Raw genomic sequence first — 56,915 nt, 5'->3', positions numbered from 1 at the left:
GGTCGTGGTGTCGCTGCGTGCCACCCGGACGATGAACAACCTCGTCGCTTATTTTCTCGGCCTGATCACCTACTTCGCCTCCCACCTGGAACCCTCCCTGGAAAGCTTCTTTGAACTGGGTGGCGCCGGCGCCCTCGGTTCCTTCGCCGGCTGGTTGTCCCACGTCGCGCAACAACGCCTTCCCCGTCCTGCCTGACACCACCCTCACTGTGCAGAGATCAACGCCATGAAATCCGCCATTCTGATTACCGGTGCCTCCAGCGGTTTTGGTGCACTGACCGCCCGCTCGCCCGCCGATCGGGTACGCGCCGAGATGTTCCGCCGCATCGGTCTGGAAGACCTGCTGAAACCGACGCTGCGCTAATGCCTGCCCTGCCACCGATCGTTCCCATGCTCTGCGTGGGAACGATCATTGATGACCCGTGCCTCGGAGCTCCCCATGCGTCAGAATCCGACCTTTTTTATTCCCGCCCTTGCGCCGTTCTATCGCCTCGGTGAACCCGTATCCTATGCCCTGTTACGCGCCACGTACGGTGTGATCATGGTGACCCATGGCTTGCCCAAACTGTTGGGTCAGTCGCACGGTTCGATGGCCGATCCGATGGCCGCGTCGATCAACCTGATCCAGAACGTCCTGCACCTGCCTATGCCGGGCCTGATTGGCCTGCTGGTGGCGCTGCTGGAAGGTGTCGGCGGATTGCTGCTGGCCCTGGGACTGGGCACGCGCCTGCTGGCGGCGCTGATGGGTATCCAGATGCTGACGATCGCCAGTATTCTCGGACCAACGTGGCCCTGGATCGACCGTGGCATCGAATACCCGGTGCTGATGGCGTTTCTGTCGCTGTACATCCTGTTTCGCGGAGCAGGACGCTACTCACTCGACCACACTCTAGGTCGAGAACTCTGAAAGTTGCAGTCGCGAGGACGTCGCCATGCACACCACCATCATCATCTTCTTCGGCCTGGTTCTGCTGACCCTGATGCTCTACATCGGCGAGCGCATCGGCTTCAGTCGCCAGACGATGGCGTACAGCTTCGCCGCGTTATGGCTGGCGCTGACGGTGATTAACGGCGCGGTGGGCGTGGTGCATGCCGGCCAGTCCGTGGGGTCGGAACTGGTAATCGGCAGTGCGGTATTTGGCGTGCCGCTGGCGGCAATGGTGTTGTACATGGTGCTGAGCGCCGAGTCCTGAACAGACGCGGCGCCCAGCTCATGATCAACGAACCAAGTGCAGGAACTGCATGTGCCGTTCGTACTGGTCGAGGATGTCGTTGATGATCTGTTCCTTGGTGTAGCCGACCAGATCGTAGTCCTGACTGCCCTCGCTCAAATGCACTTCGGCGCGGTAATAGCGACGGTTGTTGAGCTGCTTGGAGCCCATGCCACCACGGGCGAATGACGGCGTGAAGTAGCCGCGCATCTGCACCTGATAGATGAACGGATGCTGCTCGCCGTGACCGATTTCCAGGCTGACGTTGTCATGTGCCGGATCCGGCTGGGTGACGACGTTCAAGCCTTTCTCGACGAACACCGCCGTCACTTCTTCGATCGCCGGGCGCACGGTGGTGTCCATGAAACGGTACACCTCATCACGCGACGGGAAGTGCACAGCCTGACTCAGGCGCTGTCGCCAACCACCCGTGCCACGCCGCGCACCGGACACCGGTGCCAGCGAATGCAGTTGCGCGATCTGTTTCTGCGACTCGAGATAGAACGCCTTGTGCAGGCCCCACATCATCAACAGCAGAATCAGCGAGAACGGTAACGAGGTCAGCACGACCGCCGACTTCAGCGCATCGATGCTGCCGGAGAACAGCAACGCGCTGGTGATCAGCGCGGTCATTGCGCCCCAGAACACCCGCAGCCATTTCGGCCCGTCTTCATCCGGGTTGCCGCCTTTGGCCGACAGTGTCGAAAGCACCACCGTGCCGGAGTCGGCGGAGGTGACGAAGAACACGAAGCTGATGAACACCGTCACGGCGATGACGGTTTTGCTCCACGGGTAGGTTTCCAGCAACAGGTAAATGCTCATCGACGGGTTGTCGATGGCCGACATGCCGAGCGCGCTCATGCCGTGATTGAGCACTTGATCGAGAGCGCTGTTGCCGAAGATCGACATCCACGCCAGGGTGAAACCGAGCGGGATCAGCAGCACGCCGAAGACGAATTCACGGATGGTTCGGCCACGGGAAATCCGTGCGATGAACAGGCCCACGAACGGCGACCATGCGATCCACCAGGCCCAATAGAACACTGTCCAGCCGCCGAGCCAGTCACTCGGTTTGTCGTAGGCGTAGAGGTCGAAGCTCTTCATCGGCAAGGCGCCGAGGTAGTCGCCGACGTTCTGGATCAGGGTGTTGAGCAGGTGCTGGGTTGGGCCGGCGAACAACACAAACAGCAGCAGCGCACAGGCCAGCAGCATGTTGATGTCGGACATCACCCGCACGCCTTTATCGACGCCGGATACGGCAACGATGATCGCCGCGCCCATCATCAGCGTGATCAGGCCGACCTGAATCCACTGGGTGTGAGCGATGCCGAACAGGTAGTCCAGACCCGAGTTCAGGTGCAGCACTCCGAAGCCCATGTCAGCGCCAAGACCAAACACCGTGGCGATGATGCCGAAGCCGTCCACCGCGTAGCCGATGGGGCCGTTGATGCGTTTGCCGATCAGCGGATACAGCGCCGAACGCAGGGCCAGTGGCAGGTTATGCCGGTAGGCGAAGTACGCCAGGGCCATGCCGACGAAAGCGAATACGCCCCAGCCGTGCAGGCCCCAGTGCAGAAACAGCACCTGCATCGCCTGACGCGCCGCGTCCGCCGTGCCGGCCTCGCCTTGCGGCGGCTGGAGCATGTGGGTCAGCGGTTCGGACACGCAGAAGAAGAACAGCGTGATGCTGATCCCGGCGGCGAAGAGCATGCCGGCCCAGGACAGATAACTGAATTCGGGCTCGTCGTGGTCGGCACCGAGTTTTATCTTGCCGTAGCCGGATAACGCGGTGACCACCACGAAGACCAGATACAGCGTCATCGCGAGCATGTAGTACCAGCCGACCGTGTTGGCCGCCCAGTTTTGCGCTTCCAGCAGCCAGGCACCAGCCTGTTCCGGCATGGCGATGACCACGAGACCAAACAGCAGAATGACCGTCGCGGCGAAGTAGAACACCGGCGGATTCATGCGTACCAGGCCGCTGGCGGGGGTAGACGATGCACTCATGAAACATGCACCTCGAGGGTTTGAAACGTGGCTGAAATGATCGGACTCAGCAAAGGCAAGCCTCCTGTTGTGAGCGGGCAGCGAACCACCGGTTTAACTTGAATGAACGTTCAAGTTAAACATGGATAGGGCGCCAAGGACTAATCGCACGGCTAAGCGGTAGCTTTCCTACGCTAGCTCAAGGAGGGGTATGACGTGGGTTTGAGTGGATTCGTTCAATAGCCCCTCACCCTAGCCCTCTCCCAAAGGGAGAGGGGACTGATTGGGGGATATTGGGGAGATACGCCGACGTGATCCTGCTGTACCGAATCCATAATCGACTTGGTGTTTCAGGTCGATGTTTGACTCAAGACACCTTGATCGGCCCCCTCTCCCTCTGGGAGAGGGCTGGGGTGAGGGTTAAGCCTCTAAAGCCCTACTTCTGCGTCCCGTCATCATGCTGCAAATTGGCCTGAGTCAAATTGCACCCCGCCGGCACACTGCGGGTCAGCCAGACATTGCCGCCAATGGTCGAACCCTTGCCGATGGTGATCCGCCCCAGAATTGTCGCCCCGGCGTAAATCACCACATCGTCCTCGACAATCGGATGGCGTGGATGGCCCTTCTGCAACTGCCCGTCTTCATCCGCCGGGAAGCGCTTGGCACCCAAGGTCACCGCCTGGTAAATCCGCACGCGCTCGCCAATGATCGCCGTCTCGCCGATTACCACACCCGTGCCGTGATCGATAAAGAAACTACGGCCGATCTGCGCGCCCGGGTGGATATCAATCCCGGTGGCCGAGTGGGCGATTTCCGCACTGATGCGTGCCAGTAACGGCAGACCCGCGCGATACAAATGGTGGGCCAGACGATGGTGAATCACCGCCAGAATTCCCGGATAGCACAGCAACACTTCATCGACGCTGCGCGCCGCCGGATCGCCGTGGTAGGCCGCCAGCACGTCGGTGTCGAGCAGCGTGCGCAGCCCCGGCAATGCCAAGGCAAAATCCTGCACGATCTGGATCGCGCGCGTCTCGACTTCGCTGTCGTCCTGCGCGCTGTGGCGGGCGACGTAGCGCAGTTCCAGGCGCGTCTGCGCCAACAGGGCGTTCAACGCCACATCGAGGGTGTGGCCGACGTAAAAATCTTCACTTTCTTCGCGCAGATCCACCGGCCCCAGGCGCATCGGAAACAACGCCCCACACAGCGCTTCGAGAATCTCCGCCATCGCGGCGCGGGACGGCAGCTCTCGACCACCCTGCTCGCCGGAGGCCCGGCCATTCTGGGCACGCCACTGATCCCTCGCGGTGCGCAGTTGGCTGACGATGGTCTGCAATTGCCAATGGCTGGAACGCTCGCTCACGGTAAAGACTCCTCACGGGCGGCCGGACTGTCTGGCCGCGTCAACGGCGACTACTTTACGGCATGCCCCCAAGCGCGAATTAAGAACCGATAGTGCTGGACTCAGTCCATTTGGCTATAAGCGATTCGCGGTTGCCCCTGCAAAAGCGCGTGCCTATAGTCCCTTCATCTTTCTCCGCCAGTACGGACTCATGATCAAACAACAGCTTGACCGCTTTAACCGTCTCGACCTTCTCGACCAACCGACTCCACTGGAAAAACTCGAGCGTCTGTCCACTTGGCTGGGCCGCGACGTGTACATCAAACGCGACGATCTGACGCCACTGGCCATGGGCGGCAACAAGCTGCGTAAACTCGAATACCTCGCCGCCGACGCGCTGGCGCAAGGCGCCGACACGCTGATCACTGCCGGTGCGCTGCAATCGAACCACGTGCGCCAGACCGCCGCACTGGCTGCCAAACTGGGGCTCGGCTGCGTGGCCCTGCTGGAAAATCCGCTGGGCACCGACGACAGCAATTACACCGGCAACGGCAATCGCCTGCTGCTGGATCTGTTCGATACCAAGGTCGAACTGGTCGACAACCTCGACAACGCCGACGAACAACTTGCCGCCCTCGCCGTGCGTCTGCGCAGCAACGGCAAGAAGCCGTATCTGGTGCCGATTGGCGGCTCCAATGCCCTTGGTGCGTTGGGTTATGTGCGTGCTGGTCTGGAACTGGCCGAGCAGATCAAGGACACCGGCCTCGACTTCGCCGCCGTGGTACTGGCCTCGGGCAGCGCCGGAACTCACAGCGGTCTGGCACTGGCGTTGAGTGAGGCGTTGCCGCAATTGCCGGTAATCGGCGTGACCGTGTCGCGCAGTGAAGAAGCCCAGCGTCCGAAAGTGCAGGGCCTTGCCGAGCGCACGGCGGATCTGCTCGGCGTCGCGTTACCGGACAGCTTCAAGGTCGAATTGTGGGACGAATACTTCGGCCCGCGTTATGGCGAACCGAATGCCGGGACGCTGGCGGCAGTGAAGCTGTTGGCGAGTCAGGACGCGGTGTTGCTTGATCCGGTGTACACCGGCAAGGCCATGGCCGGGTTGCTCGACGGGATTGGTCGTCAACGCTTCGATGAAGGCCCGATCATTTTCCTGCATACCGGCGGGGCGCCGGCGTTGTTCGCCTATAAGGATTTCCTGTAAGCGGAAGACGAGATCGTTCCCACGCTATGCGTGGGAACGACTAATATTCCAACAAGGAATAACATTTCAAATATTAAGTATTTTCACGTCTAACGCAGACATCTTATAGTCTCGCCGCAGGCGAATTTCGGGCGAGACGCATAAGCTGCTTTAAGGCAGGATAGCGCTGTCGTTCAAATCACGAATTTGCCTACATTCCTTAAGCGTCTTCCATAAGAAAACACAGGGGCTTGTCATGAATTTTTCCGCACTACGTCGCAATCTGCTGGTCGGTTCGCTGGGTCTTGCGCTGAGCGCCGGTCTGATTGGCCAGGCAGTGGCTGGTGAGCAACTGCAACAGATCAAGGACAAAGGCGTTATCAACGTCGGCCTGGAAGGCACTTATCCACCGTTCAGCTTTGTCGACGAGAACGGCAAGCTGTCCGGTTTCGAAGTCGAGCTTTCCGAAGCGCTGGCGAAAAAACTCGGGGTCAAAGCCAAGATCCAGCCAACCAAATGGGATGGCATTCTCGCCGCGCTGGAATCCAAGCGTCTGGACGTCGTGGTCAACCAGGTGACCATCTCTGACGAGCGCAAGAAGAAGTACGACTTTTCCGAACCGTACACCGTCTCCGGTATCCAGGCATTGGTGCTGAAGAACAAGGAAGCGGCACTGAACATCAAGACCGCTGCTGACCTGTCCGGCAAGAAAGTCGGTGTTGGTCTGGGCACCAACTACGAGCAATGGGTCCGCGCCAACGTACCGGGTGCTGACGTGCGTACCTATGATGATGATCCGACCAAGTTCGCCGACCTGAACAACGGCCGTACCGATGCCATCCTGATCGACCGTCTGGCCGCACTTGAGTACGCCAAGAAAGCCCCGAAGACCGTAGCCGCCGGTGAAGCATTCTCCCGTCAGGAATCCGGTATTGCCCTGCGTAAAGGCGAACCTGAATTGCTGGCAGCCCTGAATAAAGCCCTCGACGAACTGCGTGCCGACGGCACCCTTGAGAAGCTGTCCACGAAATACTTCAACGCTGACGTCACTAAATAATGGAAGTTGGATTTCAATTCGAAGCGCACTTCCCGCAGTTGAGCCAGCAAATCGCCGAAACCACTCAGCTGTTGCTGAACTCCGCGCCCTTCCTGCTCAAGGGCGCGTATTTCACGGTGATCCTCAGCCTCGGCGGGATGTTCTTCGGCTTGCTGCTGGGCTTCGGCCTGGCTCTGATGCGCCTGTCGCGCTTCAAATCAGTGAGCTGGCTGGCGCGCGTCTACGTGTCGTTCTTTCGCGGGACACCGTTACTGGTACAGCTGTTCGTGATCTATTACGGCTTCCCGCAACTGGGAATCGAGCTTGATCCGCTGCCAGCTGCGCTCATCGGCTTCTCGCTGAACATGGCCGCTTACGCCTGTGAAATCCTCCGCGCCGCGATCGGTTCGATCGAACGCGGTCAGTGGGAAGCCGCTGCGAGCATCGGCATGACCCGTGCGCAGACCCTGCGCCGGGCCATCCTGCCGCAGGCCATGCGCACGGCATTGCCGCCGCTGGGCAACAGCTTCATTTCGCTGGTCAAGGACACGGCACTGGCCGCCACCATTCAGGTGCCGGAACTGTTCCGTCAGGCGCAGCTGATTACCGCCCGGACTTTTGAAGTCTTCACCATGTATCTTGCCGCCGCGCTGATCTACTGGATTCTGGCCACGGTGCTTTCGCACTTCCAGAACAAGTTGGAAGAGCGGGTCAATCGGCACGACCAGGAGTCCTGACCCCATGATTGTCGTGGAAAAACTGACCAAGCAATTCAAGGGTCAGGTCGTGCTTAACGGCATCGACCTCGAGGTGAAGGAAGGCGAAGTGGTCGCGATCATCGGCCCCAGCGGCTCGGGGAAAACGACGTTCCTGCGCTGCCTGAACTTCCTTGAGGAACCCACCAGCGGCCGGATCAAGGTCGGCGATATCGAGATCGATACCAGCCGCCCGCTGAACCAGCAGCAAAGCCTTGTGCGCAACCTGCGCCAGCACGTGGGCTTCGTGTTCCAGAACTTCAACCTTTTCCCCCACCGCACCGCCCTGGAAAACATCATCGAAGGCCCGATCGTGGTCAAGAAGATGCCGCGCGAGCAAGCCATTGCCTTGGGCATGAAGCTGCTGGCCAAGGTCGGCCTTGCCGGTAAAGAGGACGCCTATCCGCGTCGTCTGTCCGGTGGTCAGCAACAGCGCGTGGCGATTGCCCGGGCGCTGGCGATGGAGCCGGAAGTGATCCTGTTCGACGAGCCGACCTCGGCCCTCGATCCGGAACTGGTGGGCGAAGTGCTGGCGACCATCCGTGGTCTCGCCGAAGAGAAACGCACCATGGTCATCGTCACTCACGAAATGGGCTTCGCCCGCGACGTGGCCAACCGTGTGGTGTTTTTCGACAAGGGCGTGATCGTCGAGCAAGGCGAAGCCAAGGCGCTGTTTGCCAACCCGAAAGAAGAACGCACTCAACAATTTCTCAGCAAGTTCCTGAATCACGCCTGAGAACCTCAAGAAGTAGACACACTGACTTCCACGGATGGAAGTTACCTTTACCCCGCCCTCACCAACCCGCTCAATATATATAAACAAAACATAATCAATGCATTACATATATATGTTCTGCAACAGATGAAACTCGTCTATTACCTACCGAACGCTGAATGCCTGCCTTTAAATAAGTCCGTACACAAACCTTCAAAAAAGCCTGAGTTCTGTGGTCTTATTCACCATAGCATCTAGGCATACGGCTTCGGCAATGTAGGAAAATTCTGATTAACCCGTAATTCACGAATTAACTAACAGCGTCTATTGACACCCCTCCCCGCACACTCTTATCTAGTCGCCAACCGGCACTACTTAGTTAAATCGACGCGCATATAACTTGAACAAATGTTCATTGTTTTATTGCCAGCTTATTCAAAACTTTGTTCTTCCAGAAACGGACTTCGCTGCAAGGCTCCAAGGAGAGAAATCGATGACCCGCACTTCGCACACCCCCGAACTCGCAGCGCCGACCCTGGCACCCGCGCAAAAAACCGGCATCAACCTCGCTGCCGCCGCCCACCTGTTGGTCGATGTGTCGCCCTACCCCGACATGGACTGCGGCGACCTGATCGAACTGTTCTGGAACAAATGCTATGTCGCATCAAAGGTGCTGACAGCCGAGGACGTCGGCACAACGGTAAGACTGCGGGTGCCGGAGAGTTTTATTGCCGACGGCACCGCGCGTATCCACTATCGGGTGATGCAGGTCGGCCAGGGACCGGCGCTGTCGGCGGCGACCCGCGTGCAGGTCAAGCTCGATTGCCCCGGTGGCCAACCTTCGGCAGTGTGCGCAGACGAAAACCAGCAACTGGCGCCAGTGACGATCCCCGACACCATCCGCCGTCAGGGCGTAAACCCCAACCAGATAAAACGCGGTGTGCCGCTGACCATCGAGCCATACCTGAACATGGCCGAGGACGACGCCATCACTTTGCGCTGGGGCGACGTGCGCATGGATCTGGCGCCGATCACGGCAGCGGATGTCGGGCTGCCCATTCAGGTCTGGGTGCCGCCAGCGGTCATCGTCGAAGCCGGCGAGGATCTGAGGCTGGACGTGACCTATTGCATCCTCGACCGGGTCGGCAATAACTCGCGCTGGGCGCCGCCGCGAACGTTGAAGATCGGGTGTGTGAATCCTTATCTGAAGGTTCCGTTGAAGCCAGTGTGCAAGGCAGCCGAATCGCACGAAGAGTGAAACGCTCGACGAGGTGAGGAGCCAGGGCTCCTCACAACGAAACACTTAACCCTCCAGACCATGACCCCTTCTATACATATTCCTAAAAGTTAGTTTATTTAATATTTATACACGCTTAGGGTATATGCACCGGACCACCGGACATTCTTTCGTTCGCCGCACTTTCGCGGCGTTTTTCATGAGATGTGAGGTAGGTAGTATGGTCCGGAACACAATCACCCCAGTGCAGATCGCCAGGGCATTGCGTGCAGCCAAGGAGCGGCACTGATGTCCAGTCTGGCAGACGCAAACGTCCAGTCTGATCTGGACATCGCCCCGTTGTTGTTGCCCGCGCAGGTCTTGCGCAACGACGCCCAAGCCATCAAGGCCGCCCATGAGCTGGCGCAAGTTGCCCGCGTGCAGGCCGCCAAACGCGACCGCCAGCGCAAGTTGCCCTGGTCGGAAATCGAACAGTTCACCCGCAGCGGTCTGGGCAGCATTGCCATCCCGCGCGAATACGGTGGCCCGCAGGTTTCCTTCGTCACATTGGCCGAGGTCTTCGCGATCATTTCCGCCGCCGATCCGGCGCTGGGACAGATCCCGCAGAACCAGTTCGGCATCATCAATCTGGTGCTCGGCAGCGCGACCGGAGAGCAGAAACAACAGCTGTTCCAGAGCGTGTTGGAAGGCTGGCGCATCGGCAATGCCGGCCCTGAGCGCGGCACCAAAAACACGCTGGAACTGAAAGCGCGCATCACCGCCGACGGCGATGACTACGTGATCAACGGCCAGAAGTTCTACTCCACCGGCGCGCTGTTTGCGCACTGGGTCGCAGTCAAGGCGCTCAATGATGATGGCAAGCAAGTGCTGGCCTTCGTCCGTCGCGGTACGCCAGGGCTGCGCATCGTTGATGACTGGTCGGGCTTCGGTCAGCGCACCACCGCCAGTGGCACGATTCTGCTGAACAACGTGCGCGTCGAGTCGAGCCTCGTCGTCGATAACTGGAAGATCAACGAAACCCCAAACACCCAAGGCGCCGTGTCCCAGTTGATCCAGGCTGCGATCGACGCCGGGATCGCCCGTGGCGCCATTGACGACGCCATCGAATTCGTCAAAACCCGCGCAAGGCCGTGGATCGATGCCAAGGTCGAACGCGCCAGCGATGACCTCTACGTGATCGCCGACATCGGCAAACTGAAAATCGAACTGCACGCCGCCGAAGCGCTGCTGCGCAAGGCCGGGCAAGTGCTCGATCAGGTACACGCTGCGCCGCTGACCGCCGAATCCGCCGCCCGCGCCTCGATTGCCGTGGCCGAAGCCAAAGTGCTGACCACCGAGATCTCGCTGCTGGCCAGCGAAAAACTCTTCGAACTGGCCGGCAGCCGCGCGACCCTCGCCGAATTCAACCTCGACCGCCACTGGCGCAACGCCCGGGTACACACCCTGCACGATCCGGTGCGCTGGAAATATCACGCGGTCGGCGCCTATCGCCTCAACGGCACGTTGCCGGCTCGCCATTCCTGGATTTGACCAGACCTCTGGAGAAACACATGACTCTTTTCCATCCCGTCGCGGTCATCACCAGCGATGAGCAAGCCCTGATCGTCGCCAGCGATCTGGCCGAAGATTTCAAACGCGACAGCGCCCTGCGCGACCGTGAACGTCGCCTGCCGCTGCCGGAACTCGACGTGTTTTCCCGCTCCGGCCTGTGGGGCATCAGCGTGCCGAAAGAATACGGCGGCGCTGGCGTGTCGAACGTGACCCTGGCCAAAGTCATCGCCCTGATCGCTCAGGCTGACGGCTCTCTCGGGCAGATTCCGCAGAACCATTTCTACGCCCTCGAAGTGCTACGGGTGAACGGCAGCCACGCGCAGAAACAACGGCTGTACGCCGAGGTATTGGCCGGCCAGCGTTTCGGTAATGCTCTGGCGGAACTGGGCACCAAAACCGCCCACGACCGTGTCACCAGCCTCAAGCGCGACGGCGATGGCTACCGCATCAACGGTCGCAAGTTTTATGCGACCGGCGCGATTTACGCGCAGCGCATTCCAACGTCCGTGGTCGATGAAAACGGCGTGCAGCAACTGGCGTTCGTGCCGCGCGAGAGCAAAGGCCTGACGGTGATCGACGACTGGAGTGGCTTCGGCCAGCGCACCACCGGCAGCGGTTCGGTGGTGTTCGAGGACGTGTACGTCGCCGCCGAAGACGTGATCCCGTTCCAGAGCGCTTTCGAACGTCCGACCACCGTCGGCCCGCTGGCGCAGATTCTTCATGCCGCCATCGATACCGGCATTGCCCGCGCCGCTTACGAAGATGCATTGCACTTTGTGCGAAGCAAGACGCGGCCATGGATCGACTCCGGCAACGACAAAGCCACCGAAGACCCGCTGACGCTGAAAAGCTTTGGCCACTTGAGCATTCGCCTGCACGCCACCGAGGCACTGCTGGAGCGCTCCGGCGAGTTCCTCGACAAGGCTCAGGCCGAGACCAACGCCGAAACGGTCGCCGCCGCCTCGATTGCGGTGGCCGAGGCACGTGCGATCAGCACGGAAATCTCCCTCGCCGCCGGCAGCACCTTGTTCGAACTGGCCGGCAGTCAGGCCACCCTGATCGAGCACGGCCTCGACCGTCACTGGCGCAACGCCCGCGTGCACACCCTGCACGACCCGGTGCGCTGGAAGTATCACGCGGTGGGCAATTACTACCTCAACGATGAAAAACCGCCGCTGCGGGGGACCATCTGATGGCGAAGAAAAAAATCCTGCTCAATGCGTTCAACATGAACTGCATCGGCCACATCAACCATGGCTTGTGGACGCATCCGCGCGACACCTCGACTCGCTACAACACCATTGAATACTGGACCGAGCTGGCGCAGTTGCTGGAGCGCGGGCTGTTCGACGGATTGTTCATCGCCGACATCGTTGGCGTGTACGACGTCTATCAGAACTCGGTGGATGTCACCCTGAAAGAGTCGATCCAGCTGCCGGTCAACGATCCGTTGCTGCTGGTTTCGGCGATGGCCGCTGTCACCCAAAACCTCGGTTTCGGCCTGACCGCCAACCTCACTTACGAGCCGCCGTATCTGTTCGCCCGACGCATGTCGACCCTCGATAATTTGAGCCGTGGTCGCGTCGGCTGGAACATCGTTACCGGCTATCTGGACAGCGCCGCCAAAGCCATGGGCCTGCGCGAGCAAGTCGAGCATGACCGTCGCTACGATCAGGCCGACGAGTATTTGGAGGTGCTCTACAAACTCTGGGAAGGCAGTTGGGAAAACGGCGCGGTGCTCAATGATCGCGAACAGCGTATCTACGCCCAACCGGAAAAAGTGCACAAGGTCGAGCACAAGGGCGAGTTCTATCAGGTCGAGGGTTATCACCTCTGCGAGCCGTCGCCGCAGCGCACACCGGTGCTGTTTCAGGCCGGCAGTTCTGATCGTGGTTTGCTGTTCGCCGGGCGTCACGCCGAGTGCGTGTTCATCAGCGGCCAGAACAAACCGTCGACCAAAGTGCAGGTGGACAAGGTGCGCGCCAGTGCCGTCGAGGCCGGGCGCAATCCCGAGGACATCAAGGTGTTCATGGGCCTTAACGTCATCGTCGGCGAGACTGAAGAAGCCGCATGGGCCAAGCATGCCGAGTACTCGAGCTACGCCAGCGCCGAGGCCGGCGTGGCGCATTTTTCCGCGTCCACTGGCATCGACTTTTCGCAGTATGAAATCGACGAACCGATCCAGTACGTGAAGAGCAACGCCATTCAGTCCGCGACCAAGAACCTGCAAAACAACGACTGGACCCGGCGCAAATTGCTCGACCAGCATGCCCTCGGTGGCCGCTATATCACCGTCGTCGGTTCGCCTGAGCAAGTGGCGGACGAACTGGAATCCTGGATCGCCGAAACCGGTCTGGACGGCTTCAACCTGACCCGCATCGTCACCCCGGAAAGCTATGTCGATTTCATTGAGCTGGTGATTCCGGAGTTGCAGCGGCGTGGGTCGTACAAGACCGCGTATGACAGCGGCAGCTTGCGCGAAAAACTGTTTCACGGCGAAGCACAGTTGCCTGAGCAACACATCGGATCTTCGTACCGCCGCTAAAAGCTTCGCGAGCAGGCTCGCTCCCACAGGGGAAAGCATTCCAAATGTGGGAGCGAGCCTGCTCGCGAAGAGGCCCGACCAGACACCACACATTTCATGCACTGACTGGAAAAACCACTATGACCAAGAAACGCCTGTCCCACCCAGTCAAAGCACTGGCCCTGGCCCTCGGCCTGTTCAGCTCGGCCGTCTTCGCCGCCGACGCTGCGCTGAAAATCGGCACTACCGCCGCCTTCGCCATTCCGCTGGAAGCCGCCGTCGAAGAAGCCTCCAAGCAAGGCCTGAACGTCGAACTGGTGGAGTTCACCGACTGGATCGCGCCGAACGTCAGCCTCGCCGCTGGCGACATCGACGTGAACTACTTCCAGCACATCCCGTTCCTGGAGAACGCCAAGGCTGCCGCCGGTTTTGATCTGGTGCCATTCGCCCCGGGGATCATCAACAACGTCGGCCTCTACTCGAAGAAATACAAAAGCTTCGACGAGTTGCCTGAAGACGCCAGCGTCGCCATCGCCAACGACCCGATCAACAGCGGTCGCGGCCTGCAACTGCTGGCCAAGGCCGGGTTGATCACCCTGAAGCCGGGGGTCGGCTACAAAGCCACCGAAGACGACATCGTCGCCAACCCGAAGAAAATCAAAATCCTTCAGGTCGAAGCCGTGCAACTGGTGCGCGCCTACGACGACGCCGATCTGGTGCAGGGCTACCCGGCCTACATTCGCTTGGCGAAAACCTTCGATGCCGGTTCCGCGTTGCTGTTCGACGGCCTCGATCACAAGGAATACGTGATCCAGTTCGTGATCCAGCCGAAGAGCAAAACCGATCCGCGCCTGATCACATTCGTCGACATCTACCAGCATTCGCCAGCCGTCCGCGCGGCACTGGATAAGGCCCACGGCAAGCTGTATCAGGCCGGGTGGGAAAGTTGAGCATGACAGCCGCGACCCAACGGCGACTGGATATTCCAGAGCTAAAGAATGCTGAACGTACAGAATTGCATCCCAAGCTGAACCGCGCCCACGTGCGCTTCATCGGCCTAGGCAAAACCTACGAAGGCCGGCAAGGCCCGGTCGCTGCCCTGCAAGGCATCGACCTGGCGATCCAGCGCGGCGAAGTGTTCGGCATCATCGGCCGCAGCGGTGCGGGCAAGTCGTCGCTGATCCGCACGATCAATCGTCTGGAACAACCGACCTCAGGAAGGGTGCTGATCGATCAGGTGGACATCGGCGAGTTCGATGAAGACCGCTTGGTCGCCCTGCGCCGACGGATCGGCATGATCTTCCAGCACTTCAATCTGATGTCGGCGAAAACGGTTTGGCAGAACGTCGAACTGCCGCTGAAAGTCGCGGGTGTGCCAAAAGAACAACGCGAAAAAAAGGTTCGCGAACTGCTCGAACTGGTCGGCCTGCAGGCCAAGCACAAGGCCTATCCGGCGCAGCTTTCCGGTGGCCAGAAACAGCGTGTCGGCATCGCCCGCGCCTTGGTGCATGACCCGGATATTTTGCTCTGCGACGAGGCCACTTCCGCGCTCGATCCGGAGACGACTCAGTCGATCCTCGGCCTGCTGCGCGAGATCAACAAACGTCTGGGCCTGACCATCGTCCTGATCACTCACGAAATGGCGGTGATCCGCGACATCTGTGACCGCGTAGTGGTGCTGGAACACGGCCATGTCGTCGAGCAAGGCCCGGTGTGGGAAGTGTTCGGCAATCCGCAGCACGAGGTCAGCCAGACGCTGCTCGCGCCGCTGCAACATGCGTTGCCAGAAGAATTGCAGAGCCGTTTACAGGTGCAGTCATCATCCTCCGGGGCGGCGGTGGTGCTGCGTTTGCAGTTCACCGGCAGTGCCAGTGATGAGCCGGATCTGGCGGCATTGTTTGCAGCCCTCGGTGGGCGGGTGAAATTGCTTCAGGGTGGCATCGAGCGAATTCAGGGGCATGCGCTCGGGCAACTGCTGCTTGCCGTGAGCAGTTCGCCGTGGAACGCCGAGCAATTGCGTGAACGCGCCGGGCAATGGGCGCAACGGGTGGAGGTGTTGGGTTATGTGGTTTGATCGCTTGCTGCAAGGTTTTATCGACACGTTTTTGATGGTCGGCGTGTCGTCGTTGATCGCGCTGCTGGTGGGGATTCCCATGGCGGTGATTCTGGTCACCAGTGACAGGGGCGGGATCTACCAGGCGCCGGTGCTGAATCGCGCATTGGGCGCATTCGTGAACCTGTTCCGCTCGATCCCGTTTCTGATCCTGATGGTCGCGCTGATTCCGTTCACCCGCCTGATCGTCGGCACCACCTACGGCGTGTGGGCCGCTGTGGTGCCGCTGACCATCGCCGCGACGCCGTTCTTTGCGCGAATAGCCGAAGTGAGTCTGCGCGAGGTCGATCACGGTCTGATCGAAGCCGCGCAAGCCATGGGTTGCCGGCGTTGGCACATCGTCTGGCATGTGCTGTTGCCGGAAGCGCTGCCGGGGATTGTCGGCGGTTTCACCATCACGCTGGTGACGATGATCAACTCCTCGGCCATGGCCGGCGCAATCGGCGCCGGTGGCCTGGGCGACATCGCTTACCGCTACGGTTATCAGCGGTTCGATAGCCAGATCATGCTGACGGTGATTGTGTTACTGGTGGCGTTGGTGGCGGTGATTCAGTTGGGCGGGGATCGGTTGGCGCGAGGTTTGAATAAACGCTGAAGCCCATCAAGGGATCGCAGCCTGCGTGGGAGCGCAAAGGCTGCGATATTGCTTAATCCTCGATCAGGCTATCGAGCCACGCATATTGGGCTTTGCTTTGATGCAGCACCTGCATGCTTTTCGCCGCACAAATCAAACTGTCAGCATTGTTCACCGCCAGGTGCGCTCGCATCTGCGGGTTTGCATTGAACAGGTCAACCGCCGCCTGAAGGTCCAGGTCGTCGCCGATTCCCAGGTAATCGCTGACACCGAACAAAAAGGCATCGTGGTCATCCGAAAAAGACTTCAAATAATCGACCGTCAATCCACCGCGCATGATCGCTTCGGAGACACCGCGCTCTGGAACGTCATAAACAGCTAGCGAATCCCCATCCAGCAAACGGCCCAGACGGCTGTCCAGATAGAAATAATCCGCTGCATTGGGCCCGATCGCCTGGAATCGGTCGACCCTGTTGGTATGCAACATTTCATGTCCCAACGACAGGCTCAAAAGCCCGGGCTGCATGTAGTTGCGATTGATGAACAGCCGGCCGTGAAAATCTCTTTTGTACATCCACGCCGCGCTATTGTTGTCCGCATCAACCCCGATAAACTTCTCGCCTCCCCAAACCCCTTGATACTCCCTGGAAAGCGCCAGGCCACGCCCGACTGCATCGGTGAATCGCGGCATAACGGCGCGGTGATCGGCGCCAAAGAAACTTTTGTACACCGCGTCGGCGTCCGGGTATTTCAGGCCGATGACGTGGTTGGCATCAGAGAAGATGCTTTCGACCGCTTTCAGCTCCGAGCGAATGATCGCCGCCTGTTCCGGCGAGAACTGCTTCAACCCGCGTGCGACCAGCGTGCCCTCCTGCGCCGCCGTGTACTCGAACGAGTCATCGTTACCGGTATGAACCCGGTTTTTTTCGGCGTAGTCGGTTCTGACCTCACGTATGAGCTGATCAATGTCGATATCAATCACTTTGCCCGGATCGGGCAAAGGCCGAGGCCGTTCGAGTGACCAGATCTTGCTGCGCGGATCAAAAAACAGCGCTGGCCCCAGCGCTGCCGATTCAGAGACCAGCGCTGCCCGATATTCACCGGCGATGCCGGTTTCCCGAACCAGAACGATCTCGCCGGGAGCGATATCGACATAGTTTCGGTTCTTGAACACCCTGAGGCCCTGAGCATTGGCTGCGGGCAAGTTGGCCGGTGCTCTCAAGCTGTAGCGCTCAAGTGTTTTGATCGTCGGATGCAGGGGCGTGACCTGGGCAGAATGCAACGGAGTAATCGTGATGACGGAGGGCGACGGGTCAGCAGGCGAAACCGCCTCCATGCCTGATAGGTCCGCGTCAGGGCGGTGGATCTTCACCGGCGTCCCATCGCCGGATGGCGTACTGCCGGCTCTTTTACGGGTTGGCGTTGCATCCGTCGAGTGACGGCGGGTCGACGAGGTGGAGCCGGGGTTGCGAACAATGCCCATGAAAAATCCTTTTTTTGAGTGAATCCCCCCGAAGAAAAAAACAGGGCAGATATCGCGACAGTCGTCTATCGCGCAGGCGTCATTACATCCCGGAGCGAACCGCAGAGTGCGGTACATATGTATTGCACAGTCGTTGGGGTTTTATGCTTTGCCGTGAGGAGCGATTCACACCGAAAAGGGAAAATTTCGTACAGGAAAATCAGAGAGCCTACAGGCCTGTTCTCTTTCCTTTGCAGGACATTTCCTAGATCATTCCGAGCGCTTGCGCCTGCCAAATCCGGTGGCTAGTCTCGGCCCGTCACTGCTCATCAGTGATCGGGTTTAGTCGCCCGGGTCCTACCGGGCGCACAGCGCCACCTTGTCTCAGGTGATTTCTCCTGCCTGATCGTAATGGTGGCTGTGCGCAGGGCACCTTCGGGTGCGCCGGGTAGCCTGGTGACCGGTCGACTAACCTGTGTGCAGCCGCCACCCCTGCTCGTTTAGTCGCGATCTTGGTTGGCTCCAATCATCACTAGGAGTTTTACCTATGAAAAAGATCGTCCCCGATCCACCTTCAGAAAAAACCACCGAAAACGAACCCTCCGACGAGCAGCTCAAAGACCGCTCCGCGCTGTACCGCGCCATCGATTTCTACCTCACCGGCAAACAACCCTCCCCGCCTGATGAACTGCGTTTCTACAACGTCAGCGAAGACGTCAGTTTTGAAGACGCACAGCTCTATCTCGCCGATCTTCTGCGCTGTGCTTCCGTTTCGGCGTATCAGTGTGGCGATCATCTGAAAGGCGCGGACCGGGCCATGGTGTTTTCGGTCTGGCATTTGCTGGAGATTGCCAAGGCAATGGTGGATCGCTCGATTGATTGTCTGGGGATGAAGAAGAGCTGAAAATTTGGTGGCTGTGCGTGGGGCACCTTCGGGTGTACCGGTTTTCCTATTGACCGGCCTACTACCTGCGTGCAGCCGCCACCCAATCATTTCCTTTCATGGCGTATATTCGGCCAATCTCAATCGCCCACGCAGTCCAACCATGAAACAGACCCCCACCGACCTCGAACAGATCACCGCCACCACGCTCGGCCACTACAACTCGGTGGCCGAAGACTTCCGTGAGGGCACCCGCGATCACGATGTCAGCCAGAACATCGACGCACTGTTGCGGCATATTCAGGGTGTGGCGCCGTTCAGCATTCTTGATTTCGGCTGTGGGCCGGGGCGGGACTTGCAGGCGTTCACGCGTATGGGCCACGTCGCGGTCGGCCTCGACGGCTCGGAGAAGTTTGCGCAGATGGCCCGCGAGGACAGTGGCTGCGAAGTGTGGTGCCAGGATTTCCTCAAGCTGGATCTGCCCGAAGAGCGCTTCGACGGGATCTTCGCCAACGCCGTGCTGTTTCATGTGCCGTTGCAGGAACTGCCACGGGTTTTAGGGCAACTGCGAAGCACGATGAAACCGGGTGGTGTGCTGTTCAGCTCCAACCCGCGCGGGGATAACCAGGAGGGCTGGAACGGATCGCGTTTTGGCGCGTATCACGACCTGCAAGCGTGGCGCGGCCTGTTGACCGCTGCCGGGTTCGTCGAACTGGAACATTACTTCCGTCCGGCAGGGTTGCCACGCGAACAGCAGCCTTGGCTGGCCAGCGTCTGGCGCAAGGTCTGAGTCAGGGCAAGGTCTGCACCCGATAGTGGCTGACCGCATCGTCCGGCGTTAGCACGGTGATGCTTTCGCCCGGCAAGGTTCGGCCATCCACGTCACGCGCGGCTTGATCGAAGTTGGCCAACAGTCGAGTGCCGTCCTCAAAGGACGTTTGCTGAACCCGTCGATCCTCGCTCAGCCATTGGAAACCGGTGAGTGCCTGCGTCGCCAGGCGCTCATGCAGCGGGCGGAAGAACGCATCCTGACGCGCAATCAGTGGCAAGCGTTGCGCCAGCGTCGCCGCGCTCAGGTGATACAGCGGCGGTACGTTGTAGAGCAATTGCGTGAGTTCGTTTTCCACCTGCACGTTGCTCAACTTCAGGCTGTCGAACAGCCAGTGATGGCTGGTGATGACCGAGCCGTGAAACACCGCCTGGTACAGCGGCAATCGGCTGGCTGGATCAAAGTGAATACGCCGGTACGATTCTTTGATCGACACGGGTTTGAAGAACACCGCCGGTTGCTCGGGTGGATACCATTGCCCGGTGAAGTATTCGGAGTCGGGGTTCTTGCTCATATCGGCGTCACCCCAACCGATCACCGGTGTCTGCATGCCATGGGCGAACAGCACGCCTTGAGCCGTCGTCGCGTTACCGTCTTCGGAACCGCTGGGCAGTTGCAGCGTTTCGTTGATCCAGCGTGAGGCCTGAACGTTACCCTCGGCGTTTTGCGCCTGGGTCATGGTCGCGCCGGGCCGGTAGCTGTCGAACACCATGCCCGCCGCATAGGCATCGAGGAACCAGCTGTTGAAACCGGTGGCGGCGCTGATGGCTTTGATGCGCTTCTCAAGTAAGGGACGCACGCAACGCGGATCGGTGTAGTGACCGGACTGCTGAAAGCCGGTTTTCGCCACGCCGCTTTCCAGCACGATGGCGCAGTCCACATTGGCCTTGTCGCCCAGGTGCGCGGTGGTCCAGTCCGGGTTCTCGGCACGGCTCAGCGCCGTTTCGTAAGAGTCATACGGCGCGATCAGATACCCTGCCGCCACGCCCGCGCGAACCGCCTCCGGATGCCACAGCCCGCCCTCCCATCCATCGCCGAGTCCCAGCCACAAGCGCGGCAGTCCTGCGTTCTGCAACCGTTCGATGGTATCGAGCGAAAGGCTGCTGCCCCAACGCGCGGAGTCGACAGTCAAGACACCCGCGAAATCGGCGGCCAATTGGCTGCGCAGTGCTGCGTAGCCGCTGACCAATGCCTGCATGTCCGGCACCGCTCGAGCCTGCCAGGTTTTGCGCGCCTGAGCGGCCAGCGCGCGGTTGATCCCGCGCAACAGCACGGTCTGCTGATAGCTGTTGAGCACGGTTTCGCTGGCGAGCATCTGCAACGCTTCACGATCCATCCCGGCCCGTAGCGCACTGGCAAGTCTGGTTTGGCCACGTAATTTGCCGAGCAGCGCCGGCCAGTTGCGCACATCTTTTTGCCCCAGCAGATCATTGCCCCACAGATAGACATGACTGGCGCCCAGCAACTTGCGCGCCTGCGGGGTGTTCTCGAGCTTGCTGCTCAAGGTTTCGAAACGGCCGTTATCGATCAGCCATTGCCGATAGCGCTTGGTGCCGGCCAACGGATCGGCGTCGCCCAGAAACAGGCTGAAGGTCAGCGGCGTCGACGGTGCGAGTGAAGTGAAATGATGCCGCGCCGCCAACGCCAGCGCGTCGCCGTCAGCGCTGAACTGCAGTTGGTTGTTGTAGGGATTGCTCAGCAACCAGCTAAGGCTGAAGCCCTCGTGCTCGACACCCCACAGCGGCAGGCTCAGATCCTGAGTGCTGTCGAACTGGCCCTGATCCACCAGAAACGCCTGCCACAGCGGATCGCCGCGCGGCACGTAATGCCCTTCGGCGAGCGGCCAGATCAGTCCTTTACCCATCGCACTGCCGGGTTGGCGCAGGAACTCCAGTTCAGCGGGATCACGGGCGGTGATCGAGAAGCTCAGGTCACGCTGATCGAGTTCAACGCTGAGCGACCAGGCGCCATCGTCCCATTGCCAGTCGAGGCGATTGCCGCGCCTGAGCAACTGGCTGACCTTGTGCGCATCAACACCCGTCGATGCCTGCACGGTCGCGCTGTCGGCCGGGGTCACACGCACCGCGAGGGTCGCTGGATCGATTTGCACCCGCCATAACGAATTTTCCAGCAGCGTTTCGGCCACCGATGAGGGCGACAGGCACAGGCCGACCATCAGCAGCAGTTGGCGCAGCCAGCAAGTGACAGTCGACATCGGGCGTCCCTCCTCCAAATGGAGGAAGGACGGTAACGCAATCGACCGGGGTTGTAAGTCAGACCGTTCCCAAAGGTGTAACGGGAGCAATCAATGGTTCGATGAGGCTGAGTCCTTCTTCGGCTCGCGAATCTTGTACCAGGCCACGTACAGCGCCGGTAGAAACAGCAGCGTCAGCAGCGTCGCAATCACGATCCCGCCAATCATCGCGTAAGCCATCGGCCCCCAGAACACTTCCCGGGCAATCGGGATCATGCCCATGCTGGCCGCCGCTGCCGTCAGCAGAATCGGCCGGCGTCGATGTTCAGTGGCTTCCACCACCGCGTCCCACGGCGCCAGCCCCTTCTTCTCGAACTCATCGATCTGCGTCACGAGGATCACCGAGTTGCGGATGATGATGCCGATCAGCGCCAGAATCCCGAGGATCGCCACGAACCCCATGGGCGTACCGGTCGGCACCAGCGCCAGCACCACGCCGATCAGCCCCAGCGGCGCGACACTCGCCACCAGAAACATCTTCTGCACGCTGTGCAACTGGATCATCAGGAAAGTCGCCATCAAAAACAGCATCAATGGCAGCACTTTGGCAATCGGCCCCTGAGCCTTGCCGCTCTCCTCGACCGTACCGCCAGTGGCGACTTTGTAGCCGACCGGCAGTTTTTCGGCGAAGGCATCGATCGCCGGTTTGAGCAGTTTCACCAGGTCGGTCGGCTGAATCTCGTCGCGCACCGACGCCTTGATGGTGATGGTCGGCAAACGGTCGCGACGCCACACCAGCGGCTGTTCCAGCTCGTAACGCACGGTGGCGAACGCCAGCAGCGGAATCGACGTGCCGCCCGGCGTGACGATTTGCAGGTTCTGCAGGGTTTCCGGCGTACCGCGCTCCGAATCCACGGCGCGACCGACCACGTTGATCAGGTAGATATCGTCATCGACCTGGGTCAACGGCGAGCCGCTGACGATGCTGTTCATCAGGTTCGCCACGTCTTCGGACGACAGCCCGAGCTGGCGCGCCTTGTCTTGGGCGATGTCGATGCGCAGGACTTTGCCCGGCTCGTTCCAGTCGTAAATGATCTCGCCGATGTGCGGGTTCTTGTCCAGTTCGGTGGCCAGATCGATGGCGTGCTTGCGCACCTGATCGATGTCCTTGCCGCTGACCCGGTACTGGATCGGGCGACCCACGGGCGGCCCCATTTCCAACGCCTGCACGTAACTGCCGATACCGACGAAGTCCTTGTGCAAACGCTCACGCAGACGCTGGCTCAGGGCTTCGCGGGCCTCGAAGTCTTTGCTGACGATGACCAGTTGCGCGTAGTACGGGTTCTGTAATTGTTGATCGAGCGGCAGGTAGAAACGGATCGCACCCTGGCCGATGTAAGTGCTCCAGCGCACGATGTCCGGATCCCCCTTGAGGGTTTCCTCCAGCTTGTCGACGGCCTTGCGGGTTTCGTCGATGGAAGCGTTTTGCGGCAGGTTCAGGTCGACCAGAATTTCCGGGCGATCCGAGGACGGGAAAAACTGGTTCTGCACAAAACGCATGCAAAACACCGCCAGCACAAAGCACACGACCGTAATGCCAATCGCCCACCAGCGGTTGCGCATCGACCACAACAGACCATGGTTGAACGCACGACCGACGCGCCCGGGCTCGGCCGCATGGGGTTTCACGTTGGCGCTGAGGATGTGCACGCCGATCACCGGCGCAAAGAACACCGCCACCACCCACGACACCAACATCGCCACGGCGATGACCGCAAACAGCGTGAACGTGTATTCACCCGCCGAACTGGCGTTGAGGCCGATGGGCACAAAACCGGCCACGGTCACCAGCGTACCGGTGAGCATCGGGAACGCCGTCGAGGTGTAGGCGAACGTCGCCGCCTGCTCCCGGGTCTCGCCCATTTCCAGGCGTGTGACCATCATCTCCACGGTGATCATCGCGTCGTCGACTAACAGGCCGAGGGCGATAATCAGTGCGCCAAGGGAGATCCGCTGCATGGTGATGCCGCTGTATTCCATGAACACAAACACCATCGCCAGCACCAGCGGAATCGAGCACGCCACCACCAGCCCGGCACGCACGCCGAGGCTGATGAAGCTCACCACCAACACGATAATCACCGCCTCGAACAAGGCGCTGGTGAAGCCGCCGACGGCCTCTTCCACCACCACGGCCTGATCGGAAACCGTGTGCACGCCGACGCCTACCGGCAAGTCGGCGGTGAGTTGATCGATGCGCGCGTGCAGCGCTTTACCGAACTCCTGAACGTTGCCGCCCTTCTGCATGGCAATCGCCAGACCGATCGCCGGTTTGCCATCAAAACGGAACTCCGGCGTAGCCGGATCGACGTAACCGCGACTGATATCGGCAATGTCGGCCAGACGATAGAAGCGGTCATTGAGCTTGAGATTGACCTCGGCCAGATCCTTCTCCGAGGCGAACTGCCCCGACGTGCGCACGGAAATCCGCTCCGGCCCGGCCTCGATCACTCCGGCGGGTGTCACCGCGTTCTGCGATTGCAGGCTCTGCACCACTTGGCGCTGATCGATGCCCAGCGCCGCCAGTTTGCGCGTGGAGAAGTTCAGGTAAATCACTTCGTCCTGCTGGCCGACCATCTCGATCTTGCCCAGCCCCGGCACATTGCGGATCTCGGCGCGCGCCTGTTCTACGTAATCGCGCAACTGGCGCATGGTCAGGCCGTCGGCGGTAAACGCGTACACTGAGCCGTAGACGTCACCGAACTCGTCATTGAATCCCGGCCCTTGAATGCCCTTGGGAAACTGCCCGCGAATGTCGTCGATCTTCTTGCGCACCTGATACCAGATTTGCGGGATGTCCTTGGCGCTGGTGGTGTCGCGCAGGTACACATACACCGTCGATTCGCCGGGGCGGGTGTAGCTTTTCACGTAGTCGAGCGAATCCAGTTCTTCGAGTTTTTTCTCGATGCGGTCAGTGACTTGCTTGAGGGTCTCCTCTTGGGTCGCGCCCGGCCACTTGGTCTGGATCACCATGGTCTTGATGGTGAATGACGGATCTTCTTCACGGCCCAGATTGAAGTAAGAAAACACCCCCATCAGCAGTGCAACGAACATCAGATACCAGACGAACGACTGATGCTTGAGGGCCCATTCGGAGAGGTTGAAAGAGCCTTTCATTGACTGTCCTCGTCAAGTTTCACGGATTGTCCGGGTTTGAGGCTGTTCACGCCGGCGCTGACAACCTGCTCGCCGTTCTTCACACCGCCGGCCAGCACCACAGTGCCATCGGTGCGGCTGATCACGCTGACGTCGCGCGGGTTGACGGTTTTGTTTTGGGTATCGATCACCCAGATCCGCGTTTTACCGTCGACCTCCTGTATCGCCGTGGCGGGCAATTCGATGCGCGGCTTGATCGCCGAACTGAGGGTCACGCTGATCGCCGTGCCGAGACGGAACCCGGGTGGCGTTTCGGCCAGGGTCAAACGGGCGCGACGGGTACGCGTCGCACTTTGCGCCTGCGGTTCGATTTCGCGGATGGTCGCTGTGGTGTTAATGCTCGGATCGAGTTGCGCGGCCACCAGAAACACCACGTCGCTGGGGATCTGATCGACCAGTGTGTCCGGCAGATCGATCACGGCTTCCTTGATGTCCGGTTGCGCCAGCGTCACCACTTGCTGGCCGGCGGTGACCACTTGCCCGGCTTCGGCGTTCCACGCGGTGACCACGGCTTTGTGGTCGGAACGCAGCTGGGTGTAGTCGAGTTGATCCTTGCTCTGGTTGACCGCCGCCCGCGCCTGCTCCAGCGAGGCCTGGGTGGTTTTCAAATCAGTGGTGGCGATGTCCAGTTGCGCTTGCGCGCCGACTCCGCGATCAAACAGCGCTTGCTGACGCCGGGCGTTGGCCTGTGCATTGATCAGTTGCGCCTGAACCCTGGCCAGATCGCCTTGGGCAGAGCGCAACTGGTTCTGTTGGTCGGAGGGGTCGAGCGTGGCGAGCAGCGTGCCCTTCTCGACTTCGGCACCGACGTCGACGTTGCGGCTGGCGATGCGCCCGCCGACACGGAAACCGGTGTTGCTCTCGTAGCGCGCCTGAATGCTGCCGGCGAAACGGCCGAGGGTTTCCTCGTTCAGCGCCTGGACCTTGATCGACAGCACCGGCCGCACCGGCTCCGGCGGCGGTTCGTTTTTCGAGCAGGCGGCCAACAACACAGCCACGGACAACAGCCCCAGACGCCTCATGGCTGTGCTCCCGGTTGCAGATCTTTATAAGTGTTTTCGGCGATCTCGACTTTAATGCCCGGGTGCAACAACTGCCCGCCGGCGACGACGACTTTCTCGCCGCCCTTGAGGCCTTCGCTGATGATGACTTTGCCGGTCAGATAGCGCCCGACCGTGACCGTGTGCAATTGCACCAGCCCCTGCTCATCGACCATCCACACGGCGGGGTCGCTGATGTTTTTGGTCAGGGCCGACCATGGCAGCTCGACCGCCGATTTGCCGGTGCCTTTGGCGGTGGCGCTGACTACCGAACCGAGTTGCATGCCCGGCGGCAGTTTGTCGAGGGTGACTTTGACTTGCACGGTACCGGACTGCGCAGACACCGCCGGGGTGATTTCGCGCACGGTGCCGGTGGTTTTGATGTTGGGGTTGTCGAGCAGGCTGACCACAATCGAGCGATCTGACGGCCGCTCGGCCAGCAGCGATTCGTACACGTTGAACACCGCATCACGGTCGCCGTCACGGGCCAGACTGAAAATCGGTGCGGTGGCCTGCACCACTTGGCCGACCTCGGCCTGACGCTCGGTGATGATCCCTGGGGCATCGGCAATCAGCGAGGTGTAGCTGAGCTGATCCTTGGCGTTGGCCAGTTGCGCCTGCGCCGCGCTCAATGCGCTTTGGCTACTGCGCAACGCCGCCTGGGCGGAATCGTATTCGCTCTGGCTGGTGTAACCCTTAGGCAACAGTTTTTGCTGGCGCACGAATGCCGCCGCAGTCTGCTTGACCCGCGCCTGTTCGGCGACGACTTGAGCTTGAGCCGAGTCGACGTTGGTCTGCAAATCCTTGGGATCGAGTTTGGCCAGCACTTGCCTGGCCGTGACACGGTCACCGACATCGACCATGCGCTGAATGATCTTGCCGCCAACGCGGAACGACAATTCAGTCTGCACGCGGGCCTGCACGTCACCGGTGAGAGTCACGGCAGCCGCGTAATCCGCGGGCTTGACCTCTTGCACAAAGACCCGTGGCAGGTACTCCTGCGGGGCTTTTTCCTCGCCACAGGCGGCGAGCAAAGTGAACAGGCCCAGCATGACCACTGTTTTCAATCCGGGACTCGCCATGCAGACTCCTTCCTTTGTACGAACGTGCAAGTGACGATACGACTGTGAGCTTAGAACAGGGTTCAACGTTCGCCTTGGGGAACTCGACATTAAAGAGAAGGATTTTCATGCTCAAGACCCTCGCGGTGGCCAATTACCGCTCGATCAATAAATTGGTAATCCCGTTGGGCCGGCTGAACCTGATCACCGGCCCCAACGGCAGCGGCAAGTCCAACCTCTATCGGGCCTTGCGTCTGTTGGCGGAGACCGCACAGGGCGGCGTGGTCAATGCGCTCGCTCGTGAGGGCGGGCTGGACTCGACCTTCTGGGCCGGTCCGGAAACCATCAGTCGACGCATGCGCAACGGAGAGGTGGCGATCGAGCCGACGGTGCGCCAGGGCGTGAAGCGTTTGCGCCTGGGGTTTGCCGGGGAGGATTTCAGTTATTCGATCAGCCTGGGGTTGCCCGACTCCAACGGCCATTTCATGTTGCCCGAGCACGCACAGCCGATGCCCTCGCTTTTCAGCCTTGATCCGCAAGTCAAACGCGAATGCATCTGGGCCGGGCCGCTCTATCGCCCGGCCAGCCTGCTGGTGGATCGCGACGGGCCGATGATCCGCGCTCGCGCCGAGCGCAAATGGGATGTGCTGGCGCAACACACGCCGAACTTCGACAGCCTGTTCGATCAGGTCGGCAGCTTGCGCAGCTCACCGGAAGTGTTCCAGATGCGCGAATTCATCCGCCGCTGGCGCTTCTACGATCATTTTCGCAGCGACGCCGACGCCCCGGTGCGCCAGCCGCAACTGGGCACGCGCACACCAGTGTTGCATCACGATGGGCGAGATCTGGCGGCAGCGTTGCAAACCATCATTGAAATCGGTGACCCCGAAGCGTTGCATACGGCGATCAGCGATGCGTTCCCGGGCGCACGACTGCGCATCGAACCGCAATCCGGCGGACGCTTTGCCATCGAGTTTTATCAGGAAGGGTTGCTGCGACCGCTTTCGGCGGCAGAGCTGTCGGATGGCACGTTGCGCTATCTGCTGCTGATCGCCGCACTGCTGACGCCACGACCGCCGTCGCTGATGGTGCTGAACGAACCGGAAACCAGTCTGCACCCGGATCTGTTGCCGGCATTGGCGCGGTTGATCATTCGCGCCTCGCAGGAGTGTCAGGTGTGGGTGGTGTCCCACGCTCGGCGCTTGATTTCGGCGTTGCAGGAAGACCCGGAGTGCAATTGCATCGTGCTGGAGAAAACGCTGGGGCAGACCGGAATTGTCGGGCAGCGGGTGCTGGATGAGCCGGCGTGGAATTGGCCTGACTGAGTGAGGCGTCCGGCCAAAAGCCCCTCACCCTAACCCTCTCCCGGGGGGAGAGGGGACTGATTGGGGGATGCTTCAGAGATACGCCGAACTGATCATGCTGTACCGGATCCATAATCGACTCGGTATTTCAGGTCGATGTTCGACGCAAGACAACTCGGTCGGCCCCCTCTCCCTCCGGGAGAGGGCTGGGGTGAGGGGAAAGTCTCACCGCCGATCTACCAGGCACTCACCCCTGCCACTTGCCACCCTCAACAATCACGCTCTCAGGCTTGGTGTCATCACTCAATTCTTTACGCACATATTGGTCGTACAGCTTGAGCAGATATTTCTCTTCACCCAGTTTGGCCAATTCGGTATTCACCCAGTCACGCAACTCGATGTTGCCCTTCTTCACCGCCGGTGCAATCGGCGCTTCCGCACCCAGTTTCTCGTCCAGCACGCGATAGCCCGGGTTCTGCTTGGCCCAGCTGAACAGCACCAGATTGTCCTGCGCATAGGCATCGCCACGACCATTGGCCAGGGCTTGCAGCGACTCGGAGTTTTTCTCGAACTTCAGCAGCTTCCAGTCCGGGTGATTCTTGGTCAGCCAGATATCCGCCGTCGTACCCGTGGTAACGATGGTGGTGCGAGTCGCCAAGTCATCGAGGTTTTTCACTGAGCTGTTCTGCGGCACCAATGCCTGCACCGCCACCTTGAGGTTCGGATTGGTGAATTCCACCGCTTCCTTGCGCTCCGGCGTCACGGTCATGTTGGCGAGGATCAGGTCGACCTTGTCGCTTTGCAGGAAGGGAATGCGGCTGGCCGGTTCCACCGCGACGAACTCGACCTTGTTCTCGTCGCCGAGCAGATCCTTGGCGAATTGGCGGCCGATGTCGGTATCGAAACCGACGTAACGCCCGGCCTCATCGACGAAGCCGAACGGCGGCTTGTCGGTAAAGACGCCGACGATCAATTTGTCGCGGGCTTTGATCTTGTCCAGATAACCGGCCGGCGCGGTGCTTTCGCTGGCGACTTTGGGCTTTGGCGGTTCTTCGGTTTTATTGCAGCCGGCGAGCAATGCGAGGCTGAGGAGAGGCAGTAAAAAAGCGGCAGTTTTCATAGCAGTTCCAGTTCCTTTGTCAGATTCGTTTTTGGCAGTGTTGCAACGAAGGAGAACTTCTCCAGGAACTGCTGCGCGCGTGCGGTTTGCGGGTTCGTAAAGAAAATCTCGGGCGGGGTCTGTTCAAGGATGCGCCCGGCATCCATGAACACGATGCGGTCGGCCACCGCGCGGGCGAAGGCCATTTCATGGGTGACGATCAACAGGGTCATGCCCTCGCGGGCCAGGCCCTGAATCACTTGCAGCACTTCCTTGACCATCTCTGGATCGAGGGCGGCGGTGACCTCGTCGAAGAGCATCACCCGTGGGTTCATGCACAGCGAACGGATGATGGCGATGCGTTGTTGCTGGCCACCGGAGAGCTGTCTTGGATAAGCATCGCGCTTGTCCGCCAGACCGACGCGATCAAGCAAGGCTTCGGCTTGTTGCTGCGCTTCGCGGCGCTGACGCTTCTGCACTTTGAGCGGGCCGAGCAGCACGTTGTCGAGCACACTCATGTGCGGGAACAGGTGATAACTCTGGAACACCATGCCGATCTGCTGACGCACTTCGCGCCAGTCGGTGGTCTTGTCCAGCAGTTCGCGCCCGGCAAATTTCAGGCTGCCACTGTGAGCGCTTTCCAGACCGTTGAGGCAACGCAGCAAAGTGCTTTTGCCGCAACCGCTGGGGCCGAGGATGACGATCACTTCGCCTGACTGCACTTGCAGGTCGACGCCGTTGAGCACCTGTTGCTCGCCGTAGAATTTGTTGAAACCGTGAAACTCGATCAATGCACTCATGCTTGCGTCCAGCGCCGCTCCAGCACGCGCGAGGCGGCCGAGAGCGGGTAGCAGATGAAAAAGAAAAACAGGAACAGCGCGCCGTAGATCAGCACCGATTCGTAGGTGCGCTCGATGATCTGCTGGCCGACCTTGATCACGTCGACCACGCCGATCAGCACCGCCAGCGAACTGGTCTTGATGATTCGCGTGTAGACGTTGATGGTCGGCGGCGTCATGCGTTTCAGCGCTTGCGGCAGCAGCACGTAACCGAAGAGCTGCGGGGCGCTCAAGCCAATCGACAACCCCGCCTCACGCTGCCCGCGCGGCAACGAATGCAATGCGCCGCGCGCCACTTCACCCACTTCGCTGGCGCCCCACAGCGACAACACCAGCACCGCGCACCAGAAGCTCGGCAGACTGACGCCGAAGAAAATCGGCAGACCAAAAAACAGCAAGTACAGCCAGACCAGCACCGGAATCGCCCGGAACAGCTCCAGATACACCCGCAGAATCGCGTTCAGCCACGTCACGTTAAGCGTGCGCAACACGCCGTAAAGCACGCCGCCGACGGTGCTGATGGCGATACTCAAGAAAGAGATCGACAAGGTTTGCCCGGCGCCTTTTGCCAGTTGCGGCAACGACACCCAAAGCAGTTCAAGACCCGAACTGGCCATGCTGGAGCCTCCTTTCCAGACGGCTGAGCAACAGCGACAGCGGCAAAAACAGCAGCACGCAAATCAGCGTCAGCACGGCGAGCATTTCGTAGGTTTTGTAGTAGAGCGCGATGTAGCTCTTGGTGGTGTAGAGGATTTCCGGCACCGCCACCGCCGAGACCACGGTGGTTTCCTTCAGCAGGAAAATGAAATTGGCGAACAGCGACGGCAGGCTGAGGATCCCCGCTTGCGGCAGGATCACGTAGCGCAACAACTGGCCGTCGGACAGGCCGATGGAGCGGCCCGATTCCAGTTGCGCCTGCGGCACCGCATCGACGCCCGCACGCAGCACTTCGGTGAGATAGGCGCCACCGAGGAAGGTCATGGTGATGATCGCGGCGGTGAAGCCGGAGACTTTGATCCCCAGCGCCGGCAAGGCGAAATAAACGAAGAACAACTGGATCAGCAACGGCGTGTTGCGCGCCAGCTCCACATACAGGCCGACGGCGCGCTGCAAGTAAGGCGTGCGGAACACCAGAATCGTCGCATTGAGCAGCGCCACCAGCAGCGAGGTGCCAATGGCGATCGAACCGACCTGCAGCGTCACGCCCACGGCTTTGAGAAACGCCGGCAGGGTGCTGAGCATAAAAGCGTAATCGAAGGTCATGAAACGTCCTGTACGCCGCTCGGTAAGCGACGGTGGTGCAGTCCATGGACAGCGGATAACTGCCCGGCAGGAAGCGACTTTATAGGTATAAAAACGAGAATTTAAATACCGTTAAAGCATATTGATATCACCCAAAAAACTATCCTGTGGGTTTGCCGGGAAGGAATAAGAAGGCTATTTTTCCTTTCGCTGTAGGAAGGATCTTTTTTTCATGAAAGCCCTCCAAGGACGAACAGCTTTTGGCCAGACTCCCCCGGCCGAACCATTACAAGGAAGAGAACATGGACGTAAAAGTGCCGCAGCGACTGGATCCGCAGGACATCGTGAAATTGCTTATGGCGTTGCGCCGCGCGTTGAAAGCGCAAACGGCCTGAGCCGTTACCCTGCTCGTTCCCACGCTCTGCGTGGGAACGATCATGAATCGAGCACACACAAAAACGCCGATGACTATCACTAGCCATCGGCGTTTTCACATCTTGAAGGGTTCACTCAAGCGTCAGATCAGAACGCCGGCAGTACCGCGCCGTTGTACTTCTTCTCGATGAACGCTTTGACTTCCGGGCTGGTCAGGGCTTTGGCCAGTTTCTGGATGGCGTCGCTGTTCTTGTTGTCCTCACGGGCAACGAGGAAGTTCACGTAAGGCGAATCAGCACCTTCGATCACCAGCGCATCCTTGTTCGGGTTCAAACCGGCTTCCAGCGCGTAGTTGGTGTTGATCATGTCCAGATCAACTTCCTTCAGAACGCGTGGCAGCAGAGCCGATTCCAGTTCCTTGAACTTGAAGTTGTGCGGGTTTTTGGCGATGTCTCTCGGGGTTGCCAAGGCGTTTTTCGGGTCTTTCAACTCGATCAGACCAGCCTTCTGCAGCAGGATCAGAGCGCGGCCGCTGTTGCTGCCTTCGTTCGGGATGGCGATGGTTGCGCCGTCCGGCAGTTCAGCCAGCGTCTTGTACTTGCTCGAGTAGCCACCGAACGGTTCAACGTGCACGCCTTGCACAGTCACCAGGTACTTGGACTTGTCGTCCTTGTATTTGCCCTGGTTGAAGCTGTTCAGGTACGGCAGGGTCTGGAAGTAGTTGGCATCCAGACGCTTTTCGCCCACCTGTACGTTCGGCTGCACGTAGTCGGTGAAGACTTTGATTTGCAGATCCACGCCTTCTTTGGCGAGGGTCGGCTTGATCAGCTCAAGAATTTCAGCGTGCGGCACCGGGGTCGCCGCGACGACAAGTTTCTCGCCGGCCTGGGCCAGGGAAGCCGTCAGAGCAGCCGCCAATGCGGTAAACAACAGAACCTTTTTCATGCAGTGTCCTTATCGAAAATCACGGTCGCTGATGGCGACGGCATCTAATACGTGTGCCAGTGAAGTGATATCGCTGGCGTGAGGCGGACAATACCGGGATTTTTTATTCCCGGACAATAACGTTTATTCAGCTTCATATTCCATTTTGTTCATGTTGAACGAAATGGTTACAAACGCTCGCTCAAACTAATCAGCAACTCTTTCAACGCCTTACGTTCGCCAACGCTGCCACCGATGTTGATTTGCGTCACCAGCCGTTCGATTTGAACCTGCGGGCCAGACGCGTCGGGCAGGTTCAGATGCTCCGGCAAGATCTCGTCGCCGGTGCTCACCAGCAAGGCAAAGTGAATGACGTTTTCCAGCTCACGGGTGTTGCCCGGCCAGCTATGTTGCTCCAACAGATGCTGCGCCGCCTCACTGATCAGCGGCACCGGCAGGTCCAGACGCTGGCTGTAGATGCCGAGGAAATACTCGGCCAGCGACAGGATGTCGCCGATTCGCGCGCGCAGCGCCGGCAACTCCAGCTGCCCTTCACTGAGGTAATGGTAGAGCCGCTCGTGGAATTTCCCGGCGTCCACCGCTTGCGCCAGATCGATGCTGGTCGCCGCCACCAGCCGCACATCCACCGGGCTCGGCTGAGGCGCACCGACGCGGGTGACTTCGTGGTTTTCCAGCGCTGCGAGCAATTTGATCTGGATCGGCAGCGGCAGGTCGCCGATTTCATCAAGGTACAAGGTGCCGCCATTGGCCGAACCGAACCAGCCCGCACGACTGCTGGCCGAACCGCTGTAACTGCCGGCGGCATAACCGAACAGCTCGGCATCGGCGTAGGTCGGGCTGATCGCGCCGCAATTGACGGAAACGAACAGACCACTGCGATCACTGGCGCGGTGTATGTGCCGGGCGAGCAGTTCCTTACCGGTGCCGGTCTCGCCGCGAATCAACACCGAAATCGAGCGTGGCGCCAGTTGCTCAAGCTCTTCGCGCAACTGGCGCGAACGCGGATCGACGAACACCAGCGCTTTGGCGCGAATGCTCAGGGGGCTTTTTTCCGCATCGGGAAAGGTCAGCAACGGCTGACCGAAAGTATCGAAACTCATGGCAGACTCCCGCCCACAACCGCCGGCAGACGGGGGCGCTTAAAGAAACAGGAAAATCAGGCGCGACGTCGAGCGTTATGTTCCATGCGGTTTTGCAGGCGATAGAGATAGGCAAAACCCTGCTCCCAACGCTGATGCCCGGACTTCACATTGATGTGTCCGGCACCGGCCAGAATCCCCGCCTCTGCGCCCCAGTTACGCGCCAGCTCCAGAGCACGCGGCGCGCTGACGGCGGCGTCGTTGTCGGAGCTGACGACCTGGCTGGGGAACGGCAAAAGATCGCTCGGGATCGGCGCGAAATTGCGCAGCGCCGGCGCGCAGGTCGGGCGCTCGACATCCGCTGGCGCGACCAGCAAGGCACCGCGTACCTGACGCAGGTATTGCAGCGGCGCGGTCGCCGCCCAATGGGCAACGGTGACGCAGCCCAGGCTGTGCGCGATGAGGATGACCGGCGTGCTGTCGGCGGCAATCGCCTCGGCCAGCGCGGCGACCCAGTCTTCACGGCGCGGGGTCAGCCAGTCGGCCTGTTCCACCCGCGCACTGTTCGGCAGGCTGTTCTGCCAGTGGGTTTGCCAATGATCTTCTGGCGATCCTTGCCAGCCCGGCACAATCAGGTAGCGAATTGATTCGTTGCGCATGGGGAGCTCTCCTGCGTGTCTGTTCCTGGTCGAGTATAGGGAGAGGATTTATATTCGTTAAGGAATAAGAAGCTATTTATTAAGACCTGAAAAGCATATCTCTGTTTTGTGTAGGAGCTGCCGAAGGCTGCGATCTTTTGATCTTGATGTTTAGAGGCAAGATCAAAGGATCGCAGCCTTCGGCAGCTCCTACAGAGGAAGGGTGGGAGATAAATCGGAGATAAAAAAAGGGCCGCACCCTGCCAAGGAGACGGCCCCGGAAAATCGAAAATTCTTCTACCGCGCCGTGATCACCGACAACTTGGTAATCCCCGCCCGCTCAATCGAGGCCATGGCCCGCGCCACTTCCCCGTAATTCACTCCGTCATCCGCCTGCAACTGCACGCGCACTTCCGGGTCTTTGGCCTTGGCCGACTTGAGGTTGAACTCCAGCAAGTCCGGTTGAATTTCGTCCTTGTTGATAAACAGTTTGCCGGCGCCGTCGATGCTCACCACCAGCGGGTCTTTCTGTTCAACCGGCGCGACCGCTTCGGTCTTCGGCAGGTTGATCGGTATCGCGTTGGTCAGCAGTGGCGCGGTGACGATAAACACCACCAGCAGCACCAGCATTACGTCCACCAGCGGCGTCACGTTGATCTCGCTGAGTACCTCATCACTGTCTTGCGTGGAGAAGGCCATATCAGGACGCCTCCTTCACTTTTGCTGTATCCCCGTGCGTGGCAACCTTGTGCGCCGTCGGGTGGATCAACACGCGGAACGCACTCTTCTGCGCCAGGCTGTAGAAGTCGTGGGCAAAGTCATCCAGATCGGCGGCGGTCAGTTTCAAAAGCCGCAAAAAGTAGTTGTAAACCAGCACCGCTGGTACTGCGACGGCAATCCCCACACCCGTCGCGACCAGTGCCGCACCGATCGGGCCGGCCACCGTTTCCAGGCTCGCCGAACCAGCCGCGCTGATGCCCTTCAACGCTTCCATGATTCCCCACACCGTGCCGAACAAACCAATGAACGGCGACGTACTACCAATACTCGCGACCACCGCCAGACCGGTCTCCAGCGAACGTCGTTCGCGGACGATCTGCTGACGCAAGGCACGCTCCAGACGATCCTGATGGTTAATCGCATGGCTCAAATCATTGGCCTGCGGCGCCTCGCCCACCTGAATCGCCGCGTAACCGGCCTGTGCCACCCGCGCGGCGGCGCCGGGTTGGGTTTCGCTCAACTCGGCGGCGGCATCCAGACTCGACGCCGCCCAGAAGCGTTTGTGAAATTTGCGATCCTGCGCTTTCAGACGGCCGAACTGCACAGCCTTTAGCAGCGCCAGCCCCCAAGTCGCGACGGAAAAAACCACCAGCAGCCAGATCACCGCGCTTTCGATGGATTCCAGTGGAGATGCCAGTAACGTCATGATGTGTTCCCTCGTGTAAACATTTCGCGCGAATTAGGTTTCGGTTTAATGAATCTTGAAATCGATGGGCACGCTGACCCAGCCGTCCTGGGCGACATCACCCTGCTTGGCCGGAACAAAACTCCAACGCTTGACCGCGTTTAATGCGGCGTCGTCGAGTTGCTGCCGGCCACTGCTTTTCTGAATCTGGATCTCACCCGGTTTACCGCTCGCCAGCACATGCACGCGCAGCAACACCGTGCCTTCCCAACCGCGTCGCTGAGCCAGCGACGGATATTCCGGCGCCGGGTTCTTCAGGTATGCGGCGTTGGCCGAGGCCGGCGTTACCGGCGCCGGCGCGGGTGGTGCAGGTGGCGCCGGGGCAGCGGCTGGAGCTGTCGGTTGTGGCGGTGCGGGGGGCTGTTGAACGGCTTTGGGGGCCGGTTTCTCGACTGGTTTCACCACGGGTTTCGGTTTGGGTTTCGGGATCGGTTTCGGTGGCGGGGGTTTTACCGCCAGTTCGTCCTCCACCGGCGGCGGCTCGACTACAGGCGCGGGAGGTGGCGGCTCGACCACCGTTGGCGCTGGCGGTGCCGGGCGCGAAAACTCGATGGTCATCGGTGGAATTTCCGGCGGCACAATCGGCAGCGCCGGGGTTGGATGCTGATTGATCCAGTAGATCACCGCGCCGTGCACCACCAAGGCCAGCACACCGAGCAGGATCGTTTCGCGCCGACTCAGAATGCCTTTGGGCGCACGCTGCAAACGCAGCTGCCCCAACGGCACGCGATGGAGCCGGCCAAGATCGACCAATTCGCCACTCGGCGTCTGACGCCACAGCAATTCCTGTGCGCTGGCGGCGGCCTGGACATTGCCCATTGATACACTCCCTGCGGTCTTTTTTACGTTCTCTGCAAAAACTGCCGATTCACCGTTTGTTGAATCCCCCACGGCGAATCGCTGGGTGAATCATTGGGCTAGACGCTTATCTCCGAAAGTAATCTTTAACGTTATGGATAGGCGTTTATGGAATATGAGTTTTGATAAATTACGCCAAAGCCACGCGCCACAAGGGCTGTAGGGATGGACTGAAAAACACATGCTTTTCAGGCATTGAAAGTATTCACACAGCGCATTGATTTCGCCTGTCGGGGCAGCATCACGCAGCCCCTTGAAGGATCAATCAGAAGTCGTAGCGACCAGTGACGCCGAGGGTGCGCGGTGTGCCGAGCAGGCCTTCATAACCGCCGTTGCCGCCGGTCCACAGGGTCGTGTAGTAGGTTTTGTCGAAGGCGTTTTTCAGCCACAGCGAGACGTCCCACTGGCCCTGATTGAAATCGCCGCGAAGGCCGGTGGAGAAGTTGACCACCGCGTAACTCGGGATCTGGCCGTAGTCGGAGTCCTCGACCGTGCCCACCGCTTTTGAGCGGAACGCGTAGCTGGCGGTGACGTAGGGTTCGAAGCCGTTATCCAGATTCCATTTGTATTCGCCGTTGGCGTTGCCGATCCATTTCGAGGCGCCGACCACTTGATGGCCGCTGAGGTCGCAAGAGGCCGGCGCTCCCGGCGCCTGGCTGACTTCCGGAGGGCACGGGGCATCTTTGTACGAGAGGTAGCTGACGTCGTTATAGGAGCCGTTGATGTTCAGGGTCAGTCCACGTAGCGGGATCACCGTGCTTTCGAACTCGACGCCGCGCGAACGCACGGAACCGGCGTTGGTCAGGTATTGCACACGGTTTTCGGCGTCGTAAGCGTTGGTCTGGTAGGCGTTGACCTGCGTCCAGAACACATTGGCGTTGAGTTGCAGACGGTGATCCCACAGCGTGCTTTTGAAACCGAGTTCGGCGTTGTTGGCGCGCTCGGTGCCGATCAGCAACGAGTCGGCTCCGGCCACCGGAGCCGAACCCACCGCCAGGTTGACCCCGCCGGACTTCTCGCCGTGGGACAGTGTGGCATAGGTGAGTACGTCATCGGTGATGCGGTAGCTAAGGTTGAGCAGCCCGGACGGGCTGGAGCTGTACTGGTTCAAGTCGCCGGAATCGTAGACGCCCGCCCGCCCGCGTCGCGCTGTTGCGGCAGCACCGGTGACCGTCGCGCCACCGACCGGGGCATTGCGCGTGACCCAGGCGCTTTTTTCTTCATAGGTGCCGCGCACCCCGGCGGTGAAATCCAGGCGCTCGGTGAGGTGCCATGTGCCTTGGGCGAACAGGGCAAAACTGTCGGTCTTGATGTGGCCGTTACCGACGCTGGTCACATTGGCTAAAGCACCGGCCGGCGTGCCGTTCCAGATATCCGCTTGCGGGCCGTAATAAGCGAAGGACTTGTTGTCCAGATTGTTGCCGAAATAGTACGCACCCACGACGTAATCAAAGAACTCGCCCTTGGGCGAGGCCAGACGAAATTCCTGCGAATACTGTTTGTCTTCCACCGACACCCCGGCGTTGTAGCTCGCCGGCACGTTCAGACCATCGTCGTTTTTCGGGGTGAAATTCCAGAAACGATAGGAACTGACCGAGGTCAGGGTGAAGTCGCTCGGCAGCGTCCAATTGGCCTCAACCGACGTGCCGCCCTGATGCACGGTGACGTGTTGGTCGTTGTCCAGATTGACCTTGCGGTGCGAGCCATTGACCAGCGTCGCGCCGGCCGCATTGGCTCGTGACTCGTAGAGATTAACGCCGTTGATGGTCGGCCCGGTGTTGTACAGCACGCGAGTGCCGGCGCTGGAGTCCTCTTCGTTGTAGTCGCCAATCCAGCGTAAGTTGAAGTCTTCGTTGGGCTTGAACAGCAGTTGCGCACGGAAGCCGTCGCGTGAACCGCCGTTGAGGTCATGGCCGTCGTATTCGTTCTTGATGTCGCCGTCGCTGCGCGTGCGATACGCCGAAAAACGTCCGGCGAGTTGGTCGTTGAGCGGCCCGGAAATCGTGCCCTTGGTCTGGAAGTAGCCGTCCTCGCCGACCGAGGTTTCAATGCTGCGCTCCGGGGTGAAGGTTGGTGCACGGGTATTGATGTTGATCACCCCGGCCGTGGTGTTTTTGCCGAACAGCGTGCCTTGCGGCCCACGCAAAACCTCGAGCTGTTCGATGTCCATCAGATCGAAAACCGCCATCCCCGGGCGGCCCAGATAGACGTTGTCGATGTACAGACCGACGCTGCCTTCCAGGCCATCGCTGGCCGGGTTGTTGCCCAATCCGCGAATCGACACGCTGGACTGGCGCGCATGCATGTAGGCGACGTTGACGCTGGGCACCAGTTGCTGCAAATCCTGAATCCGGTAGACCCGTTGCGTCTCCAGGTTCTGCCCGCTGACCACGCTCATCGGCGTCGGCACATCCTGCGAACTTTCTTCGCGGCGGCGAGTGGTGACGGTCACCGTTTCCAGTTGTGAGCTGTTAGCCACAGGTTTGCCTGCTGGAACCGGCGCCGGGGTTTCGGTATCGGCGGCGTAGCTGTGAGTCCAACTGGCGCTCCCCGCCAGTAACAGAGCCAGAGGCAGGCGTTTGAGCCGTCGTGGTGTGAGGGGTGACGCAAGGTTCAACGGACTCATGGCGCGGCTCCTGGTCAAAAAACACACAGACATCTTCAGCGCTGCATATTCTTTTAAGTTATTTATTTATGTATTTACAAAGATTTACTGCATAAGAGATTGCCTTTATAAGGAGTCGACCTAATGCATATCCAATGCATTTCCCGGATATTTTTTATGTGAAAAATGCATATCGATTTGCGTCAACTTCGTCACTTCATCGCCCTGGCTGAACAACGCAGCTTCGTCGCCGGCGCGCAGGCGGTGAACCTGTCGCAGTCGGCGTTCAGTCGCAGCATTCAGGCGCTGGAACACAGCGTCGGCTGTCAATTGGTTGATCGCGGGCGCAAGGAATTGCCACCGACCAAACAAGGCCAGGTACTGCTCGAACATGCGCGGCGGCTGGTCAGCGGCGCGCAGCAGATGGCCAACGAGATCAGCCAGTTCAATGGCCTCGAGGCGGGGGAGTTACGTTTCGGTTGTGGCCCTGCGCCAGCGGCGGGATTGGTCCCGAGGGCGATTGGCAGCTTTATCGGGCGTTACCCGAAAGCGCGGGTGCAGTTTCAGGTCGATGACTGGCAGAGCTTGAGCAAGCGCCTGCTCAGTGAGGAGTTCGAATTCTTTGTCGCTGACACGCGGCACTTCGAGGCTGATCCGGATTACCTGACGCATCGGCTGCGCCCGCGCAAATGGCATTTCTGCTGCCGCGCCGGACATCCGCCGAGCGGTTTTGATCGGGTCTCGGCCGAGCAATTGATGAGCTACCCGCTGGCGGTGAGCATCCGTCCGCCGAACCTGCGCAAGGTCATCGTCGACCTCAGCGGTCGGCCGGATTTCACGCCGAATGTGGAGTGTGAAAACAGCTCCAGCCTGTTGAGTGTGGTGCTGCGTTCGGACGCAATCGGGATTGTCGGCGCGTATTCCGATGCGCTGCATCAGGCCAAGGGAGATCTGGTGTGTTTGAAGATCGAAGGTCTGGCCGATGATCTGGAAGAGTTGTACACCCGCTATGGGATTGTCAGTCGGGCGGGGTATCGGCTGTCGCCGCTGGCTGAGGCGATGATTGAGCAGATCAAGGCGATTGATGCGGTGGATGAAGAGGTGTATTCACTGGATGGGCTCGCTGTCTGATCGGTCGCTATCGCTGGCAAGCCAGCGATGGCGTCAGCCCAGTCGCCGATGCATCCACTGCATAAAACCCATTCCCCAAATGCACTTGCCGAACACCCCCACCGAAAGCGAAAACCCTCGCCTGTCTCTCTGACCGGTGAACCCCATGTCCCTGCCTGAAAAACCCGTGCGCAACGTGCTCTACATCATGTGCGACCAACTGCGCCGCGATTACTTGTCCTGCTACGGCCACCCGCATTTGCACACGCCGAACATCGATCGCCTGGCCGAAGCCGGGGTGCGTTTCAGCCGCGCTTACACCCAAGGCACGATCTGCGGCCCGTCGCGGATGTCGGCCTACACCGGCCGCTATGTCAGCAGCCATCAAGTGGCGTGGAACGCCGTGCCGCTGCCGCTGGAAGAGCTGACCATCGGCAATTACCTGCGCCCCCACGGCATTCGTACTGCGCTGGTCGGCAAGACCCACGCCACAGCTAATGTCGACGCCCTGCAGCGACTGGCGATCAACCCCGCAAGCGCACAGGCCGAAGTGCTCAACGAGGTCGGCTTCGAACCGTACTTTCGCCACGACGGGATCTTCCCCGATGACCCGCTGTTCGACGACAAACGCGAATCCGCGCCCTACACCCATTACCTGCGCGAACAAGGTTTCGACGGGCGAAATCCCTGGCACGACTGGGCCAACGCTGCCGAAGGCGAGAACGGCGAAATCCTCAGCGGCTGGAAAATGCGTAATGCACATTTGCCAGCACGAATTCCCGAGCAACACTCAGAGACTGTCTACACTACCAATCGAGCCATCGACTTCATCACCGAGCAAGGTGAGAAACCATGGTGTTTGCACCTCTCGTACATCAAACCACACTGGCCCTATATCGTACCGGCGCCATACCACGCCTTGTACAGTACGAAATCGATTCTCGAACCGGTCCGCGCGACGCCCTCCGAAGCCAGTAAACACCCCGTATACGCTGCCTTTCGCCAGCATGAAGTAAGCCTCAACTTCTCCCGCGATTCAGTACGATTGAATGTAATCCCGACCTACATGGGCCTGATCAAGCAAGTGGATGATCAGCTCGGACGGCTGTTCGATTTTCTGCAAAGTAATGGCCGCTGGGATGACACGCTGATCGTGTTCACCAGTGATCACGGCGACTTTCTGGGCGATCACTGGCTGGGCGAGAAGGAGTTTTTGCTTGAGCAAGCGGTGGGCGTGCCACTGATCGTGCGTGATCCTCGGGCGGCAGCGGATGTCACTCGCGGAACAGTCGATGATCGACTGGCGGAAACCATCGACGCGTTGCCGACGTTTCTTCAGGGGTTGGGACTGCCGCAGGCGGAACATCGACTGGAGGGCCGCTCGCTGATACCGCTTTTACACGGCGAGAATCCGGATTGGCGCCGCTATGCAATCAGCGAATATGACTACGCGTTTCAAGCGCCGGCGCGGGAGCGACTGGGTCAACCGATTGACCGTTGCCGCATGACCATGGTGCGTAGCGAGCGTTGGAAATACCTGGCGTACGACGGCTTCAGGCCACAGCTGTTTGATCTGCTGAATGATCCGCAGGAATTGCGTGATTTGGGTGAAGACCCGGCTTACGCGGCGGTGCGCGAGGAGCATGCGGGGTATCTGTTTGAGTGGGTGCGGGGGTTGAAGCGGCGTACCACCATCAGCCATCAGGAGATCGATTTGCGCGGGCAGCGGTTTCGCTACGGAGAGCCGGAAACCGAGAAGGTTGTTCAGATTGGTGTCTGGTAGCGGGAAGAACCCCTCACCCTAACCCTCTCCCGGAGGGAGAGGGGACTGAATGGGGGATATTTCAGAGGTACACCGACCTGATCGTGCTTCACCGAATCCATAATCGATAAGGTCTTTCAGGTCGATGCATAACGCGAGACAACTCGGTCGGCTCCCTCTCCCTCTGGGAGAGGGCTGGGGTGAGGGGCTTTTGATCTTCAGTCACGACCTTTGATCGTCTGACTACGCTGCCCCGAAGCCCCCACAGGCACTTCCCCCTTCAACGTCACCCGACGCACCACCCGATCCTGGGTGCCGTAATCATCAATCGCGTAATGCTGGGTCGAGCGGTTATCCCAGATCGCCACATCACCAGCCTTCCAGCGCCAGCGCACGGTGTTTTCCTGACGGATTACATGACTCTGCAACAGCCCGAACAGATGCGCCGAATCCGCTTGCGAATAACCCTTGATGCGTTTGACGAAATGCCCCAGCAGCAAGCTCTTCTCGCCGCTGATCGGGTGGACGCGCACCACCGGGTGCTCAGTCTCGTAAACGGTCGACGTGAAAATTTTGCGATAGCGCTCAAGCTTCTCCGCCGAGACGTCCGGCTTGGCGCTGGCGTAGTCGTATTCGTTGCTGTGCACGGCGACCAGTTTGTCGGCCAGTTCACGCAGCTCGGACGGCAGTTCGTTGTACGCGGTGGCGGTGTTCGCCCACAGGGTGTCGCCGCCGAACGCCGGAGCGACTACCGAGCGCAGGATCGAGGCTTTCGGGTAGGCATCGACGAAAGTCACGTCGGTGTGCCACGAGTTGGCGCGCTGACCCTCGGCACCGTCCAGTTCCAGCAGATAACGAGTGCCCTCACGCGACGGCACGGTCGGATGCGCCACCGGCTCACCGAGCAAATGGGCGAAGGCTTCCTGACGCTGATCGTCGAGTTGGGTCTGCTCGCGGAAGAACACGACCTTGTAATCAATCAGTGCCTGTTGAATGGCTTCGACGGTGGCGGCGTCCAGCTCACCAGACAAGTGCACGCCACGAATCTCGGCGCCGATACGACCGGCCACCGGATGAATTTCCAGCGCATGGACAGCGGGTTTTACAGCGAGTGCGGCATTGCTCATGGGTAGACCCTCATCGACTGCTTGCGGTTGGACGGCAGCGAAACATCGCTCTATCTATATTCTTTTTTCATCTAATAGATAATCACATGCTTCGTTGACGGAATAAGAGCTTGCATTTAAAACCTCTAGCAACCCTCGTCGCAAATGCCTTCGAGCTATTTTTAGGATGCCGGAAAAGCATATGGATCTTCGCCAGTTGCGCTACTTCATCGCCCTCAATGAACATCGCAGTTTTGTCCGCGCGGCGGACGCGATGGGCATCACCCAACCGGCGTTCAGTCGCAGCATTCAAGGGCTGGAGCAAGAGTTCGGCTGCGTGCTGGTGGATCGCGGCAACAAGGATTTGCGCCCCACGCCCGAGGGCCAGGTGGTGCTGCAACACGCCCTGACGCTGGTGCAGGGCGCGGCGTTGCTGAGCGCCGAAGTGACGCAGATGACCAAGCTCGATGCCGGCGAAGTTCACTTCGGCTGCGGGCCGGCGCCAGCGGTGAAACTGGTGCCAGACGCGGTGGCGCAGTTCATCAACGCGCACCCGAAAGTACGCACCTGCTTTCAGGTGGATAACTGGGAAAAACTCAGCCGCGCCCTGAGCCGCGAGGAGATCGAATTCTTCATTGCCGACATCCGCCATTTTGAGGCCGACCCGAACTTCCAGACCCAGCCACTGACGCCCAAGCGCGGGGTATTTTTCTGCCGGCCGGGGCACCCGCTTTTGGCCAAAGAAAGCCTGTCGACCAACGACATGTTCGACTATCCGCTGGCGGCCACGCTGATCCCGCCGGGCATTCGCAAACTGCTGGCGAACCTCAGCGGCCGGATCGATTTTTCACCGACCATCGAGACCGAGCATTTCCCGGCGCTGGTGAAAGTGGTGCTGCAATCGAATGCGATCGGCATCGGCACGGAAGAGGCGTTTTGCGAGGACATTGCCCAGGGTTCGCTGGTGCTGCTGCACTGGCGCAATCTGCCGCAGAACCTGGAGAGCATGAATGCGCGTTGCGGGATTGTCAGTCGCACGGGATTCAGATTGTCGCCGGCGGCGCGGGCGATGATCGAAACGTTGGTGGCGGTGGACAAGCAGAAAGTCAGCGTCGCTGTTTAGGGCCCTTTCGCGAGCAGGCTCGCGAAGAGGCCTGACCAGACACCAGAGTTTTAGAGCTTGGCTGCAGCGAGTTCAGGCGCCACCCAATCGCTCACCTTGAACGGCTTGCGAATCAGCCGTTGCTGCGCTGCCAGATCCACCTTGTCCTGCAAGCTGCCAAGGAACACCGGGTCCAGCGTCGACGGAAATATCTCGCTCAATTTCTGATCCTGTAGATCCTGGGTCAGGATCACCGGCGGATAACTCGCCAGCCCCGAGACCAACTGCACGTAAGCGTCCTTGTTGCTGTCCTGAGTCAGCCACTCCACCGCTTGCTGCTGAGCCTTGAGCAGTTTCGCCACGGCCTCCGGGTGGGCATCGACGAATTTGCCTGTCCCGACCAGCACCGACTGCACACTCCCCGCGCCACCGAGATCCTTGGTGTTCAGCGGCAGTTCGGCCAAGCCTTTGGCTTGCAGAGCGGCCAAGCCCGAACTGCCCCATGAAGCGTCGATCTGCTTGGCCGCCAGCGCCGCAACCGCCGCACTGAAATCAAGGTTGATGACCTTCAGGTCTTTTTCGCTCAGGCCTTGGCTGGCCAACGCCGCATCGAATGACAACTGCGTCGCTGTACCACGAAAGATCGCCACGCGCTTGCCCTTGAGATCCTGCAGGGTCTTGATCCCCGAACCCGGCACCACGCCCAGATACTGCTTCACGCCACGGGCGCTGGCGCTGAGCAACCGCGTATCGAGGCCATTGGACTTGCCGATGATTGCCGCCAGATCGCCCAGATACGCCAGATCGACCTGACCATTGGCGAACGCCTCGTTGATCACCGGCCCCGCCCCCTTGAAAAAGCTCCACTGAATCTTGATGCCCTGCTCGGCGAAGGCCTTTTCGAAGATTTGCTGATCGCGCAGCACATCGACCACACCGCCGCCACTGTGGTGGGTGCCCGCACTCAGATCGGGCACGGCGATCCTGATTTCCTTTAGGTCGTCGGCGTGGGCGGTAAACGCCAGAAAACCCGCCAGCGCCGGAGCGGCAAACAGACTGATGACACGTTTGAAGGGAAGGTTCATGGGTGCGGCTCCTTGATCACGACGGGCGTTGAGGAGCCGAAAGTAGGCTGAAGGAGCACCTTCGCTTAAATACTATAAATTCACATTTTTATAGCTTTTAGCGCTAAGCAAGCAGCGATAAGGCCTGCAGCGGCGTATGCATTGACAGCATCGAAAATATTCTTCGAATGCATTGGATGCGTGTGGGCCAGAAGCCTTAAATGGTCTGGCTTATCTCCCAATAGCATTAATTTGAATTTTGTTAGATCAATTTTGCATACAGGTCTGTCTGCAACCCGACAACGGAGGTCACCCCATGGCCCGTGATTCCTTGCTCAGCCTGCCGCTGCCGGCGCCACCGCTCAAAACGCGCCGCACGGGGCCAAGCCTCAATCAACGCCTGTTGCCGTGGCTGCTGCCGCTCAGTCTGTTCGCGCTGTGGTGGCTGGCCGCGCGCAACCAATGGATGAGCGAACAGATTCTGCCGGCGCCGTCATTGGTGTGGAACAGCGCGGTCGAACTGTCTCAGGGCGAGTTGTGGGGTCATCTGTGGATCAGTCTGCAACGGCTGTTCTGGGGACTGCTCGCCGGGATTTCGGCGGGCGCCGTGCTCGGTGCCGCGCTGGGCTTCAGCCGTCGCCTCGAACGTTTGATCTTCCCTACTTTCGCCGGTCTCGCGCAGGTGCCGACGCTGGCGTGGATTCCCCTGTTCATGGTGTTTTTCGGCATAGGCGAAGTACTGAAACTGGTGGTGCTGATCAAAGCCATCGTGGTTCCGGTGACGCTGCACACCTTGGTCGGCGTACGCGATGCCCAACCGAAACTGCGCGAAGCCGCCGCCGTGCTGCGCCTGCCGTCGCTTTTGCTGATCCGTCGTCTGGTCCTGCCCGCCGCCCTTCCCGCGTTCATGGCCGGTGTGCGCCTGGCGCTGGCCGCCGGTTGGACATCGTTGCTGGCGGTTGAACTGCTGGCCTCCAGTGAAGGCATCGGGTACCTGATGGTCTGGGCGCGCCAGCTGTTCATGCTCGACATCGTTTTCGTCTGCATCGTGGTCATCGGCCTGATCGGCATGGCGATGGATCGCGGCATCGGTCTGCTGGACAAAAAACTGCTGCACTGGCCACACCCGGCCACCGCCGAAATTCGTCGCGGCCCACGCTATGAAGGCTGGCAGCGGGTGCAACCGTGGCTGCTACCGCTGGGCTTGTTCGCGCTGTGGCAATTGGCGAGCGATCAGCAGTGGGTCGACGCGAACATTCTGGTGAGCCCGCTGGCCGTATTGAGTACAACATGGGACGGCTTGCTCGATGGCACGCTGATCAGCGGCATGGGACTCAGCCTGGGCCGCACCCTCGGTGGTTTGCTGTTGGGCGGTGGGCTCGGTTTTGCCCTGGGCTTGCTGTTGGGCCTGTCGCACATCAGCGAACGCCTGCTCGGCCCGACGCTCGCATCGATCCGCCAGATCGCGATTTTCGCCTGGGTGCCGCTGCTCACCGCGTGGTTCGGTCTGGGCGAATTGGCCAAGTGGGTGTTCGTCGCCCTCGCCGCATTCTTTCCGCTGTTTATCGCCACCCAACGCAGCGTCACCAACCTCTCGCCGCAACTCAATGAAGCGGCGCAAGTACTGCGCCTGAACCTCGGCCAGCGTTTGCGTCGACTGGTGCTGCCGGGCGCCGCGCCGGGGATTTTCGCCGGGCTTCGCCTGAGCCTGATCTACGCCTGGCTCGGCACCATCGGCGCCGAATATTTCATGCCATCCAACGGCGGCATCGGCAGCCAGATGATCGGCGCGCAACAACTGCTGCGCATGGATCTGATCATGGCCGGCATGCTCCTCGTCGGCCTGACCGGCGCCCTGCTCAACCTCATTGGCCAACGCCTGGAAATTCGCGCGACCCGCTGGAGACACGCATGAACGCACCGATTGTCAGCTTCAATCATGTAGGCAAATCCTTCGACGTCGACGGTTTCGAACTGGAGGCAATTCGCGAATTCAACCTGGACATCGCCGAGGGCGAATTCGTCGCCATCGTCGGCTCCAGCGGCTGTGGCAAATCCACGTTGCTGCGCTTGCTGGTGGGCCTCGATACGCAGTTTCGCGGGCAGATCACCGTCGATGGCAAAGCCGTCAGCGGCATCGGTGGCGAGCGCGGCATCGTCTTTCAGGAACACCGTTTGTTCCCGTGGCTGACCGTGGCCGACAACATCGGCCTCGGCTTGGTCAACGAACCGCTGAGCGCTGCGCAAAAGCAGCAACGTATCAACGATTTCATCGATCTGGTCGGCCTGCGCGACTTCACCCGCGCCTATCCGCACCAGCTCTCCGGCGGCATGGCGCAGCGCGTGGCGATCGCTCGCGGTTTGGTCGCCAGCCCACGCATTCTGCTGCTCGACGAGCCTTTCGGAGCCCTCGACGCACTGACCCGTCAACAGATGCAGGACGAACTGTTGGCGATCCGCAACCGGGCAAAAATCACCACGATCCTCGTCACCCACGACGTCGAAGAAGCGATCTTCCTGGCCGATCGTGTGGTGGTGATGGAGCCGCGTCCGGGGCGGATCAAGCAAGTGGTCGACATCGCCCTGCCCCATCCGCGTCAGCGCAGCAGTTTCGACTTCCATCAGTTGCGCGAAGAGCTGCTCCACGAGCTGACCAGCGACGATCATTACCAACCGACCCCGCCAGCACAGATCCGCGATCTGCCGCTGTCGTTCATTGCCTGCTGAACAGGAGTTTTCGATGCCGCAACGTCCCAATTTTCTGGTGATTCTGGCCGATGATCTCGGCTTCTCCGACCTCGGTGCGTTCGGCGGCGAAATCGCCACGTCGCACCTTGATGCCCTGGCCAACAACGGCCTGCGCCTGACCGATTTCCACACCGCGCCAACCTGCTCGCCGACCCGTTCGATGCTGCTGACCGGCACCGATCACCACATCGCCGGCATCGGCACCATGGCCGAAGCACTGACGCCGGAACTGATCGGCAAACCGGGCTATGAGGGCTACCTCAACGACCGCGTCGTCGCGCTGCCCGAACTGCTCCGGGAGGCTGGTTATCAGACATTGATGAGCGGCAAATGGCACCTGGGCCTGACCGCTGAACTGGCGCCACATGCACGCGGTTTCGAGCGTTCGTTCTCGCTGTTGCCGGGCGCGGCCAACCATTACGGTTTCGAGCCGACCTACGATGAACACACGCCCGGCCTGCTGAAGTCCACCCCGGCGCTGTACATCGAGGACGACACGTTCGTCGACGAACTGCCCAAGGATTTCTACTCGTCCGATGCCTTCGGGGACAAGTTGCTGCAATACCTCAAGGAGCGCGATCAGACCCGCCCGTTCTTCGCGTACTTGCCGTTTTCCGCACCGCACTGGCCGTTGCAGGCGCCAGCCGACATTGTCGAGAAATACCGTGGCCGCTACGACGCCGGCCCGGAAGTCTTGCGCCTCGAACGCCTGGAAAAACTCAAGGCACTGGGGCTGATCGAGCCAGACGTCGAGCCGCATCCACTGATCGAGTTGACCGCGCAGTGGGACGCCCTAAGCGTCGAGCAAAAGCAGATTTCCGCGCGGGCAATGGAGGTCTACGCGGCGATGGTTGAGCGCATGGACTGGAACATCGGCCGAGTCGTCGATTACCTGCGCCAGCAAGGACAACTCGACAACACGTTCATCCTGTTCATGTCCGACAACGGTGCCGAAGGCGCGCTGCTTGAAGCGTTTCCGAAATTCGGCCCGGAGTTGATGACGTATCTGAATCAGCATTACGACAACAGCCTCGACAACATTGGCCGGGCCAATTCCTACGTCTGGTACGGGCCGAGCTGGGCGCAAGTCGCCACCGCGCCGTCGCGGTTGTTCAAGGCATTCACCACTGAGGGTGGGATTCGCGTCCCGGCGCTGCTGCACTATCCGCAATTGCCTTTGAAGGGGCAGATCAGCCATGGCTTCGGCACGGTGATGGACATCACCCCGACCCTTCTTGATCTGGCTGGCGTGCGTCATCCGGGCAAACACTGGCGCGGCAAACCGGTGGCGCCGTTGCGCGGTAAATCGTGGCTGGGCTTTTTGTCCGGCGAAACGGCGCAGGTGCATGACGAGCACACGGTGACAGGGTGGGAATTGTTCGGGCGCCGGGCGATTCGCCAAGGGTCGTGGAAAGCGGTGTGGATCCCGGGGCCGGTGGGGCCGGCGACGTGGCAGCTTTATGATCTGGCCAGTGATCCGGGGGAGATTCATGATCTGGCGCTGAAGCAGCCTGACAAGCTCAGCACGTTGATCGGGCATTGGCAGCAGTATGTGGAAGAAACCGGGGTGATTTTGAGTGCTTCGCCGTTTCAGCCGGATTAGATGTTGCCTGACAGATTGCATTCGCGAGCAGGCTCGCTCCCACATGTGGATTCGTTAACCCGATCCAATGTGGGAGCGAGCCTGCTCGCGAAGAGGACGTTGAAAATCACCCATCAGGCCCGGGCTGTACGCACCTCTTCACTCACCACTTCGGCCTGCCGAACAAACCGGTTCGCCCGCCCGAACGTCCCGAAATCATTAAATCGAACCCCCATCTCCCGCATCACCCTGTGCGCCACCGGCACGGTCATCTGGCGGATGTAAAACGGCTCCTTCACCACAAAATGATGAATTCCGTGACTGCTGCCAAAGTTGAAGCAGAACGCCTGCAACGGCCACAGCCACCACGGGTTCAATACCTGACATTGCTGCAGCACATTGCCCGGCTCGACATCACCGTAGTAATGCATGTTCGAACTGATGAAGTGCAGGCAAAACGTGCGCAGAACATTCGGGCCGATGATCACCACGGTGGCGATATCGATCACCTGCATCACCGCCAGCGTGGTCGCCGACCATTCGATCGGCGAACCCAGCAGATAGGCGATGCCATTGGCCGCATGAAAGCCCAAAAACACATACCACGCGCCCCAATGCACCAGCGCCAGCGGCGCGTAGACCTTGAACACCCGCTTGAGAATGCTCCACTTGTGCGCCCAGGTTGACGCCCGCAGCAAACGGATGAAGGCCGACATCATGTTGTCGCCGACCATCAGCAGACGCGCAAAGCCCCATGGTTCGCCGTTGGTGATCGCGCGCTCTTCCATGTCGGCTTCAGTGCCGGAGACCTTGTGGTGATTAAGGTGCAGATGACGGCGAATCCACGGATTGATCGTACTCGGCCGCGCCAGCCAGACCAGGCCCATCATCAGGTTGTGCGGCACGCGCTGTTTGCGGAAATACATGCTGTGAATCAGGTCGTGCTCAAGTTCATGGGTCAACGACGCGAAAAACGCGTTGAGCAGCAGGCATATCCACCAAGCCATGTGGCCAGTGATGTACAGCGCTGCCGAACCGATCATCCCGGCCAACGCGAAGGCCAGAATCCCCGCGCCTAGCGCATCCTGATGCTTGAGAATCGGGTAACGCTCACGCAGTTCGATGCCCTTGGCCAGCACCACTTCGCGAATATGCGCTGATCGCTGGGCAGCATTGTGTCGCGGGGGACTTGCAGAAGTACCGTCCATGCTTCCATCCTCTGAGTATTGATGTTCGCATCCTGCCTTGCATGGGTGCGAAACACGGTAGCCGAGAACGCCAACCTGTTGACCGGAAGCGCCAATCAGCATGAAGGAACCGACCTCCCTCGCCAGTTGGACCCGTGCCTTGCGCAAGCAACTTGATGCGCTGGGGCTGGACAGTATTGACCTGTGCCAAAAGGCCGGGCTTGATCCACAGCTGATGGACGATCCCAACGCCCGCTATCCGCTGTCCGGTACCACGCGCCTGTGGGAGATTGCCGTGCAGGTCAGCGGCGATCCGGCAATCGGTTTGCGCGTGTCACGATTCGTCAGCCCGACTACGTTCCACGCGCTCGGTTATGCGCTGGTGGCCAGCGGTAGTTTGCGTGAGGTGTTCGAGCGCATCGTGCGTTATCACCCGGTGGTCAGCGATGCGCTGGAACTGGATCTGAGCCGCAGCGACGACCGCTATCTGTTCCGTCTGAAGATACCGTCAGGCAATCCTGCGCCAGCCTTCGAAGCGATCGACGCCTTTGCCGCGATCTACGTGCGCACCTGCCGCAATCGCCTCGGCCGTGATTACGCGCCGCTGGCGGTATACCTGCGCCGCACAGAACCTGTCGATGCGCATCAGTGGCACAAAGTCTTTCGTGCACCGGTGCATTTCGCCTCCAGCGAAGATCGCCTGGAATTCGCCATCGAGGACTTCGACAGCCACCTCGACGACGCCAACCCGGAACTGGCCGAACACAATGAGGCGGTGCTCGAACGCACCATGGCACAGCTCAAACCGCTGACCTGGGAGCGCAAGGTGCGCGACGCCATCGAAGAACAACTGCCCGAAGGTGAGCCCAGCGCCGAACGCATCGCTCAGGCCTTACACCTGAGCCTGCGCAGCCTGCAACGGCATTTGGCCGATGAAGGTTGTCGTTTCGATACGCTGCTCAACGAAAGCCGCGAGAACCTCGCGCTGCTGCACCTGCGCGATCCGCAGTGTTCGTTGAGTGAGGTGAGCTATCTGCTGGGATTTGCCGACACCAGCAGCTTCAGCCGCGCGTTCAAGCGCTGGACGGGGATGACGCCGGGGCAGTTTCGCGATCAGTTGCGCTGAACGTCAGCCTTTAATCAGGCTGCGCTCCATACCGGATGACCATTGTTCGACCATTGCAGTACCCACATTGGCGAATGCAGGATGAGTGACGCTGTACTCAGACATTTCATCCATTGCCACTCGCATGCCGTCAGCAACTTGCTGCAGTAATTCATTGCAACGAGCCTCAGTCAAATTGCAGGCCGTACGACCAAATCGCATCAGCATTTTGTGCTTTGGCCAAGCTTTCGAGCCGCCTAACAGCAACGCCATACTGTCATTCTTAATGTAAACCGAGGTGGTGATGATGTCGTAAGCCGGCGCAAGCCTGACTGCAGACTCCTCGCCACAATTTTCGTACAACACACCGAAATTTTTCAGATGCGCGTCGCCATTTTTCAGCCCTGCAGACAAAGCTACAATTTTGAAAAACGCTTCCAGTGCCTGATTGAGCAATGCAGGTGAAACAAACGCTTTGATCTGCCGGGCCGCACCTTCGTAAGAGCCGTCGTATTTGGCTTTCGACGGCCAGCCGTTGAGCACGCAGAAGTCTTCAAAACCGAGGTAGCCCGTAGCGCTCAAGTCAAAGCGCTCGATAACCAGAAACTTGCCATGCTCGCTGAGCTCGAACTTCGGCACTTCAAGCCCGCTGTGTTGCGCGGCACGCATGCAAAAGTATTCGTTGGTTGCCAACTGCGGATATTCATCGGCACGAAAAGCTTTGACCAAGTGGGTAGACCCTCGATGAGTCAGGCGATCAATGGCCGCCGCACTGTCACGTACCAGCACTTTGGGCTGCACACCTGATACTCCGGAATAATGACCATAGGTTTGCAACAAATCCTCGAACAGGTCTTGCGCACCATCGTGCACCAGCAGATCAGCCAGCGACGTTTCGGGTGGGCGATCCGTCGTCGATGCGCTGGCAATGGATAACCGACCGAGCTGATAGGGGCCGACAATGGCCAGCAATGCAAAATCATCAAATCCGCGAACCGCTTTACTGAAGCGCCGAACCAGCTCATCACGTAGCGCACCTTCCGGCAGATTCATCTCGAAAACCGGATGGATGCCATGCTCCCAACCATAACTTTCCAGCCGGGACGGCATTGTCAGTGACACGGCGTTTTCGGCACTGGTTTCTTCGCGGTAACTGAACACGCTATCAACTCGCGCTTGCCCGCGCCCCAGAGTGCCTGCCGCTTGCCCGCCGACACAGACGTTCAATCGATCCGTCGACTCAGTCATGGAAATTTACCTTTTGCAGCGTATCGAGTGTCGGGCGCCGGGACTGACGCGGAACCGCCATCAACTCATAGCCGAACCCGTTCAGGATCGCTTCTACTTTGCGCAATCCGATTTCGGAGACCGTGTTGTTTTCGATTCCCGAGATCGTCGCGCGACTCATACCGTATTGCTGAGCCAACGCCTGTTGAGACATGTTGTTCGCCTTGCGCAGGGCTCTAATCAATTCACCAAGCTGTTCCATTGCCATTTCCTGCATTACTTACGATGCAAATAGAATTATTTAATTAACTTTGCATCGTATTTGATGCACTCATTGAACAAGGTTAGCCTAATTCCGAGTGATCAAGAAGTAATCACTGGCTCACCACAAACCCCAGCTCAAAAACAGTGCCCGCCGCATCACTGCTCACCCGCACCTGCCCGCCATGCAGTTGCATGATCGATTGCACAATTGCCAACCCTAATCCGCCCGAATCACCCGGCTCGGCGCGGGCCGGGTCGACGCGGTAGAAGCGGTCGAACAGTTTGCCCAGATGCTCGGCGCCAATGGCCGGGCCGTGGTTGTGTACCTGCAACCAGCAAACGCCCGGCTCATCGCAGCGACGCAGGCAGATCGAGGTGCCTGGATCGGCATGCCGCACCGCGTTGGCGAGCAGATTGCCGAGGGCACGTTGCAGCAGTTGCTGGTCGGCGCGGAGCTCGCCGTGCAACTGGTTTTGCAGACGCAGGTCGCGGTCGTCGGCCAGCGCTTCGAAGTAATCACAGAGTTCGCCACCCACTTCCTGCAGATCCAGGCTGCGCAGGTCGAGCGCACGCTCGGCCTGTTCGGCGCGGGCGAGGAACATCAGGTTTTCCGCCATGCGCTTGAGTCGCTCGAACTCTTCCATGTTCGACGCCAGCACTTCCTGATATTCCGCCGTGCTGCGCGGGTGATTGAGTGCCTGGCCGTTGCTGGCGAGCAAGGTGTGCAGCGGCGTGCGGATCTCGTGGGCGAGGTCGGCGGAGAACTGCGACAGGCGCTGCACGCTGTCCTCCAGACGCGCCAGCATGCTGTTCAAGGCTTGCACCGGTTCGAGCAATTCGGCGGGTGTATTAGTGGCGGGCAAACGCTGATCGAGACTGCGCAGATCGATGCCGCGCACCGCTGCGCTTAACTGGCGCAACGGTTGCAGACCACGGCGCAGCAACAGCAACCCCAACGCAAAAGCGAGCAGCGCGCCGAGCCCGATCGCCAGGTACAGCCGCATGCGATAACTGGCGAGCATCTGCTCGCGCTCGCTCAACACCTTGCCGGCGATCACGGTGAGCGACTCGCCGCTCGGCCCTTGGGCTTCGCCGGACAACAAGGCCACCTCCGCACCGTCCGGCGCCTGCCAGGTCAGCACGTCACGGCGCTGCGGCGCTTGATCGCGAGGGATGGCGTTGAGCGCCGGTAATTCGCGCTGGCGCGGGTTGATGCTGATCACGCTGGAGCCGTCGGCGCGTCGCACCAGCAACAGGCTGTCGAGATTGCCCAGCATGTTCTGGTACAGCCGTGGCCGCGCCTGCAAGGCGTCGAGGCTATCGCTGTCGGCGAGCAAGGCGCGTACCTGCTCCAGTCGACCGAGCAAGGCCAGATCGTCGCGCCAGGCGATTTCCGCAGCGAGCGAGCGGTAAAGGAACACACCGATCGCGCTCAGTACCAAGGCGCAGACAACGGCGAACGCCAGCGCCAGGCGCCAGGCGATCGACCTAGAGCGCATCGTCAGGCGCTTCCAGTTGATAGCCGACGCCGCGCACGGTGTGGATAAGTTTCGGCATGTACGGATCGTCAACCTTGGAGCGCAAACGACGCACTGCGACTTCGACCATGTTGGTGTCGCTGTCGAAATTCAGGTTCCACACTTGCGAGGCAATCAGCGTGCGCGACAACACTTCGCCCTGACGACTGGCGAGCAAATGCAGCAGCGCGAATTCCTTGTTGGTCAAGGAAATGCGCTGGCCGCCACGACTGACGCGGCGGCGCAGCACGTCGATTTCCAGATCGGCGATGCTGTACGACTCGGCCTCGCGCATCGGCCCGCGCCGCAGCAATGTGCGCACGCGCGCGAGCAATTCGGCGAAGGCGAAGGGTTTGAGCAAGTAATCGTCGGCGCCCAGTTCGAGGCCGCGCACGCGGTCTTCGATGGCGTCCTTGGCGGTCAGGAACAGCACCGGCGTGGCGCCGCGCTGGCGGATCAGTTGCAGCAATTGCCAGCCGTTGAGGCCCGGCAACATCACGTCGAGGATGATCAGGTCGTATTCCTGCTGCTCGATGAAATAGCGCCCGTCGAGGCCATTGAGCGCCACATCCACGGCGAATCCGGACTCGCCCAGTCCTTTGGCAAGGAAACTGGCGGTTTTGGCTTCATCTTCTACGACCAGCAAACGCATGGCACACCTCGATTGATCAGGCACACAGGCTAGGCGCCTTCGGCGGCGTTGCCCATTACAAACTTGTAATCCGACTGACGAGGTTCTGACGAAGTCCGGCGGCTAAGGTGGCGACCTTCGCTTTCGGAGCCTGCTCATGACCGTCAAATACCTTGTTGCCAGCCTGGCCATCGGCCTCAGCGCCGGCGTTTTCGCCGCCCCTGAACTGCCGCGCCACGCTGATCTCGACCTGAAAACCGCACGCCTGCTGGCCGATACCGCGATGGGCAATTGTACCGGCACGGTGTCGGTGCTCGACCGTGGCGGCAACTTGCTGGTGACGATGCGTGGCGACGGTGTCGGCCCGCACAACACCGCTGCCAGTCAGCGCAAGGCCTACACGGCGCTGTCGACGAAAACCCCAACCCGCTTGTTCGCCGAGCGCGCTCGCAGCAACCCGGAAACCGCCAACCTCAACACCCTCGACGAATTGCTGCTGCTTGGCGGCGGCATTCCGCTGTTCGCTGGCAATGAATTGGTCGGCGCCATGGGCGTGGCCGGTTCCGGTGGCGGCGAGCAAGACGAAACCTGTGCCACCCGCGCCGCCGACAAGGCCGGCCTGTCCATCACCCGTTCCCAATAAGGAGTTTCATCATGACGACCCTGCGCATGACCTTCGCCGCACTCGGCCTGAGTGCTTTCTCAAGCCTGGCCCTGGCCGCCGGCAACCCGCTGAGCGTCCACGTGCTCAACCTGGAAAATGGCCTGCCTTCGCCGGGCGTCAACGTGACGCTGGAAAAACACGTCGGCCAGAACTGGCAGCCATTGGCCGAAGGCACCACCAACGAACAAGGGCGCATCGCCGAACTGTTCCCGGCCAAACAGCCGTTCGAAGCAGGTGAATACCGGGTGGTGTTCAAGACCGGTGAGTACTTCAAAAAGACCAAACACGAAACGTTCTTTCCGGAGATTCCGGTGATTTTCGAAGTGAAACAGACGGATCAGCACTATCACATCCCGTTGCTGCTGAGCCCATATGGTTTCTCGACCTATCGCGGTTCCTGAGCCACACAAAAACCTCCTGTAGGAGTGAGCCTGCTCGCGATGCGGAGTGTCAGTCACACATTTATCGACTGACACTCCGCATCG

At 60.0% G+C, this 56,915-nt stretch carries 52 protein-coding genes (1 of these 52 running past the window's edge); 27 read left to right on the top strand and 25 right to left on the bottom strand.

What is annotated here, in order from left to right; translation table 11 throughout:
• The 4 genes from IAI51_RS16220 to IAI51_RS16205 all read left to right on the top strand — a co-directional run.
• Window positions 1–196, top strand: the 3' portion of a protein-coding gene (locus IAI51_RS16220; protein WP_187679388.1) for a DUF1097 domain-containing protein. Its footprint begins 311 nt before the window's first position; 196 of the gene's 507 nt are visible here — the last part of the coding sequence; its start codon lies beyond the left edge, outside the window; the stop codon is at window positions 194–196.
• A gap of 30 nt (window positions 197–226) precedes the next feature.
• The gene (locus IAI51_RS27835) at window positions 227–364 is read left to right on the top strand and encodes a hypothetical protein (protein ID WP_222944187.1); all 138 of its coding nucleotides are present in this window, start codon (window positions 227–229) and stop codon (window positions 362–364) included.
• Between the two features lie 75 nt (window positions 365–439).
• Window positions 440–907, top strand: coding sequence for a DoxX family protein (locus tag IAI51_RS16210; protein ID WP_187679387.1), 468 nt, complete (start codon window positions 440–442; stop codon window positions 905–907).
• 25 nt (window positions 908–932) lie between these two features.
• The gene (locus IAI51_RS16205) at window positions 933–1,193 is read left to right on the top strand and encodes a hypothetical protein (RefSeq protein ID WP_187679386.1); all 261 of its coding nucleotides are present in this window, start codon (window positions 933–935) and stop codon (window positions 1,191–1,193) included.
• A 24-nt stretch (window positions 1,194–1,217) separates the two neighbouring features.
• Here the strand turns inward: IAI51_RS16205 and betT are convergent, their stop codons facing one another.
• Window positions 1,218–3,179, bottom strand: a complete 1,962-nt coding sequence (gene betT, locus IAI51_RS16200; RefSeq protein WP_187679424.1) for a choline transporter BetT — start codon at window positions 3,177–3,179, stop codon at window positions 1,218–1,220.
• Between the two features lie 454 nt (window positions 3,180–3,633).
• Window positions 3,634–4,560, bottom strand: coding sequence for a serine O-acetyltransferase EpsC (gene epsC, locus IAI51_RS16195; protein WP_187679385.1), 927 nt, complete (start codon window positions 4,558–4,560; stop codon window positions 3,634–3,636).
• A 190-nt stretch (window positions 4,561–4,750) separates the two neighbouring features.
• Here epsC and IAI51_RS16190 point away from each other — a divergent pair, with 190 nt between their 5' ends.
• The 11 genes from IAI51_RS16190 (at window position 4,751) to IAI51_RS16140 (ending at window position 16,248) form a co-directional block, all read left to right on the top strand.
• Window positions 4,751–5,743 (top strand): D-cysteine desulfhydrase, encoded by a 993-nt coding sequence (locus tag IAI51_RS16190; protein ID WP_187679384.1) that lies wholly within the window; start codon window positions 4,751–4,753, stop codon window positions 5,741–5,743.
• Window positions 5,744–5,978: 235 nt separating this feature from the next.
• Window positions 5,979–6,779: a cystine ABC transporter substrate-binding protein gene (tcyJ, locus tag IAI51_RS16185; RefSeq protein ID WP_187679383.1), complete on the top strand. Its 801-nt coding sequence runs from the start codon at window positions 5,979–5,981 to the stop codon at window positions 6,777–6,779.
• A 50-nt stretch (window positions 6,780–6,829) separates the two neighbouring features.
• A complete protein-coding gene (tcyL, locus tag IAI51_RS16180; RefSeq protein WP_187679423.1) occupies window positions 6,830–7,495 on the top strand; it encodes a cystine ABC transporter permease in 666 nt (221 codons plus the stop codon).
• A gap of 4 nt (window positions 7,496–7,499) precedes the next feature.
• Window positions 7,500–8,249, top strand: coding sequence for an L-cystine ABC transporter ATP-binding protein TcyN (gene tcyN, locus IAI51_RS16175; protein WP_187679382.1), 750 nt, complete (start codon window positions 7,500–7,502; stop codon window positions 8,247–8,249).
• Window positions 8,250–8,721: 472 nt separating this feature from the next.
• The gene (locus IAI51_RS16170) at window positions 8,722–9,486 is read left to right on the top strand and encodes a hypothetical protein (RefSeq protein WP_187679381.1); all 765 of its coding nucleotides are present in this window, start codon (window positions 8,722–8,724) and stop codon (window positions 9,484–9,486) included.
• Between the two features lie 267 nt (window positions 9,487–9,753).
• Window positions 9,754–10,995 carry an SfnB family sulfur acquisition oxidoreductase gene (locus IAI51_RS16165; RefSeq protein WP_187679380.1) on the top strand — a complete coding sequence of 414 codons (1,242 nt, stop codon included), beginning with the start codon at window positions 9,754–9,756 and terminating at the stop codon, window positions 10,993–10,995.
• A 20-nt stretch (window positions 10,996–11,015) separates the two neighbouring features.
• On the top strand, window positions 11,016–12,209 hold the full coding sequence (locus IAI51_RS16160; RefSeq protein ID WP_187679379.1) for an SfnB family sulfur acquisition oxidoreductase: 1,194 nt from the start codon (window positions 11,016–11,018) through the stop codon (window positions 12,207–12,209).
• Entirely contained in the window at window positions 12,209–13,561 is a 1,353-nt protein-coding gene (locus IAI51_RS16155; RefSeq protein WP_187679378.1) for an LLM class flavin-dependent oxidoreductase, read from the top strand. The genes IAI51_RS16160 and IAI51_RS16155 overlap by 1 nt, the downstream gene beginning before the upstream one ends.
• Before the next feature lie 119 nt (window positions 13,562–13,680).
• On the top strand, window positions 13,681–14,490 hold the full coding sequence (locus IAI51_RS16150) for a MetQ/NlpA family ABC transporter substrate-binding protein (protein WP_187679377.1): 810 nt from the start codon (window positions 13,681–13,683) through the stop codon (window positions 14,488–14,490).
• A gap of 2 nt (window positions 14,491–14,492) precedes the next feature.
• Window positions 14,493–15,614: a methionine ABC transporter ATP-binding protein gene (locus tag IAI51_RS16145; protein WP_187679376.1), complete on the top strand. Its 1,122-nt coding sequence runs from the start codon at window positions 14,493–14,495 to the stop codon at window positions 15,612–15,614.
• A complete protein-coding gene (locus IAI51_RS16140) occupies window positions 15,604–16,248 on the top strand; it encodes a methionine ABC transporter permease (RefSeq protein WP_186534439.1) in 645 nt (214 codons plus the stop codon). The genes IAI51_RS16145 and IAI51_RS16140 overlap by 11 nt, the downstream gene beginning before the upstream one ends.
• Before the next feature lie 52 nt (window positions 16,249–16,300).
• On the opposite strand, the gene IAI51_RS16135 is transcribed toward IAI51_RS16140, so the two are convergent.
• Window positions 16,301–17,710, bottom strand: a complete 1,410-nt coding sequence (locus tag IAI51_RS16135) for a hypothetical protein (RefSeq protein ID WP_262410355.1) — start codon at window positions 17,708–17,710, stop codon at window positions 16,301–16,303.
• A 526-nt stretch (window positions 17,711–18,236) separates the two neighbouring features.
• Between IAI51_RS16135 and IAI51_RS16130 the strand changes: the two genes are divergently transcribed.
• Window positions 18,237–18,593 carry a DUF6124 family protein gene (locus tag IAI51_RS16130; RefSeq protein ID WP_187679375.1) on the top strand — a complete coding sequence of 119 codons (357 nt, stop codon included), beginning with the start codon at window positions 18,237–18,239 and terminating at the stop codon, window positions 18,591–18,593.
• Between the two features lie 142 nt (window positions 18,594–18,735).
• A complete protein-coding gene (locus tag IAI51_RS16125; RefSeq protein WP_187679374.1) occupies window positions 18,736–19,362 on the top strand; it encodes a class I SAM-dependent methyltransferase in 627 nt (208 codons plus the stop codon).
• 1 nt (window position 19,363) lies between these two features.
• Here IAI51_RS16125 and IAI51_RS16120 read toward each other — a convergent pair whose 3' ends face one another.
• The 4 genes from IAI51_RS16120 to IAI51_RS16105 all read right to left on the bottom strand — a co-directional run bounded on the left by IAI51_RS16120 (window position 19,364) and on the right by IAI51_RS16105 (window position 26,933).
• Window positions 19,364–21,616 (bottom strand): glycoside hydrolase, encoded by a 2,253-nt coding sequence (locus tag IAI51_RS16120; protein WP_187679373.1) that lies wholly within the window; start codon window positions 21,614–21,616, stop codon window positions 19,364–19,366.
• 90 nt (window positions 21,617–21,706) lie between these two features.
• Entirely contained in the window at window positions 21,707–24,772 is a 3,066-nt protein-coding gene (locus IAI51_RS16115; RefSeq protein WP_187679372.1) for an efflux RND transporter permease subunit, read from the bottom strand.
• On the bottom strand, window positions 24,769–25,833 hold the full coding sequence (locus IAI51_RS16110; protein ID WP_187679371.1) for an efflux RND transporter periplasmic adaptor subunit: 1,065 nt from the start codon (window positions 25,831–25,833) through the stop codon (window positions 24,769–24,771). Before IAI51_RS16110 ends, IAI51_RS16115 begins: the two co-directional genes overlap by 4 nt.
• A complete protein-coding gene (locus IAI51_RS16105) occupies window positions 25,830–26,933 on the bottom strand; it encodes an efflux RND transporter periplasmic adaptor subunit (protein ID WP_187679370.1) in 1,104 nt (367 codons plus the stop codon). Before IAI51_RS16105 ends, IAI51_RS16110 begins: the two co-directional genes overlap by 4 nt.
• 107 nt (window positions 26,934–27,040) lie before the next feature.
• Here IAI51_RS16105 and IAI51_RS16100 point away from each other — a divergent pair, with 107 nt between their 5' ends.
• Complete coding sequence (locus tag IAI51_RS16100; RefSeq protein WP_187679369.1) at window positions 27,041–28,237, top strand: AAA family ATPase; 1,197 nt, start codon at window positions 27,041–27,043, stop codon at window positions 28,235–28,237.
• Window positions 28,238–28,463: 226 nt separating this feature from the next.
• Here IAI51_RS16100 and IAI51_RS16095 read toward each other — a convergent pair whose 3' ends face one another.
• The 11 genes from IAI51_RS16095 to IAI51_RS16045 all read right to left on the bottom strand — a co-directional run bounded on the left by IAI51_RS16095 (window position 28,464) and on the right by IAI51_RS16045 (window position 39,382).
• Complete coding sequence (locus tag IAI51_RS16095; protein ID WP_187679368.1) at window positions 28,464–29,336, bottom strand: transporter substrate-binding domain-containing protein; 873 nt, start codon at window positions 29,334–29,336, stop codon at window positions 28,464–28,466.
• On the bottom strand, window positions 29,333–30,115 hold the full coding sequence (locus IAI51_RS16090; RefSeq protein ID WP_187679367.1) for an amino acid ABC transporter ATP-binding protein: 783 nt from the start codon (window positions 30,113–30,115) through the stop codon (window positions 29,333–29,335). Before IAI51_RS16090 ends, IAI51_RS16095 begins: the two co-directional genes overlap by 4 nt.
• Window positions 30,112–30,771, bottom strand: coding sequence for an amino acid ABC transporter permease (locus tag IAI51_RS16085; RefSeq protein WP_187679366.1), 660 nt, complete (start codon window positions 30,769–30,771; stop codon window positions 30,112–30,114). The genes IAI51_RS16090 and IAI51_RS16085 overlap by 4 nt, the downstream gene beginning before the upstream one ends.
• A complete protein-coding gene (locus tag IAI51_RS16080; protein ID WP_187679365.1) occupies window positions 30,752–31,417 on the bottom strand; it encodes an amino acid ABC transporter permease in 666 nt (221 codons plus the stop codon). Before IAI51_RS16080 ends, IAI51_RS16085 begins: the two co-directional genes overlap by 20 nt.
• Before the next feature lie 501 nt (window positions 31,418–31,918).
• Complete coding sequence (locus IAI51_RS16075; RefSeq protein ID WP_187679364.1) at window positions 31,919–32,716, bottom strand: MetQ/NlpA family ABC transporter substrate-binding protein; 798 nt, start codon at window positions 32,714–32,716, stop codon at window positions 31,919–31,921.
• Window positions 32,717–32,883: 167 nt separating this feature from the next.
• A complete protein-coding gene (locus tag IAI51_RS16070; protein ID WP_187679363.1) occupies window positions 32,884–33,816 on the bottom strand; it encodes a sigma 54-interacting transcriptional regulator in 933 nt (310 codons plus the stop codon).
• A 56-nt stretch (window positions 33,817–33,872) separates the two neighbouring features.
• The gene (locus IAI51_RS16065) at window positions 33,873–34,454 is read right to left on the bottom strand and encodes an alpha/beta hydrolase (RefSeq protein ID WP_187679362.1); all 582 of its coding nucleotides are present in this window, start codon (window positions 34,452–34,454) and stop codon (window positions 33,873–33,875) included.
• A gap of 276 nt (window positions 34,455–34,730) precedes the next feature.
• A complete protein-coding gene (locus IAI51_RS16060) occupies window positions 34,731–35,132 on the bottom strand; it encodes an ExbD/TolR family protein (RefSeq protein ID WP_003220570.1) in 402 nt (133 codons plus the stop codon).
• A 1-nt stretch (window position 35,133) separates the two neighbouring features.
• Window positions 35,134–35,859: a MotA/TolQ/ExbB proton channel family protein gene (locus IAI51_RS16055; RefSeq protein ID WP_187679361.1), complete on the bottom strand. Its 726-nt coding sequence runs from the start codon at window positions 35,857–35,859 to the stop codon at window positions 35,134–35,136.
• Between the two features lie 45 nt (window positions 35,860–35,904).
• Window positions 35,905–36,717 carry an energy transducer TonB gene (locus tag IAI51_RS16050; RefSeq protein ID WP_187679360.1) on the bottom strand — a complete coding sequence of 271 codons (813 nt, stop codon included), beginning with the start codon at window positions 36,715–36,717 and terminating at the stop codon, window positions 35,905–35,907.
• A 304-nt stretch (window positions 36,718–37,021) separates the two neighbouring features.
• A complete protein-coding gene (locus tag IAI51_RS16045) occupies window positions 37,022–39,382 on the bottom strand; it encodes a TonB-dependent receptor (protein ID WP_187679359.1) in 2,361 nt (786 codons plus the stop codon).
• 165 nt (window positions 39,383–39,547) lie between these two features.
• On the opposite strand from IAI51_RS16045, the gene IAI51_RS16040 reads away from it, so the two are divergent.
• A complete protein-coding gene (locus tag IAI51_RS16040; protein WP_187679358.1) occupies window positions 39,548–40,492 on the top strand; it encodes a LysR family transcriptional regulator in 945 nt (314 codons plus the stop codon).
• Window positions 40,493–40,637: 145 nt separating this feature from the next.
• Entirely contained in the window at window positions 40,638–42,254 is a 1,617-nt protein-coding gene (locus IAI51_RS16035; protein ID WP_187679357.1) for an alkaline phosphatase family protein, read from the top strand.
• A 197-nt stretch (window positions 42,255–42,451) separates the two neighbouring features.
• On the opposite strand, the gene IAI51_RS16030 is transcribed toward IAI51_RS16035, so the two are convergent.
• A complete protein-coding gene (locus tag IAI51_RS16030) occupies window positions 42,452–43,360 on the bottom strand; it encodes a TauD/TfdA dioxygenase family protein (protein ID WP_187679356.1) in 909 nt (302 codons plus the stop codon).
• A gap of 181 nt (window positions 43,361–43,541) precedes the next feature.
• Between IAI51_RS16030 and IAI51_RS16025 the strand changes: the two genes are divergently transcribed.
• Complete coding sequence (locus IAI51_RS16025; RefSeq protein ID WP_187679355.1) at window positions 43,542–44,462, top strand: LysR family transcriptional regulator; 921 nt, start codon at window positions 43,542–43,544, stop codon at window positions 44,460–44,462.
• A 50-nt stretch (window positions 44,463–44,512) separates the two neighbouring features.
• Here IAI51_RS16025 and IAI51_RS16020 read toward each other — a convergent pair whose 3' ends face one another.
• Window positions 44,513–45,526, bottom strand: coding sequence for an ABC transporter substrate-binding protein (locus IAI51_RS16020; RefSeq protein ID WP_187679354.1), 1,014 nt, complete (start codon window positions 45,524–45,526; stop codon window positions 44,513–44,515).
• Between the two features lie 295 nt (window positions 45,527–45,821).
• Between IAI51_RS16020 and IAI51_RS16015 the strand changes: the two genes are divergently transcribed.
• From IAI51_RS16015 to IAI51_RS16005, 3 genes are read left to right on the top strand one after another with little or no spacing between them, the layout of a single operon-like run.
• A complete protein-coding gene (locus tag IAI51_RS16015; protein ID WP_187679353.1) occupies window positions 45,822–47,420 on the top strand; it encodes an ABC transporter permease in 1,599 nt (532 codons plus the stop codon).
• Window positions 47,417–48,232, top strand: coding sequence for an ABC transporter ATP-binding protein (locus IAI51_RS16010; protein ID WP_187679352.1), 816 nt, complete (start codon window positions 47,417–47,419; stop codon window positions 48,230–48,232). Before IAI51_RS16015 ends, IAI51_RS16010 begins: the two co-directional genes overlap by 4 nt.
• 13 nt (window positions 48,233–48,245) lie before the next feature.
• Window positions 48,246–49,856 carry an arylsulfatase gene (locus tag IAI51_RS16005; RefSeq protein ID WP_187679351.1) on the top strand — a complete coding sequence of 537 codons (1,611 nt, stop codon included), beginning with the start codon at window positions 48,246–48,248 and terminating at the stop codon, window positions 49,854–49,856.
• Window positions 49,857–49,969: 113 nt separating this feature from the next.
• Here IAI51_RS16005 and IAI51_RS16000 read toward each other — a convergent pair whose 3' ends face one another.
• Window positions 49,970–51,043 (bottom strand): fatty acid desaturase, encoded by a 1,074-nt coding sequence (locus IAI51_RS16000; RefSeq protein WP_187679350.1) that lies wholly within the window; start codon window positions 51,041–51,043, stop codon window positions 49,970–49,972.
• A 100-nt stretch (window positions 51,044–51,143) separates the two neighbouring features.
• On the opposite strand from IAI51_RS16000, the gene IAI51_RS15995 reads away from it, so the two are divergent.
• Window positions 51,144–52,148, top strand: a complete 1,005-nt coding sequence (locus IAI51_RS15995; RefSeq protein ID WP_187679349.1) for an AraC family transcriptional regulator — start codon at window positions 51,144–51,146, stop codon at window positions 52,146–52,148.
• Window positions 52,149–52,151: 3 nt separating this feature from the next.
• Here IAI51_RS15995 and IAI51_RS15990 read toward each other — a convergent pair whose 3' ends face one another.
• From IAI51_RS15990 to IAI51_RS15975, 4 genes are all read right to left on the bottom strand, one after another.
• On the bottom strand, window positions 52,152–53,375 hold the full coding sequence (locus IAI51_RS15990; RefSeq protein ID WP_187679348.1) for a type II toxin-antitoxin system HipA family toxin: 1,224 nt from the start codon (window positions 53,373–53,375) through the stop codon (window positions 52,152–52,154).
• Window positions 53,368–53,616, bottom strand: coding sequence for a helix-turn-helix domain-containing protein (locus IAI51_RS15985; protein ID WP_187679347.1), 249 nt, complete (start codon window positions 53,614–53,616; stop codon window positions 53,368–53,370). The genes IAI51_RS15990 and IAI51_RS15985 overlap by 8 nt, the downstream gene beginning before the upstream one ends.
• Window positions 53,617–53,728: 112 nt before the next feature.
• Entirely contained in the window at window positions 53,729–55,117 is a 1,389-nt protein-coding gene (locus IAI51_RS15980) for a heavy metal sensor histidine kinase (RefSeq protein ID WP_187679346.1), read from the bottom strand.
• Entirely contained in the window at window positions 55,107–55,787 is a 681-nt protein-coding gene (locus IAI51_RS15975) for a heavy metal response regulator transcription factor (protein ID WP_187679345.1), read from the bottom strand. The genes IAI51_RS15980 and IAI51_RS15975 overlap by 11 nt, the downstream gene beginning before the upstream one ends.
• 136 nt (window positions 55,788–55,923) lie before the next feature.
• Between IAI51_RS15975 and IAI51_RS15970 the strand changes: the two genes are divergently transcribed.
• Together IAI51_RS15970 and uraH are read left to right on the top strand one after the other, a co-directional pair.
• Window positions 55,924–56,409: a GlcG/HbpS family heme-binding protein gene (locus IAI51_RS15970; RefSeq protein ID WP_187679344.1), complete on the top strand. Its 486-nt coding sequence runs from the start codon at window positions 55,924–55,926 to the stop codon at window positions 56,407–56,409.
• 11 nt (window positions 56,410–56,420) lie between these two features.
• Window positions 56,421–56,831, top strand: a complete 411-nt coding sequence (uraH, locus tag IAI51_RS15965; RefSeq protein WP_187679343.1) for a hydroxyisourate hydrolase — start codon at window positions 56,421–56,423, stop codon at window positions 56,829–56,831.
• Window positions 56,832–56,915: the final 84 nt, after the last annotated feature.

The organism is Pseudomonas sp. N40(2020), from assembly GCF_014472415.1.
Lineage (GTDB): Bacteria > Pseudomonadota > Gammaproteobacteria > Pseudomonadales > Pseudomonadaceae > Aquipseudomonas.
This window is presented reverse-complemented; position numbering and strand designations above follow the sequence as displayed.

What these genes read in the sequence shown, in the direction of transcription:
- IAI51_RS16020 (WP_187679354.1), bottom strand. Translation starts at nt 45,526, where the DNA reads ATGAACCTTCCCTTCAAACGTGTCATCAGTCTGTTTGCCGCTCCGGCG.
- IAI51_RS16080 (WP_187679365.1), bottom strand. Translation starts at nt 31,417, where the DNA reads ATGACCTTCGATTACGCTTTTATGCTCAGCACCCTGCCGGCGTTTCTC.
- IAI51_RS16120 (WP_187679373.1), bottom strand. Translation starts at nt 21,616, where the DNA reads ATGTCGACTGTCACTTGCTGGCTGCGCCAACTGCTGCTGATGGTCGGC.
- IAI51_RS15985 (WP_187679347.1), bottom strand. Translation starts at nt 53,616, where the DNA reads ATGGAACAGCTTGGTGAATTGATTAGAGCCCTGCGCAAGGCGAACAAC.
- IAI51_RS16010 (WP_187679352.1), top strand. Translation starts at nt 47,417, where the DNA reads ATGAACGCACCGATTGTCAGCTTCAATCATGTAGGCAAATCCTTCGAC.
- IAI51_RS16190 (WP_187679384.1), top strand. Translation starts at nt 4,751, where the DNA reads ATGATCAAACAACAGCTTGACCGCTTTAACCGTCTCGACCTTCTCGAC.
- IAI51_RS15995 (WP_187679349.1), top strand. Translation starts at nt 51,144, where the DNA reads ATGAAGGAACCGACCTCCCTCGCCAGTTGGACCCGTGCCTTGCGCAAG.
- IAI51_RS16015 (WP_187679353.1), top strand. Translation starts at nt 45,822, where the DNA reads ATGGCCCGTGATTCCTTGCTCAGCCTGCCGCTGCCGGCGCCACCGCTC.
- IAI51_RS16050 (WP_187679360.1), bottom strand. Translation starts at nt 36,717, where the DNA reads ATGGGCAATGTCCAGGCCGCCGCCAGCGCACAGGAATTGCTGTGGCGT.
- IAI51_RS16025 (WP_187679355.1), top strand. Translation starts at nt 43,542, where the DNA reads ATGGATCTTCGCCAGTTGCGCTACTTCATCGCCCTCAATGAACATCGC.
- tcyN (WP_187679382.1), top strand. Translation starts at nt 7,500, where the DNA reads ATGATTGTCGTGGAAAAACTGACCAAGCAATTCAAGGGTCAGGTCGTG.
- IAI51_RS16140 (WP_186534439.1), top strand. Translation starts at nt 15,604, where the DNA reads ATGTGGTTTGATCGCTTGCTGCAAGGTTTTATCGACACGTTTTTGATG.
- IAI51_RS16030 (WP_187679356.1), bottom strand. Translation starts at nt 43,360, where the DNA reads ATGAGCAATGCCGCACTCGCTGTAAAACCCGCTGTCCATGCGCTGGAA.
- betT (WP_187679424.1), bottom strand. Translation starts at nt 3,179, where the DNA reads ATGAATCCGCCGGTGTTCTACTTCGCCGCGACGGTCATTCTGCTGTTT.
- IAI51_RS16105 (WP_187679370.1), bottom strand. Translation starts at nt 26,933, where the DNA reads ATGGCGAGTCCCGGATTGAAAACAGTGGTCATGCTGGGCCTGTTCACT.
- IAI51_RS16065 (WP_187679362.1), bottom strand. Translation starts at nt 34,454, where the DNA reads ATGCGCAACGAATCAATTCGCTACCTGATTGTGCCGGGCTGGCAAGGA.
- uraH (WP_187679343.1), top strand. Translation starts at nt 56,421, where the DNA reads ATGACGACCCTGCGCATGACCTTCGCCGCACTCGGCCTGAGTGCTTTC.
- IAI51_RS16055 (WP_187679361.1), bottom strand. Translation starts at nt 35,859, where the DNA reads ATGACGTTACTGGCATCTCCACTGGAATCCATCGAAAGCGCGGTGATC.
- IAI51_RS16040 (WP_187679358.1), top strand. Translation starts at nt 39,548, where the DNA reads ATGCATATCGATTTGCGTCAACTTCGTCACTTCATCGCCCTGGCTGAA.
- IAI51_RS16160 (WP_187679379.1), top strand. Translation starts at nt 11,016, where the DNA reads ATGACTCTTTTCCATCCCGTCGCGGTCATCACCAGCGATGAGCAAGCC.
- IAI51_RS16005 (WP_187679351.1), top strand. Translation starts at nt 48,246, where the DNA reads ATGCCGCAACGTCCCAATTTTCTGGTGATTCTGGCCGATGATCTCGGC.
- IAI51_RS16145 (WP_187679376.1), top strand. Translation starts at nt 14,493, where the DNA reads ATGACAGCCGCGACCCAACGGCGACTGGATATTCCAGAGCTAAAGAAT.
- IAI51_RS16045 (WP_187679359.1), bottom strand. Translation starts at nt 39,382, where the DNA reads ATGAGTCCGTTGAACCTTGCGTCACCCCTCACACCACGACGGCTCAAA.
- IAI51_RS27835 (WP_222944187.1), top strand. Translation starts at nt 227, where the DNA reads ATGAAATCCGCCATTCTGATTACCGGTGCCTCCAGCGGTTTTGGTGCA.
- IAI51_RS16135 (WP_262410355.1), bottom strand. Translation starts at nt 17,710, where the DNA reads ATGGGCATTGTTCGCAACCCCGGCTCCACCTCGTCGACCCGCCGTCAC.
- IAI51_RS16205 (WP_187679386.1), top strand. Translation starts at nt 933, where the DNA reads ATGCACACCACCATCATCATCTTCTTCGGCCTGGTTCTGCTGACCCTG.
- IAI51_RS16070 (WP_187679363.1), bottom strand. Translation starts at nt 33,816, where the DNA reads ATGAGTTTCGATACTTTCGGTCAGCCGTTGCTGACCTTTCCCGATGCG.
- IAI51_RS15975 (WP_187679345.1), bottom strand. Translation starts at nt 55,787, where the DNA reads ATGCGTTTGCTGGTCGTAGAAGATGAAGCCAAAACCGCCAGTTTCCTT.
- IAI51_RS16085 (WP_187679366.1), bottom strand. Translation starts at nt 30,771, where the DNA reads ATGGCCAGTTCGGGTCTTGAACTGCTTTGGGTGTCGTTGCCGCAACTG.
- IAI51_RS16110 (WP_187679371.1), bottom strand. Translation starts at nt 25,833, where the DNA reads ATGAGGCGTCTGGGGCTGTTGTCCGTGGCTGTGTTGTTGGCCGCCTGC.
- IAI51_RS16210 (WP_187679387.1), top strand. Translation starts at nt 440, where the DNA reads ATGCGTCAGAATCCGACCTTTTTTATTCCCGCCCTTGCGCCGTTCTAT.
- IAI51_RS16170 (WP_187679381.1), top strand. Translation starts at nt 8,722, where the DNA reads ATGACCCGCACTTCGCACACCCCCGAACTCGCAGCGCCGACCCTGGCA.
- IAI51_RS15990 (WP_187679348.1), bottom strand. Translation starts at nt 53,375, where the DNA reads ATGACTGAGTCGACGGATCGATTGAACGTCTGTGTCGGCGGGCAAGCG.
- IAI51_RS16150 (WP_187679377.1), top strand. Translation starts at nt 13,681, where the DNA reads ATGACCAAGAAACGCCTGTCCCACCCAGTCAAAGCACTGGCCCTGGCC.
- IAI51_RS16090 (WP_187679367.1), bottom strand. Translation starts at nt 30,115, where the DNA reads ATGAGTGCATTGATCGAGTTTCACGGTTTCAACAAATTCTACGGCGAG.
- IAI51_RS16060 (WP_003220570.1), bottom strand. Translation starts at nt 35,132, where the DNA reads ATGGCCTTCTCCACGCAAGACAGTGATGAGGTACTCAGCGAGATCAAC.
- IAI51_RS16130 (WP_187679375.1), top strand. Translation starts at nt 18,237, where the DNA reads ATGAAAAAGATCGTCCCCGATCCACCTTCAGAAAAAACCACCGAAAAC.
- IAI51_RS15970 (WP_187679344.1), top strand. Translation starts at nt 55,924, where the DNA reads ATGACCGTCAAATACCTTGTTGCCAGCCTGGCCATCGGCCTCAGCGCC.
- tcyJ (WP_187679383.1), top strand. Translation starts at nt 5,979, where the DNA reads ATGAATTTTTCCGCACTACGTCGCAATCTGCTGGTCGGTTCGCTGGGT.
- IAI51_RS15980 (WP_187679346.1), bottom strand. Translation starts at nt 55,117, where the DNA reads ATGCGCTCTAGGTCGATCGCCTGGCGCCTGGCGCTGGCGTTCGCCGTT.
- IAI51_RS16100 (WP_187679369.1), top strand. Translation starts at nt 27,041, where the DNA reads ATGCTCAAGACCCTCGCGGTGGCCAATTACCGCTCGATCAATAAATTG.
- IAI51_RS16095 (WP_187679368.1), bottom strand. Translation starts at nt 29,336, where the DNA reads ATGAAAACTGCCGCTTTTTTACTGCCTCTCCTCAGCCTCGCATTGCTC.
- IAI51_RS16000 (WP_187679350.1), bottom strand. Translation starts at nt 51,043, where the DNA reads ATGGACGGTACTTCTGCAAGTCCCCCGCGACACAATGCTGCCCAGCGA.
- IAI51_RS16125 (WP_187679374.1), top strand. Translation starts at nt 18,736, where the DNA reads ATGAAACAGACCCCCACCGACCTCGAACAGATCACCGCCACCACGCTC.
- IAI51_RS16165 (WP_187679380.1), top strand. Translation starts at nt 9,754, where the DNA reads ATGTCCAGTCTGGCAGACGCAAACGTCCAGTCTGATCTGGACATCGCC.
- IAI51_RS16155 (WP_187679378.1), top strand. Translation starts at nt 12,209, where the DNA reads ATGGCGAAGAAAAAAATCCTGCTCAATGCGTTCAACATGAACTGCATC.
- IAI51_RS16115 (WP_187679372.1), bottom strand. Translation starts at nt 24,772, where the DNA reads ATGAAAGGCTCTTTCAACCTCTCCGAATGGGCCCTCAAGCATCAGTCG.
- IAI51_RS16075 (WP_187679364.1), bottom strand. Translation starts at nt 32,716, where the DNA reads ATGAAAAAGGTTCTGTTGTTTACCGCATTGGCGGCTGCTCTGACGGCT.
- IAI51_RS16035 (WP_187679357.1), top strand. Translation starts at nt 40,638, where the DNA reads ATGTCCCTGCCTGAAAAACCCGTGCGCAACGTGCTCTACATCATGTGC.